The 57,671-nt window shown below is 55.8% G+C and carries 49 protein-coding genes, 2 tRNA genes and 2 pseudogenes (1 of these 53 running past the window's edge); 37 read left to right on the plus strand and 16 right to left on the minus strand.

Annotated features, from left to right (window positions below):
• Window positions 1-315, plus strand: a pseudogene (locus tag ACRZ9U_RS18590) (adenylate/guanylate cyclase domain-containing protein); the annotation flags it as partial.
• A 37-nt stretch (window positions 316-352) separates the two neighbouring features.
• Here the strand turns inward: ACRZ9U_RS18590 and ACRZ9U_RS18595 are convergent.
• Window positions 353-675, minus strand: a pseudogene (locus ACRZ9U_RS18595) (transposase); the annotation flags it as partial.
• Window positions 676-933: 258 nt separating this feature from the next.
• Between ACRZ9U_RS18595 and ACRZ9U_RS18600 the strand changes: the two are divergent.
• The 4 genes from ACRZ9U_RS18600 (at window position 934) to ACRZ9U_RS18615 (ending at window position 4,073) form a co-directional block, all read left to right on the plus strand.
• Window positions 934-1,803 (plus strand): LysR family transcriptional regulator, encoded by an 870-nt coding sequence (locus tag ACRZ9U_RS18600; protein ID WP_480902650.1) that lies wholly within the window; start codon window positions 934-936, stop codon window positions 1,801-1,803.
• Between the two features lie 106 nt (window positions 1,804-1,909).
• Entirely contained in the window at window positions 1,910-2,533 is a 624-nt protein-coding gene (wrbA, locus tag ACRZ9U_RS18605) for an NAD(P)H:quinone oxidoreductase (protein ID WP_170407208.1), read from the plus strand.
• 58 nt (window positions 2,534-2,591) lie between these two features.
• Window positions 2,592-3,488 (plus strand): DMT family transporter, encoded by an 897-nt coding sequence (locus ACRZ9U_RS18610; protein WP_170407211.1) that lies wholly within the window; start codon window positions 2,592-2,594, stop codon window positions 3,486-3,488.
• A 216-nt stretch (window positions 3,489-3,704) separates the two neighbouring features.
• Entirely contained in the window at window positions 3,705-4,073 is a 369-nt protein-coding gene (locus ACRZ9U_RS18615; protein WP_480886681.1) for a tyrosine-type recombinase/integrase, read from the plus strand.
• A 72-nt stretch (window positions 4,074-4,145) separates the two neighbouring features.
• On the opposite strand, the gene ACRZ9U_RS18620 is transcribed toward ACRZ9U_RS18615, so the two are convergent.
• Window positions 4,146-4,222, minus strand: a tRNA-Pro gene (locus ACRZ9U_RS18620).
• A 126-nt stretch (window positions 4,223-4,348) separates the two neighbouring features.
• Window positions 4,349-5,464, minus strand: coding sequence for a THUMP domain-containing class I SAM-dependent RNA methyltransferase (locus ACRZ9U_RS18625; RefSeq protein WP_480902653.1), 1,116 nt, complete (start codon window positions 5,462-5,464; stop codon window positions 4,349-4,351).
• 299 nt (window positions 5,465-5,763) lie between these two features.
• On the opposite strand from ACRZ9U_RS18625, the gene ACRZ9U_RS18630 reads away from it, so the two are divergent.
• The 7 genes from ACRZ9U_RS18630 to ACRZ9U_RS18660 all read left to right on the plus strand — a co-directional run bounded on the left by ACRZ9U_RS18630 (window position 5,764) and on the right by ACRZ9U_RS18660 (window position 12,537).
• Complete coding sequence (locus ACRZ9U_RS18630; RefSeq protein ID WP_170407218.1) at window positions 5,764-7,107, plus strand: Na(+)-translocating NADH-quinone reductase subunit A; 1,344 nt, start codon at window positions 5,764-5,766, stop codon at window positions 7,105-7,107.
• A gap of 5 nt (window positions 7,108-7,112) precedes the next feature.
• Window positions 7,113-8,321: an NADH:ubiquinone reductase (Na(+)-transporting) subunit B gene (locus ACRZ9U_RS18635; protein ID WP_170407221.1), complete on the plus strand. Its 1,209-nt coding sequence runs from the start codon at window positions 7,113-7,115 to the stop codon at window positions 8,319-8,321.
• The gene (locus ACRZ9U_RS18640) at window positions 8,314-9,129 is read left to right on the plus strand and encodes a Na(+)-translocating NADH-quinone reductase subunit C (RefSeq protein WP_170393983.1); all 816 of its coding nucleotides are present in this window, start codon (window positions 8,314-8,316) and stop codon (window positions 9,127-9,129) included. The genes ACRZ9U_RS18635 and ACRZ9U_RS18640 overlap by 8 nt, the downstream gene beginning before the upstream one ends.
• Window positions 9,129-9,782, plus strand: a complete 654-nt coding sequence (locus ACRZ9U_RS18645; RefSeq protein ID WP_152460184.1) for an NADH:ubiquinone reductase (Na(+)-transporting) subunit D — start codon at window positions 9,129-9,131, stop codon at window positions 9,780-9,782. Before ACRZ9U_RS18640 ends, ACRZ9U_RS18645 begins: the two co-directional genes overlap by 1 nt.
• A complete protein-coding gene (gene nqrE / locus ACRZ9U_RS18650; protein ID WP_170407226.1) occupies window positions 9,782-10,390 on the plus strand; it encodes an NADH:ubiquinone reductase (Na(+)-transporting) subunit E in 609 nt (202 codons plus the stop codon). Before ACRZ9U_RS18645 ends, nqrE begins: the two co-directional genes overlap by 1 nt.
• A 10-nt stretch (window positions 10,391-10,400) precedes the next feature.
• The gene (gene nqrF / locus ACRZ9U_RS18655) at window positions 10,401-11,624 is read left to right on the plus strand and encodes an NADH:ubiquinone reductase (Na(+)-transporting) subunit F (protein ID WP_480902658.1); all 1,224 of its coding nucleotides are present in this window, start codon (window positions 10,401-10,403) and stop codon (window positions 11,622-11,624) included.
• 133 nt (window positions 11,625-11,757) lie between these two features.
• Window positions 11,758-12,537, plus strand: coding sequence for a metallophosphoesterase (locus ACRZ9U_RS18660; RefSeq protein ID WP_170407228.1), 780 nt, complete (start codon window positions 11,758-11,760; stop codon window positions 12,535-12,537).
• 4 nt (window positions 12,538-12,541) lie between these two features.
• Here the strand turns inward: ACRZ9U_RS18660 and ACRZ9U_RS18665 are convergent, their stop codons facing one another.
• Window positions 12,542-13,066: a CBS domain-containing protein gene (locus ACRZ9U_RS18665; RefSeq protein ID WP_170393976.1), complete on the minus strand. Its 525-nt coding sequence runs from the start codon at window positions 13,064-13,066 to the stop codon at window positions 12,542-12,544.
• Between the two features lie 120 nt (window positions 13,067-13,186).
• On the opposite strand from ACRZ9U_RS18665, the gene ACRZ9U_RS18670 reads away from it, so the two are divergent.
• From ACRZ9U_RS18670 to ACRZ9U_RS18700, 7 genes are all read left to right on the plus strand, one after another.
• The gene (locus ACRZ9U_RS18670; RefSeq protein ID WP_170407230.1) at window positions 13,187-13,372 is read left to right on the plus strand and encodes a hypothetical protein; all 186 of its coding nucleotides are present in this window, start codon (window positions 13,187-13,189) and stop codon (window positions 13,370-13,372) included.
• 67 nt (window positions 13,373-13,439) lie between these two features.
• Window positions 13,440-14,465: an FAD:protein FMN transferase gene (locus tag ACRZ9U_RS18675; protein ID WP_170407233.1), complete on the plus strand. Its 1,026-nt coding sequence runs from the start codon at window positions 13,440-13,442 to the stop codon at window positions 14,463-14,465.
• 15 nt (window positions 14,466-14,480) lie between these two features.
• Entirely contained in the window at window positions 14,481-14,711 is a 231-nt protein-coding gene (nqrM, locus tag ACRZ9U_RS18680) for a (Na+)-NQR maturation NqrM (RefSeq protein WP_170393970.1), read from the plus strand.
• A 15-nt stretch (window positions 14,712-14,726) separates the two neighbouring features.
• Entirely contained in the window at window positions 14,727-16,397 is a 1,671-nt protein-coding gene (locus ACRZ9U_RS18685) for a sulfatase-like hydrolase/transferase (RefSeq protein WP_480902662.1), read from the plus strand.
• Between the two features lie 86 nt (window positions 16,398-16,483).
• On the plus strand, window positions 16,484-18,001 hold the full coding sequence (gene gpmI, locus ACRZ9U_RS18690; RefSeq protein WP_170736076.1) for a 2,3-bisphosphoglycerate-independent phosphoglycerate mutase: 1,518 nt from the start codon (window positions 16,484-16,486) through the stop codon (window positions 17,999-18,001).
• Entirely contained in the window at window positions 17,998-19,131 is a 1,134-nt protein-coding gene (locus ACRZ9U_RS18695) for a peptidase M23 (RefSeq protein ID WP_170407241.1), read from the plus strand. The genes gpmI and ACRZ9U_RS18695 overlap by 4 nt, the downstream gene beginning before the upstream one ends.
• Window positions 19,132-19,137: 6 nt before the next feature.
• A complete protein-coding gene (locus tag ACRZ9U_RS18700) occupies window positions 19,138-20,481 on the plus strand; it encodes a S41 family peptidase (RefSeq protein ID WP_170393963.1) in 1,344 nt (447 codons plus the stop codon).
• A 48-nt stretch (window positions 20,482-20,529) separates the two neighbouring features.
• Here the strand turns inward: ACRZ9U_RS18700 and ACRZ9U_RS18705 are convergent, their stop codons facing one another.
• The 3 genes from ACRZ9U_RS18705 to ACRZ9U_RS18715 all read right to left on the minus strand — a co-directional run bounded on the left by ACRZ9U_RS18705 (window position 20,530) and on the right by ACRZ9U_RS18715 (window position 23,257).
• On the minus strand, window positions 20,530-22,056 hold the full coding sequence (locus tag ACRZ9U_RS18705; RefSeq protein ID WP_170407245.1) for an MFS transporter: 1,527 nt from the start codon (window positions 22,054-22,056) through the stop codon (window positions 20,530-20,532).
• A gap of 63 nt (window positions 22,057-22,119) precedes the next feature.
• Window positions 22,120-22,485: a hypothetical protein gene (locus ACRZ9U_RS18710; RefSeq protein WP_170407248.1), complete on the minus strand. Its 366-nt coding sequence runs from the start codon at window positions 22,483-22,485 to the stop codon at window positions 22,120-22,122.
• Between the two features lie 10 nt (window positions 22,486-22,495).
• Window positions 22,496-23,257, minus strand: a complete 762-nt coding sequence (locus ACRZ9U_RS18715; RefSeq protein ID WP_170407250.1) for a DUF6478 family protein — start codon at window positions 23,255-23,257, stop codon at window positions 22,496-22,498.
• Window positions 23,258-23,490: 233 nt separating this feature from the next.
• On the opposite strand from ACRZ9U_RS18715, the gene ACRZ9U_RS18720 reads away from it, so the two are divergent.
• From ACRZ9U_RS18720 to ACRZ9U_RS18735, 4 genes are read left to right on the plus strand one after another with little or no spacing between them, the layout of a single operon-like run.
• The gene (locus ACRZ9U_RS18720) at window positions 23,491-26,586 is read left to right on the plus strand and encodes an ABC transporter transmembrane domain-containing protein (RefSeq protein WP_170407253.1); all 3,096 of its coding nucleotides are present in this window, start codon (window positions 23,491-23,493) and stop codon (window positions 26,584-26,586) included.
• Window positions 26,576-27,475, plus strand: a complete 900-nt coding sequence (locus ACRZ9U_RS18725; protein ID WP_170407256.1) for a type II CAAX endopeptidase family protein — start codon at window positions 26,576-26,578, stop codon at window positions 27,473-27,475. The genes ACRZ9U_RS18720 and ACRZ9U_RS18725 overlap by 11 nt, the downstream gene beginning before the upstream one ends.
• 59 nt (window positions 27,476-27,534) lie before the next feature.
• A complete protein-coding gene (gene accD, locus ACRZ9U_RS18730; RefSeq protein ID WP_170407259.1) occupies window positions 27,535-28,467 on the plus strand; it encodes an acetyl-CoA carboxylase, carboxyltransferase subunit beta in 933 nt (310 codons plus the stop codon).
• Entirely contained in the window at window positions 28,464-29,738 is a 1,275-nt protein-coding gene (locus ACRZ9U_RS18735) for a bifunctional folylpolyglutamate synthase/dihydrofolate synthase (protein ID WP_170407262.1), read from the plus strand. Before accD ends, ACRZ9U_RS18735 begins: the two co-directional genes overlap by 4 nt.
• A gap of 43 nt (window positions 29,739-29,781) precedes the next feature.
• Here the strand turns inward: ACRZ9U_RS18735 and zapE are convergent, their stop codons facing one another.
• A complete protein-coding gene (gene zapE / locus ACRZ9U_RS18740) occupies window positions 29,782-30,840 on the minus strand; it encodes a cell division protein ZapE (RefSeq protein WP_170407266.1) in 1,059 nt (352 codons plus the stop codon).
• Window positions 30,841-30,988: 148 nt separating this feature from the next.
• On the opposite strand from zapE, the gene ACRZ9U_RS18745 reads away from it, so the two are divergent.
• Window positions 30,989-32,230: an MFS transporter gene (locus ACRZ9U_RS18745; RefSeq protein ID WP_170407269.1), complete on the plus strand. Its 1,242-nt coding sequence runs from the start codon at window positions 30,989-30,991 to the stop codon at window positions 32,228-32,230.
• 1 nt (window position 32,231) lies between these two features.
• Here ACRZ9U_RS18745 and ACRZ9U_RS18750 read toward each other — a convergent pair whose 3' ends face one another.
• The 5 genes from ACRZ9U_RS18750 to ACRZ9U_RS18770 all read right to left on the minus strand — a co-directional run bounded on the left by ACRZ9U_RS18750 (window position 32,232) and on the right by ACRZ9U_RS18770 (window position 36,775).
• A complete protein-coding gene (locus ACRZ9U_RS18750; protein ID WP_480902669.1) occupies window positions 32,232-32,852 on the minus strand; it encodes an HAD family hydrolase in 621 nt (206 codons plus the stop codon).
• 141 nt (window positions 32,853-32,993) lie between these two features.
• Window positions 32,994-33,449 carry a YaiI/YqxD family protein gene (locus ACRZ9U_RS18755; protein ID WP_170407274.1) on the minus strand — a complete coding sequence of 152 codons (456 nt, stop codon included), beginning with the start codon at window positions 33,447-33,449 and terminating at the stop codon, window positions 32,994-32,996.
• On the minus strand, window positions 33,446-34,906 hold the full coding sequence (sthA, locus tag ACRZ9U_RS18760) for a Si-specific NAD(P)(+) transhydrogenase (protein ID WP_170407278.1): 1,461 nt from the start codon (window positions 34,904-34,906) through the stop codon (window positions 33,446-33,448). The genes ACRZ9U_RS18755 and sthA overlap by 4 nt, the downstream gene beginning before the upstream one ends.
• Before the next feature lie 3 nt (window positions 34,907-34,909).
• Entirely contained in the window at window positions 34,910-35,743 is an 834-nt protein-coding gene (fghA, locus tag ACRZ9U_RS18765; protein WP_170407281.1) for an S-formylglutathione hydrolase, read from the minus strand.
• A gap of 102 nt (window positions 35,744-35,845) precedes the next feature.
• On the minus strand, window positions 35,846-36,775 hold the full coding sequence (locus tag ACRZ9U_RS18770) for an AEC family transporter (protein WP_170407284.1): 930 nt from the start codon (window positions 36,773-36,775) through the stop codon (window positions 35,846-35,848).
• A 161-nt stretch (window positions 36,776-36,936) separates the two neighbouring features.
• On the opposite strand from ACRZ9U_RS18770, the gene ACRZ9U_RS18775 reads away from it, so the two are divergent.
• Window positions 36,937-37,554 carry a TetR/AcrR family transcriptional regulator gene (locus ACRZ9U_RS18775; RefSeq protein ID WP_170407287.1) on the plus strand — a complete coding sequence of 206 codons (618 nt, stop codon included), beginning with the start codon at window positions 36,937-36,939 and terminating at the stop codon, window positions 37,552-37,554.
• A gap of 50 nt (window positions 37,555-37,604) precedes the next feature.
• Here the strand turns inward: ACRZ9U_RS18775 and ACRZ9U_RS18780 are convergent.
• Window positions 37,605-37,689, minus strand: a tRNA-Leu gene (locus ACRZ9U_RS18780).
• A 768-nt stretch (window positions 37,690-38,457) separates the two neighbouring features.
• On the opposite strand from ACRZ9U_RS18780, the gene ACRZ9U_RS18785 reads away from it, so the two are divergent.
• The 12 genes from ACRZ9U_RS18785 to ACRZ9U_RS18840 all read left to right on the plus strand — a co-directional run bounded on the left by ACRZ9U_RS18785 (window position 38,458) and on the right by ACRZ9U_RS18840 (window position 54,157).
• Window positions 38,458-38,871, plus strand: coding sequence for a hypothetical protein (locus ACRZ9U_RS18785; RefSeq protein WP_170393931.1), 414 nt, complete (start codon window positions 38,458-38,460; stop codon window positions 38,869-38,871).
• A gap of 2 nt (window positions 38,872-38,873) precedes the next feature.
• On the plus strand, window positions 38,874-40,874 hold the full coding sequence (locus ACRZ9U_RS18790; protein ID WP_170393929.1) for a dynamin family protein: 2,001 nt from the start codon (window positions 38,874-38,876) through the stop codon (window positions 40,872-40,874).
• Between the two features lie 8 nt (window positions 40,875-40,882).
• Complete coding sequence (locus tag ACRZ9U_RS18795; protein WP_170407290.1) at window positions 40,883-42,532, plus strand: dynamin family protein; 1,650 nt, start codon at window positions 40,883-40,885, stop codon at window positions 42,530-42,532.
• Window positions 42,533-42,557: 25 nt separating this feature from the next.
• On the plus strand, window positions 42,558-42,959 hold the full coding sequence (locus ACRZ9U_RS18800; protein ID WP_170407295.1) for a hypothetical protein: 402 nt from the start codon (window positions 42,558-42,560) through the stop codon (window positions 42,957-42,959).
• Window positions 42,960-42,981: 22 nt separating this feature from the next.
• A complete protein-coding gene (locus ACRZ9U_RS18805; protein WP_170407298.1) occupies window positions 42,982-43,845 on the plus strand; it encodes a hypothetical protein in 864 nt (287 codons plus the stop codon).
• Window positions 43,846-43,913: 68 nt separating this feature from the next.
• Window positions 43,914-45,956: a dynamin family protein gene (locus ACRZ9U_RS18810; RefSeq protein WP_170407302.1), complete on the plus strand. Its 2,043-nt coding sequence runs from the start codon at window positions 43,914-43,916 to the stop codon at window positions 45,954-45,956.
• Window positions 45,953-47,242: a dynamin family protein gene (locus ACRZ9U_RS18815; protein WP_170407305.1), complete on the plus strand. Its 1,290-nt coding sequence runs from the start codon at window positions 45,953-45,955 to the stop codon at window positions 47,240-47,242. Before ACRZ9U_RS18810 ends, ACRZ9U_RS18815 begins: the two co-directional genes overlap by 4 nt.
• 340 nt (window positions 47,243-47,582) lie before the next feature.
• Complete coding sequence (locus tag ACRZ9U_RS18820) at window positions 47,583-49,766, plus strand: serine/threonine protein kinase (protein ID WP_170407308.1); 2,184 nt, start codon at window positions 47,583-47,585, stop codon at window positions 49,764-49,766.
• Between the two features lie 199 nt (window positions 49,767-49,965).
• On the plus strand, window positions 49,966-50,943 hold the full coding sequence (locus ACRZ9U_RS18825) for an FHA domain-containing protein (protein WP_170407311.1): 978 nt from the start codon (window positions 49,966-49,968) through the stop codon (window positions 50,941-50,943).
• Window positions 50,943-51,722 carry a protein phosphatase 2C domain-containing protein gene (locus ACRZ9U_RS18830; protein ID WP_170407314.1) on the plus strand — a complete coding sequence of 260 codons (780 nt, stop codon included), beginning with the start codon at window positions 50,943-50,945 and terminating at the stop codon, window positions 51,720-51,722. Before ACRZ9U_RS18825 ends, ACRZ9U_RS18830 begins: the two co-directional genes overlap by 1 nt.
• A gap of 22 nt (window positions 51,723-51,744) precedes the next feature.
• Window positions 51,745-53,007, plus strand: a complete 1,263-nt coding sequence (locus tag ACRZ9U_RS18835) for a transporter substrate-binding domain-containing protein (RefSeq protein WP_170407317.1) — start codon at window positions 51,745-51,747, stop codon at window positions 53,005-53,007.
• Between the two features lie 43 nt (window positions 53,008-53,050).
• Window positions 53,051-54,157, plus strand: coding sequence for a transporter substrate-binding domain-containing protein (locus ACRZ9U_RS18840; RefSeq protein WP_170407320.1), 1,107 nt, complete (start codon window positions 53,051-53,053; stop codon window positions 54,155-54,157).
• Window positions 54,158-54,541: 384 nt separating this feature from the next.
• On the opposite strand, the gene ACRZ9U_RS18845 is transcribed toward ACRZ9U_RS18840, so the two are convergent.
• Together ACRZ9U_RS18845 and ACRZ9U_RS18850 are read right to left on the minus strand one after the other, a co-directional pair.
• The gene (locus tag ACRZ9U_RS18845) at window positions 54,542-56,755 is read right to left on the minus strand and encodes an NADP-dependent isocitrate dehydrogenase (protein ID WP_170407323.1); all 2,214 of its coding nucleotides are present in this window, start codon (window positions 56,753-56,755) and stop codon (window positions 54,542-54,544) included.
• A 210-nt stretch (window positions 56,756-56,965) separates the two neighbouring features.
• On the minus strand, window positions 56,966-57,671 hold the 3' portion of the coding sequence (locus ACRZ9U_RS18850; protein ID WP_170407326.1) for a sensor histidine kinase. Its footprint extends 260 nt past the window's final position; the window shows 706 of its 966 coding nt (coding positions 261-966); its start codon lies off the right edge, out of view; the stop codon is at window positions 56,966-56,968.

Consider the following 57,671-nt stretch of genomic DNA (forward strand, 5'->3'; position numbering starts at 1 on the left):
GCCGATTCGATAGTTGTCCGCGAGCTTGACCCACTACCCGTGACTGGACGCAACGAAGAATTGGTGGTCCATGAACTGATCGCCACGAAGGATGGGTCCGCCGAATCTCTTGCTTGGATCAAGCTCTACGAACAAGGCCTTGCACACTATAGGGCAGGGCGGTTCAAGCAGGCAGTTGCCGCATTCGAGGCCGCAGACCAGGCGCGAAACGAGGATCCCGCCTCAACCGCAATGAAGATCCGCACCCAAAGCCTATTGAACAAGCCACCAACGGATCATTGGCGTGCCGCTGCAAGAACCAAAAAAAGCAGTTGATTACATCTGATCAAGTTTGGGCGCTTAGGCTTAGGACTCATAGCCAATAGATGATCAAAGCGGCGAAAGCGATTGCCGAGAGGAAGATTTTGGGGCACCTGTCGTACCGTGTCGCCACACGGCGCCAGTACTTCTATCTGCCAAACACGATCTCAACTCGATTGCAGCGTTTGTATCGGCGATTGTCGTATCGGACAGCGTCTTGCGCCGTTTGCGGCCTGGGATGCACGCGCGTATCCCTTTGTCTTTCGACACTTCTACGATCCAATCGGCATCATATCCGCGGTCACCCAACAACCATTCGACATTCGGTAGACTGCTGATCAATGACCTCGCACCAATGTAGTCACTGACCTGACCCTACGGCGAGTGCAGCTATTGCGGCGCTTAATCCATTAGGTTGGCTGGTAACGGGAGATTGTAGGAAGGAGCTCTCAGAACCGAAAACTGTTCCCGAACTCAAGTTCACAGGTGTGGTGGATGCTCCGCAAAAAGAATTGAACTGGATCAGCTCGACCTGAAAGAATGTGAGTTTGGGCATGTCGTAGACCCGATCTATCGCGTAACACATCAAAAGCAGCTTTTTCGAAGGGTGATAACTTGGACAAACTGTCAGTCATGCAAGCTTTTCGCCGTATCGTTGAACGCGGTAGTTTTGCCCGTGCGGCGGAAGATCTTGGTGTTTCTCCCGCGCTTCTCAGCAGAGAAATCAAGCTTCTGGAAGAAAGTCTAGGAACCGTTCTTCTCACCAGAACGACCCGATCCATGTCACTGACTGACACCGGCAGTCTCTACTACCAAGATGCAATTGGAATACTCGACGCGGTCGAGAAAACGGAGCAAGCCATCAGGGATGGTTCAAAAGCAGTGCGCGGGCATCTTCGGGTGAATGCATCAAGTTCTTTCGGCCAGACCGTTATCGCACCGATGCTTCCAGAGTTCTTGGAAACCTATCCAGATCTGCGTTTTACGCTTTCGATGGACGACAAGGTGATCGATATGGTCGAGGGCGGGTTCGATCTATCGATACGTATCCGTGCTGCCATGCCGGATTCGGCACTTGTTGCCCGACGGATCGGCGTGATGCGGCAAAGAATATTTGGGTCTCCAGACTATTTGGAGCGATGTGGGACGCCGACCCAGCCGGCGGATCTGAAAACCCACGCAATCATCGGCTTTTTGCTAGCTGATCATTTGACGAGCTGGAAACTCTCGACCGCCGAAGGTGTCACAACATTAGAGCTTGATCCGCGTGTGCGCGTCGGCAACAGCCTCGTTTTGCGGGATCTGCTGATAGCGGGGCAAGGTATCGGTACTCTGCCCGAGTTCGTCTCTGATGCTCCCGAAGCCAGCGGGGCCTTGGTGCGAGTTCTTCCTGACCACGAGCTGCCTGCGCCGGAAGTATTCGCCGTTACAGCATCTCGCTTGGGAATGGATGCAAAGGTCACAGCCTTTCTTGATCATCTGCGCCTGGCTCTCAGGTCGTGACATTGTTCAATACATGTAAAGAGTGATGTCAAAGAGCGCGCCTTAATTGGCGGCGCAACAAATTCCATTCTCTCAGGGAACAAGTTGCAGCCCTGAGAGGTATCCTATGTCACGTATTCTCGTTCTCTACTATTCAAGCTATGGCCACGTCCGCACATTGGCCAATGCCGAAGCTGAAGGCGCCAGAAGTGTTCCCGGCACTGAAGTTGACGTTCGACGTGTGCCCGAAACCGTCCCTGAAGAGGTCCGTCAGCAGGCTGGCTATGTCGTAGATGATACACCTGCCGCCTTGCCGACAGATCTGGAAAACTATGATGCAATCATCATTGGAACACCGACCCGATTTGGCATGATGGCTGGCCAAATGAAGTCCTTCCTTGACCAGGCGGGAGGGCTTTGGGCAAGGAATGCACTGGTTGGTAAGGACGGAGCGGTCTTTGCATCAACAGGTTCGCAACATGGCGGGCTCGAGGCCACCCTTCTGACAACGCAAGTTCCTCTTCAACACTTTGGGATGCTGATTGCCGGAATGCCCTACACATTTGCTGGCCAGACTACATCAGAAGATATCATTGGCGGCGCACCATATGGTGCCGGAACGATCGCCGGTGCTGATGGTGCCCGCACACCTACCGAAATTGACCTGGCCGGAGCGCGGTTCCAGGGCGCTCATGTTGCAAGGATTGCAGCGTGCCTCGTTGGATCAAACCTACAAGCGGAAGCAGCGTAACCCGCGCGCCTCTGACGTCTCACTCAAATTCTCAAACGCCTCAGCCGGGAGACATACTATGTCACGTTCAACCGATATTCTTCTCACCTCACTCGCCCCAGCGGTATGGGGAAGCACTTATCTGGTAACTACCGAAGCGCTCCCGGCTGGCTATCCGATTACCCTGGCTGCGTTACGAGCTCTGCCTGCTGGCTTGTTGTTGCTTGCAGTGACGCGCTGCGTTCCACCACGCGAATGGCTTGGTCGAGTTTTCGTCTTAGGCAGCCTCAATTTCGCTCTGTTCTGGGTGCTCCTCTTCGTTGCTGCGTATAGGTTACCCGGTGGTGTGGCCGCCACCCTAGGATCGTTGCAAGCGATGATCGTGATTTTGATGGCGTGGGGATGGCTGGGAACCCCAATCCGACTTGGTGCGCTCGGCGCCGCCGCGACTGGCGCAATGGGTGTTTCCCTGCTGCTGATCGGACCTGAAGCACAACTTGATTGGATCGGTATAGCAGCGGGTTTGGGAGGAGCCGCGTCAATGGCTGCTGGCACTGTTCTCAGCCGGAAATGGCAACCTCCGGTTTCGGCGCTGAGTTTCACAGCGTGGCAATTAACAGCCGGTGGTTTGATACTGCTGCCAGTCGCACTGTTCCTTGAGCCGCCTTTATCTGCGCTCAGCGCGACAAATGTCGCCGGGCTTATTTGGCTTGGGTTGATCGGTGCTGCAGCAACCTATGCTCTTTGGTTTCGTGGCATAGCGCGCCTGGAACCCAGTGCAGTTTCGATGCTCGGCATGATGAGTCCTGTAACAGCTGTCGTGCTCGGCTGGGTTTACTTGGGACAAGCGCTTAGCCTCACTCAGTCTATAGGAGCAGCCATAGTTATCGGCTCTGTTGTGGTCGGCCAGAGCGTGAGTCGAAGGGACAACTTGGGTTTGAGAAAATGGAAACCAGCAACAGCTGGATCTGTTTGATGGGTTTGAGTCGCAAACAATGGGCCCGATCACGCAAGTGGGCGAGGAATGGCTCAGCGCCTCGCTCACCCTACATCGAGCGCCCCTGCAAACCGGCCCCCAAGGAGCGGTATCTGACGCGCCGGGAGATTTCACAGCTCTTGGCGGTCGACTGCGGCTAGGGTTAGGGCTGTGTTATAACTCACATAGGATCGGGTCGATTTTGAACGTCGTCAGATCAATCTCCGCACTGGTGACGGACAGAGGAAGGGCAGGGCCATCGTCCCCATGACCAGGAGCCTTTATGCTGCGCTTTTGAACGCCCTGAAGGCTGCATTATCTGGCTATGTCGTGGAGTGGGCCGGCGGATCGGGAAAGTCAATCAAGAAAGGCTTCAAGGCGGCCGCAATCGTGGCAGGCCTACCTGACGTGTCGCCGCACGTCCAGCGGCACACGGAAGCTGTTCATATGGCTGAAGCAAGTATCTCGATGGAGGAGATCGCACAGTTTCTAGGCCATTCAGATTCCCGGATCACCGCGTCCGCCTACGTGCGCTACAGCCCTGAACACTTGCGTAAGGCTGCCAGTGCGTTGGAGTTCGACTAACGCTCAGATTCAACGAACCTCGGAGTCACTGTCTCAAAAACAACAAAGGCGCCCTCGGGCGCCTTGTTTTATTGGTCGGAGTGAGAGGATTCGAACCTCCGACCCCTGCCTCCCGAAGACAGTGCTCTACCAGGCTGAGCTACACTCCGACCGTGGCGCGTGATCTATACCTCGTCATATCGATGTGCAAGAGGGATTTTGGGCGTACACACATATGTCGTCGCTGGATTCGAGGGGTGGTTTTAACCCTTCGCCTGATCCGCGAATTCGCTGAGTCACTGCAACGGATCGGTTCGATACAGTCGGATTTTTGTTCCGCCGTGATCAACGATTGGGCCGGGGGGAAGCATTGGCAATCGCGTTGCGCGGGCAAGTCCGGGTGTGGTGGTGATGATGCCCACACGCCATCGCTGGAAACGACTGGATAATACCTTGCCTAAACTGCCATAGAGCGACCGCAGGCGCTTTTCATCACCGATGCGTGCCCCATAGGGCGGATTGACGATGACCAGCCCAGCTGGGCCTTCTGGCGGCTTGATATCACTGACCGAACAGTGCTGAAATCGGGTGGCATGATCCACTTGTGCCTGTCGGGCGTTCGAGCGTGAAGCCTCAATCGCGCCTGTATTGCGATCTGAGCCAAAGAATCTCAGCTCTGTTTCGGGTTGACCGATACTAGTGCGCATTTTTTGCCAGACATCTGGATCGAAGCTTGCCAAATCTTGGAATGCGAACTGACGTGAGCGGCCTGGGGGCAGACCAAGTGCAATTTCAGCCGCTTCGATAACGAATGTTCCAGAGCCACACATCGGGTCCAGAACCGGTTCAGACCCGTCAAACCCACACTCACGCAGGAACATCGCGGCCATTGTTTCCCGCATCGGGGCCTTGGCGACTGCAGGCTTATGACCGCGCTTGTGCAAGAGCTCGCCGGATGTGTCAACGGAGATCGTGCATATGTCTTTTTCGATTCGTAGCAGCACGCGGACTTTGCCATCGAGTGAGATTGAGGTGCTGAGCCCCTCGGATATGGCTTGTTCGATGCGCTGTCGCGCCGCTCCTGCATGATAGATACGAGATTTACGGCAGGTTGCTTCGACCTTCACGGGAATGTCTGGCCTGAGATAACTCGCCCACGGGAATTTTCGGGCACGCTTGTCCAATTGCGCCAAATGCACGGCGGGGAAACTGCCCAGTCGCACCAGAACCTTGTTGGCACCGCGCAATTCCAGATTGGCGCGCCAGACTTCCGGCCAATCGCCACGGCACACGACACCACCTGGAACGATCCTGGCGCTCGAGAATCCGCACTCGATGGCCTCGGCACACAAAGGCGTTTCGAGCCCTGGAGTGGCAATCAGAAAAATCTCGAATTTATCATTGTTGTCCATTGTCGTTGCTTACACCGGTTGATCAGCCTGTGCGACACGCAAATTAAATGGGCAAATTGTTCTGAACGACCGTAAGCTCAAAAGAATGTGACATTCCTTTTCGATTTTGGGCGGTAACAGGTTTGCGTTTGCACTCATCCCCGCGTAAAGGAGCCGTGATCGGAAATACGCCTGCGGATTCTGGTCGGATAATGGCGCTTTCGCGACCGGACAGACGGGAAATTTCGTGTTATTTCCTAGCATCATTGTAAGATGGCGCGCAGCAGGCGCAGGACAAAGGCTTGGAAGAACGTAGCAACATGCAAACTTTCAAACTAAAAAAAGGGTTGGATTTGCCGGTTGAAGGCGCGCCCGAACAGAAAATCCAGCCGGGGCCTGAATTCTCGTCGGTTGCCGTTCTGGGCAGTGATTATATCGGATTAAAGCCCAAGATGCTGGTGCAAGAGGGCGACGCGGTCCAGCGAGGAACGCCGTTGTTCTGCCACAAGGATGCGCCCGACGCGATGATGGTCGCGCCGCTGACCGGCAAGGTCGTGGCAATTAATCGCGGGGCGCGGCGTGTATTGCAGAGCGTGGTGATCGAGGTTTCGGATGCCAATGACGCCGGCATAGATTTCTCGGGCACCGGCGATGCCGAGACCGCCGAAGGTGTTACGGCCAAGCTATGCGCGGCCGGGCTGTGGACTTCTTTCCGGACACGTCCTTATTCAAAGATGCCCGAACCAGGCTCCAAGCCTACAGCAATCTTCGTGACAGCCATGGACAGCGATCCACTGGCAGGTGATGCGGCATTGGTTATTGCGGATGCGGGCGAGGCATTTGCGGCTGGTCTTGCAGCTGTCTCAAATCTGACCGATGGCAAAACGTATCTGTGCCAGCAAGAGGGGGCATCCATCCCCGGTTCCGATCTGCCAGGTATCGAAGCGGCTGCGTTTTCCGGCCCACACCCCTCGGGCCTTGCTGGAACTCATATTCACTTCCTTGAGCCGCTGGGAGCGGACAAGCAGGTTTGGACCATTGGCTACCAGGACGTGATCGCGATCGGCCGCCTGATGCAGACCGGTCATCTGGATTCAAACATCGTGATTGCTCTGTCTGGACCGGGCGCGCGCCAGCCGCGCCTGATCCGCACCGTGATGGGCGCGTCGACGGATGACCTGACCCGGGATGAAGTGAACGTCGACGGGATCGCGCGGATCATCTCGGGGTCGATCTTGTCGGGGCAGCATGCCGATGGTCCGACCGCCTATCTGGGCCGTTTTGCGCGCCAGATCAGCATTATTCGCGAAGATCATGATCAGCACACACTGGGCTGGATTCTTCCTATGCCTTCGAAATATGCGGTACAGCCTGTTTTGGGATCGGCTTTTGCCAAGAAACTCTATTCATTCACGTCAAACCTGAACGGTGGTCGCCGCGCGATGGTGCCGACGGGTGTATTTGAAGAGCTTATGCCCCAGGATTATCTGCCGACGCAATTGCTGCGGGCGCTATTGGTGATGGACACCGACACCGCGCAGGCGCTGGGTGCACTGGAACTGGACGAAGAAGACCTGGGCCTTGTGGGCTTTGCCTGCCCTGCGAAATATGAATATGGGCTGGCGCTGCGCGACTGCCTCACCAAGATTGAAAAGGAGGGCTGATCCACATGGGTTTGCGCAGCTTCTTCGATCGGATCGAGCCGAACTTTACCAAGGGCGGCAAGTACGAAAAATATTTCCCCATCTACGAGATGGTGGAAAGTTTTATCTACACTCCGAAAACCGTCACGACCGTCGCGCCGCATGCGCGCTCTTACGTGGATATGAAGCGGATCATGACCTATGTCGTGATTGCTACGATCCCCGCAATCCTCTGGGGGATGTATAACACCGGCTATCAGGCAAACTCGGCCATCGCCACGCTAGGACCGGATTCGGCAACAGGATGGCGGATTGCGATCCTGCAGATGTTCGGTATCTCGCTGAACCCTGACAGCATTTTCGCCAATGTGATGCATGGATTGATGTATTTCCTTCCGATCTACATCACCACACTGGTTGCGGGCGGTATTTTTGAGGTCATCTTCGCCACTGTGCGCGGCCATGAGGTCAACGAGGGTTTTCTAGTAACCTCCATGCTTTACACCCTGATTATGCCTGCGACTGCGCCATTGTGGCAGGTCGCGTTAGGCATCATTTTCGGTGTCGTGATCGGTAAGGAAGTATTTGGCGGCACGGGCAAGAACTTCCTCAACCCGGCACTGGTCGGGCGTGCTTTCCTATATTTCGCCTATCCCGCGCAAATGTCGGGGGATTCAGTCTGGACCCCGGTGGACGGATTTTCCGGTGCGACTGCATTGGGCATCTCCGCTGCTGAAGGCGTTCAGGCACTGGCGGCCGACGGGATCACCTGGGCCAATGCGTTCTTCGGGCAAATTCAGGGTAGCTTTGGAGAGACATCGACGCTGGCTTGCATGATCGGCCTGGCCTTCCTGCTGACGACCAAGATTGCCAATTATCGCCTGATTGTGGGCTGTCTTGCGGGCACCATAGGCTTCACGCTTCTGCTGAATCTGATCGGATCAGACACAAATCCGATGTTCGCGATGCCTTGGTACTGGCATATCGTTCTTGGGGGCTACGCCTTTGGTCTGGCGTTCATGGTAACCGAGCCCGTTTCGGCCAGTCACACCAATATGGGCCGCTACATCTATGGCGCGCTGATTGGTATCATGGTTGTGATGATCCGCGTCATTAACCCCGCTTTCCCAGAAGGTATGATGCTGGCAATCTTGTTCGGAAACGTTTTTGCGCCGCTGATCGACTATTTCGTCGTCCAGGCAAACATCAAACGGAGGGCGCGTCGCCATGTCTGATACGCAATCCAATGAACCCAAGGGAGCGATTGCCAAGTTTCTGGCTGCTTCGCCAGATTCGGTTGGCAAAACTATCTTTGTTGCCGTTGCCGTCTGCCTTGTAGCCTCGATGGTCGTGTCTGCTGCTGCGGTCAGCCTGCGCCCGGTGCAGGAAATCAACCGTTTGAAGGATAAGCAAGTCAACGTTCTGCAAGTTGCCGGCATCTACGAACCGGGCATTGATGTGACCGAGGCATTCGCTGCCTTTGAGCCGCATGTACTGGAATTGTCTACAGGTGAATTCGTTGACGATCAGTTCGACGCGACCACCTTCGATGATATCGCTGCTGCCAGCGATCCAGAACTGAGCGTCGCTTTGGACGATGACCCGGCTGGGATCGGGCGCAAGTCCAAGTACCGCGTAATCTATCTGCTGCGTGATGATGCAGGCGCGCTTGATAAGGTAATCCTGCCGCTGCACGGCTATGGCCTCTGGTCCACGCTCTATGGTTTCATCGCGCTGGAAAACAACGGCAACGATATCTACGGCCTGCAGTTCTATCAGCACGGTGAGACACCGGGCCTTGGCGCCGAGGTGGACAATCCTCGCTGGAAGGCGCTGTGGAATGGCAAAAAGCTGCGCGATGATGCAGGCGATCTGCAAATCACCGTTGCCAAGTCGCAACCCGCAGCAGGTCCTGATTTCTATGTCGATGCGCTGGCAGGCGCGACGCTGACTTCGGTTGGTGTCGACAACCTGGTGAAATTCTGGATGGGCGACGCGGGCTATGCTCCGTTCCTGGCCAAACTGCAAGCAGGAGAGCTCTGATGTCTCAGACCAAGAAAGAGATGCTGGTCGACCCGCTTGTCGACAACAACCCGATCACGCTGCAGGTGCTTGGCATCTGTTCGGCGCTGGCGGTGACCTCGTCGCTACAGGTATCGATGGTGATGGCGCTGGCGGTGATCTTCGTGACCTCGTTCTCGTCCTTCTTTATCTCGTGCCTGCGAAACCAAATCCCGGGTTCGATCCGGATCATCGTACAGATGGTTATCATTGCCTCACTGGTGATCCTGGTGGACCAGATCCTCAAGGCCTATGCATTTGAGATTTCCAAGACGCTGTCGGTTTTCGTCGGCCTGATCATCACCAACTGCATCGTGATGGGCCGCGCCGAGGCCTTTGCGATGAAGAACCCCCCGGTCGCGTCCTTTATCGACGGTATGGGCAACGGCATGGGCTATGGTCTGATCCTGCTGCTGGTCGGCTTCATTCGTGAGCTGTTTGGCGCCGGGTCACTGTTCGGTGTCACCATTCTGGAGACCGTCAACAACGGCGGCTGGTATGTGCCCAACGGCATGCTGCTGCTGCCGCCGTCGGCTTTCTTCATCATCGGTCTGATCATCTGGGCCTTCCGCACATGGAAGCCGAACCAGGTGGAAGAGCGTGAATACAAAATCCAGCAGGTAGAGGCCCACTGATGGAAGGTCTGATTTCACTGGCCATAAAGGCCATCTTTGTCGAAAACCTTGCGCTCAGCTTCTTTCTGGGGATGTGTACCTTCATCGCTGTTTCGAAGAAGATTTCAACTGCGCTGGGTCTGGGCATCTCGGTCATGGTGGTGCAGGCCATCACCGTGCCGGCGAATAATCTGCTGCTGAACTATCTGCTGAAACCAGGTGCGCTGGCTTGGGCAGGTTTCCCGGATGTGGACCTGACTTTCCTTGGACTGATCTCGTATATCGGCGTGATCGCAGCGATGGTTCAGATCCTAGAGATGGTGCTGGATAAGTACTTCCCCCCGCTCTACAACGCGCTTGGGATTTTCCTGCCGCTGATCACTGTAAACTGCGCCATTTTGGGTGGTTCACTGTTCATGGTGGAACGCGACTACAATTTTGCCGAAGCGGCGACTTACGGTCTGTCCTCTGGCTTTGGCTGGGCTCTGGCGATTACTGCGATGGCGGGTGTTCGGGAAAAGCTGAAGTATTCGGACATTCCCGATGGTCTGCAAGGCCTGGGCATCACTTTCATCACCGCTGGACTGATGGCGATGGCCTTCATGTCCTTCTCGGGCGTGAAACTGTAAGGAGGGCGGAATGGAAACCTTTGGCTTAGGTGTAGCCCTTTTCACCGTTATCGTTCTTGGTCTGGTTGCCATCATCATGGCGGCGCGGTCCAAGCTGGTTTCAACCGGTAACGTGAACATCACCATCAATGGTGAGAAAACAATCTCGGTCCCGGCGGGTGGCAAGCTGCTGCAGACGCTTGCGGCAGAGAAGCTATTCGTACCCTCCGCTTGTGGTGGTGGTGGCACCTGCGCGCAATGTCGCGTGCGCGTGCATTCCGGCGGTGGCTCGATCCTGCCGACCGAGGAAAGCCACATCACCAAGCGCGAGGCGTCTTGTGGTGACCGGCTATCCTGTCAGGTTGCAGTCAAGCAGGATATGGACATCGAAGTTCCCGAAGAGGTCTTCGGCGTCAAAAAATGGGTATGCACGGTGCGTTCGAACGAGAACGTAGCGACCTTCATCAAGGCTCTGACATTGGACCTCCCGGAAGGTGAGGACGTGAACTTCCGCGCTGGTGGTTACATCCAAATCGAAGCGCCTGCACACCAGCTCGCCTATACGGATTTCGACGTAGAAGAAGAATACCGCGAGGATTGGGATCGCTTCAATCTATGGCAGTACAAATCCGTCGTCGCCGAACCGATCGAACGCGCCTATTCCATGGCAAACTATCCGGATGAAAAAGGCATGATCATGCTGAACGTCCGCGTGGCTTCGCCCCCTCCTGGGTCCGAAGGTATCCCTCCGGGTCAGATGTCGTCGTATATTTTCAACCTGAAACCGGGCGACAAGGTCACAATCTCAGGTCCCTTTGGCGAGTTTTTTGCTCGCGAGACAGAAAAAGAGATGGTCTTCATCGGTGGTGGTGCTGGTATGGCCCCAATGCGCAGCCATATCTTTGACCAGCTCAAACGCCTTGAAAACCGCAACCGCAAGATCAGCTTCTGGTACGGCGCGCGGTCGAAGAAAGAGATGTTCTTTGTCGAAGACTTCGACACGCTGGCCAAGGAATTCGACAATTTCGAATGGCACGTTGCGTTGTCGGACGCCCAGCCCGAGGATGACTGGAAAGGCTACACTGGCTTTATCCACAACGTTTTGTTCGAGGAATATCTGAAGAACCACCCCGCACCCGAGGATTGCGAATACTACATGTGTGGTCCGCCAATCATGAACCAGTCGGTCATCAACATGCTGCTGGATCTGGGCGTGGACCGCGAAGACATCATGCTCGACGATTTCGGCGGATAAACAGAATCGGTCGGTTCCAACCCTTGGGACCGACCATTTTCATTTTGGGGCTGATGTTGGGCAGGCTGCCAATATCAACGTCTGCATTTGGCGAATTCCGCTTCATACTTTGCCGCATTGGGCAGCAGGTCTTATGTTAACCGGATGGATCAAAAGGCTTATCGCATCTCAAACACCGCCTGATCAGACGGTGAATCTGCATTCATTGGCGCCTACAGAAAAATTCTACGCAATCGGAGACATTCATGGGAGGTTGGATCTTTTACAACGGCTCCTGCCTGCGCTGGATAACGACTGTCCGGTGGTGTTTGTAGGCGACTATGTTGACCGGGGCGGATACAGCGCGCAGGTGTTGCGTCAGCTACATCACCTCGACACGAACCCCGAAACGCGGGCGATCTGCCTGAAAGGCAATCACGAAGATATGCTGCTTGGGTTTTTGTCCGATCCAACACGGATGGCGCGTGTCTGGCTGTATAATGGCGGTGCTCAGACTTTGGCTTCGTTTGGGCTTGCGGATATTGACCGGTCCAACCCGCAAGCCGTTGCCGAACAACTGCAGCAAGCGATGGGACAACCGCTTCTGGACTGGTTACAAGATCGGCCGCTGACCTGGACGAGCGGGAATGTAACGGTTGTTCATGCCGCGCTTGACCCTTCGCAGCCGGTCGATCGGCAACAGGACAGAACTTGCCTTTGGGGGCATCCTCATTTCCGCAAGAAACGCCGGAAAGACGAGCAATGGGTGGTGCATGGCCATACCATCGTCGACGAAGCTCGGGTCGAGCATGATGTCATTTCGATTGATACAGGTGCGTTCATCACCGATCAGTTGACGGCTGCGGAAATCTCGCCTGGTTCTGTCCGATTTATCTCGACAGCGCACACCGGAATCGCGCGCGCATCAGCGTAAGTCGCTAGCCGACGATCATTTGCTTCATTCTAAGTGCTTCATATTCCAGTTCTTTCAAGCGGAAATGAACCACATCGCCAATGGTGATCACCCCGCGCAGATTCCCATCACTCAATACCGGCATATGCCGGAACCGGCCCTCGGTCATGGTTTTCAACACGTCGTTCAGATAATCTTCGGGGCTGCAGGTTTTAACCTCGGTCGTCATAAGATCAGCCACGGATTGGGGTAGGGTCTGGCCGGGCGTTTCCGCCATACGGCGCACGATATCACGTTCGGAAAGGATACCCTGCAGGGCACCATTCTGATCTGTCACAACAACAGCCCCGATGCGTTTTTCGCGCAAGATATCCACGACCGAGTGAATCGTGTCGTTGGGCCGCACCGAAAAAACGGCATCCCCTTTACCTTCCATCAGTTTCGCAACCGTTGTCTGGGTATGCGACAGATTGGTCTCGACTGATTGACTGCGGGTTGTCGCCGCGGCCTTGTCGCCGCGTGTCGGAGGCTGGTAAGAGCTTGGGGCCATGGGCGGTCTCCTCTTTCACCGGTATTGTCCTTACAACCTACCTTACCGCAGGGACCGGCCCTGTATAGGGTGCAATTTCGAAAACCGGCGTAACTTGGCCACTTCAAAAGGAAATTGCTTGTGAGCAACCTGTATCTGACGCCACCAGTCGCCGCGCTGATATTCTTTATCGTGGTGGTCTGCGGCCATAATTTTCGCATGGCTTGGAAACAGCAACCGGAAGGTTGGCAAAAGCGCGCTTGGCTGTTTGGCGTCCCGGCAGCAATCGGGCTTTTTGCATTGGCGTTTTTGCCGCTCAAGATTTGATGTCGGTTTGACTCTGAACAGGCTCACTGGCATATGCCGGGCAAGAACACTCCCGGGAGATTGCACCATGCGCCCACTGATTGCACTGGCCTCACTTTTGATTGTTTCGGCCTGTTTGTTTGGCAAAGAACCGGATGTGGTGCGCCTGTCTGGCGAGACGATGGGAACCACGTTCAATGTCACCGCAATCGGCGATGATTTAGACGAAGCAGCGCTGGGGCAAGCGGTTCAGGAGACCTTGGCGCAGGTCAATGCCAAGATGTCCAACTGGGACCCGAATTCCGAGGTCTCGACCTTCTCGGCCTCAGGCAGCACGGACCCCATGCAAGTGTCAGACGAATTTGCCTTCGTCATCGAGGCCGCAAATGAGGTTCACGAGAAATCCGGTGGTACGTTTGATGTTACCCTTGGTCCGCTGATCGAATTGTGGGGGTTTGGACCGCGAAAACCTGAAGACCCAATTCCGGCAGATGACGAGATCGCGACAGCTCTTGGGCAAGTGGGACAAGCGCGGTTGTTAGACTTGGATCGCGGAGCGGGCACTTTGGCCAAGTCAGAGGCAGGAGTCGGGATCAACCTGTCTGCGATCGCCAAAGGTTATGGCATCGATGCGGTTGCCGCGCAGCTGCGCGAGGCCGGGATCGAGAACTATATGGTCGAGATCGGTGGTGATCTGGTGACCATGGGCGAGAATGACAAAGGCGAAAGCTGGCGGATCGGGATCGAAAAACCCGAGACTGGCGCGCAATCAATCCAGTTGATCGTGCCGCTCGACAATCTGGGAATGGCGACCTCGGGTGATTACAAGAACTTCTTCGAACAGGACGGGGTGCGCTATTCGCATATCATTGACCCGACGACGGGCCGCCCGATTACTCATCGCACCACTTCGGTTACTGTTATAGCAGACAACGCCATGATGGCGGATGCGTGGGCAACGGCGATGCTGGCATTGGGTCTGGAAAAGGGTCTGGAACTGGCCGAAGAGCATAAACTTGCCGTGTTCTTCATCTCGCGGGATGTGACAAGCGGAGAAGAAGCCTATATCACCGTACAAAGCAGCGCCTTCAAGGATGCGCTGGGGACCAACTGACCGGTAGGAACCGCTATGAGCACCTTTATTCTAGCCTTTTTCCTGTTGCTGATCGTCATGGTTGGCATGGCGCTGGGTGTGATGTTGATGGGCAAAACCATCAAAGGCAGCTGCGGTGGCCTGAACGCGATCTCGGGTGCCGATAAATGTGTGGTCTGTCAAAAGGATATCGATCCCGACAGCCCTCTGCGCGACCAGTTGCAGTGCAAGCGTGCGAAAAAGATGCTGCAACAGATGGAAGGCTAGGATAACCCTCTTGGCATGAACAAAGCCAAGAACGTCCTCTTCATCATGTTCGACCAATTGCGCTGGGATTACCTCAGCTGCTACGGACATCCACATCTGCATACGCCAAATATTGACCGTCTCGCCTCGATGGGTATGCGGTTCACACGGGCCTACATCCAGTCACCGATCTGCGGCAGTTCCCGTATGTCGACCTATACCGGCCGCTATGTGCATTCGCACGGCGCGTCATGGAATGGAATCCCGCTGAAAGTTGGTGAGGTCACCATGGGCGATCACTTGCGCAAGGCAGGGATGGATTGCTGGTTGGTTGGCAAGACTCATATGCGCGCAGACGCCGAGGGCATGGCTCGTTTGGGGCTTGAGCCCGACAGCCTGATCGGGGCACGCGTCGCTGAATGCGGGTTTGATGTCTTTGAGCGCGATGATGGGATGCGCCCCGAAGGGCCGGATGGGTTTTATGACCCGGATGGCGCCAAAAGGTATAACGAGTATCTGAAAGACAAAGGCTATGAGAGTGACAACCCCTGGCACGACTTCGCCAATTCGGGGCTGGATGAAGAGGGCAATGTACTTTCAGGTTGGTTCCTGAAGAATTCGTCAGAGGCCGCGAATATCGCCGAGGAAGACAGCGAAACGCCTTATCTCACCTCTCGCGGCATGGAGTTCATGGAAAACCATGAGGGGCCGTGGTGCTGCCACCTCAGCTACATCAAACCGCATTGGCCCTATATTGTGCCAGAACCCTACGCCTCGATGTATGGTCCCGAACACATTCTGCCTGTCATTCGGTCCGAAGCTGAACGGCAGAACGCTCATCCGGTGCTGAAAGCGTTCATGGAAACGAAAATCGGCCAGACCTTCTCGCGTCAGGATGTACGCGAGGCCGTGATCCCAGCCTATATGGGCCTGATCAAGCAGGCTGACGACCAAATGGGGCGGCTGTTTGACTGGATGGAACAGACCGGACGAATGCAGGACACGATGATCGTGCTGACCTCGGACCACGGGGATTTTCTGGGCGATCACTGGATGGGAGAGAAGACCTTCTTCCATGACGCCTCGACCAAAATGCCGCTGATCATCTATGATCCATCGCCCGAGGCTGATGCCACGCGCGGCACCACATGCGATGCATTGGTCGAATCCATCGATCTAGCGCCCACGTTTCTGGAGGTTGCAGGCGGTGAACCCGCAGGGCACATTTTGGAGGGGCATTCGTTGCTGCCCATCCTGCACGGTCAGGCCGAAAGCACTCCGCGCGATGTGGTGATTTGTGAGTACGACTACTCCGCATCCCCCATAGCGCAGGCACTGAACGCCTCGGTTCGGGATGCGGTCATGTTCATGGTTGCAAACGAGAAATGGAAGCTGATCCATTGTGAAGGGGGCTATCGCCCGCTTTTGTTTGATCTAGAGAATGATCCGAATGAGCTGACGGACCTGAGCGAAAGCGATGAGCATGCAGACATCATCGCCGAGATGTATGATCACCTGTTCACCTGGACGCGGCGCCAGTCGCAGCGCACGACCCGGTCGGAAGAACAACTGCTAAACATGCGTGGATCAAGCCGAGGAACAGGCGTGGTGATCGGTATTTACGACGAAAACGAGATGCCGCTTGAGCTGACCGTTAAATACCGCAACCGCAAAGCGCGACCCTTTGGGGACTACAAGACAGATTAATTCTTCATTCGCGGCCCTAATGACGGTTCAACCTTGAGCGGGCAGGGGGTAGAAGACAGCAACGCCGCCTCAATCGGAGAGCTTTCATGACCGCCCCAAAGCCCGTTGTCCTTTGTATCCTTGATGGTTGGGGCCTATCTGACGACACCAAGGCCAATGCGCCTTATCTGGCAAATACGCCAACCTTTGATGCTCTCATGGCTGAAGGTCCTCATGCGCAACTGATAACGCACGGGCCGGATGTGGGTCTACCTAGTGGTCAGATGGGTAATTCCGAGGTTGGTCACACCAATATCGGGGCTGGGCGCGTGGTTGCGATGGATCTAGGGCAGATTGACCTAGCCATAGAAGACGGTTCTTTCTTTCACAATGAGGCGCTGCAGAGCTTCATCGCTAAGGTGAAAGCTGCAGGCGGGACAGCGCATCTGATGGGGCTGGTATCGGATGGGGGCGTGCACGGGCACCTGGATCACATCGTAGCTGCCGCCAAAGCGGCTACCGATGCGGGTGTGCCTGTGGCGCTACATGCGATCACCGACGGGCGCGATGTGGCCCCGAAATCGGCCTTTACCTACATCGCCGAACTCGAAGACCGGTTGCCCGATGGCGCAAAGGTCGTCACCGTCTGTGGGCGCTACTTTGCCATGGACCGCGATAATCGCTGGGAACGCGTTTCCGAGGCCTATGACGCAATAGTCAAAGGTCAGGGGCGCACCGTGGCCTCGGCCCAGGAGGCCGTCGACCATGCCTACGCCCAATCCGAAACCGACGAGTTTATCGCGCCCACGGTTCTTGCTGGTTATTCCGGTATTAAGGACGGTGACGGGTTCTTTTGCCTGAACTTCCGCGCCGACCGTGCCCGAGAAATCCTGCGGGCAATTGGGGAGCCCGGTTTTGCCGAGTTCGACTCCGGTCCGCGCCCGCAGTTGTCGGCGTTACTTGGCATGGTTGAGTATTCCGATGGCCATAACGATTATATGACGACCGTATTTCCCAAGCGGGATATCGTGAACACGCTGGGCGAATGGGTTGCAAAGCAAGGCCTGCGCCAGTTCCGGCTGGCCGAGACCGAGAAGTACCCTCATGTCACTTTCTTCCTGAACGGTGGCAAAGAGCAGCCTGAGGGTGGCGAGGATCGCTTCATGCCCAAATCGCCCAAAGTGGCGACATATGATTTGCAGCCCGAGATGTCCTCGGCCGAAGTGACAGAAAAGTTCGTCGAGGCGATCCACGGCGGATATGATCTGATCGTCACCAACTACGCCAATCCCGATATGGTTGGCCATACCGGTGATCTGAAAGCTGCGATCAAGGCCTGTGAGGCTGTTGATCAAGGTCTGGGGCAGGTGGTTGCAGCGCTGAAGCAGGTCGGGGGTGCGATGATCGTGACCGCAGATCATGGTAACTGCGAAATGATGGTCGATCCGGAGACGGGCGGTCCACATACGGCCCATACGCTGAACCCCGTGCCTGTTGTTCTGGTCGGCGGCCCCGAAGGTTCAAGCCTGCGCGATGGGCGCTTGGCCGATCTTGCTCCAACTTTGTTGCAGCTTATGGAATTGCCGAAACCCGTTGAAATGACAGGGGAAAGCTTGCTGACATGAGATTGCGCCCGATCGTTGCTGCAGCGCTGATTTGGGCCACCCCTGTCGTCGCCCAAACCAGCCCGTCAAAGGCGGCACTAGAAGCGGCCGAGATGCTGGAGCAAGCCTCGATCGCGTTGACTGAGGCCGAATCTGCCCGCGACCGGGTCAAAGCTCTGACCGAAACCATAAAAGCCTACGAGGCTGGTCTGAGCGCCATGCGCGACGGCCTGCGCCGCGCGGCCTTGCGCGAGGCGCAATTGACTGCAGAATTGCAGGTACAAGAGCAGGAGGTAGCGCAGCTGCTAGGTGTTCTCCAGACGATCGAAACCACCGCGCCTCCGGTACTTATGCTGCACCCGTCCGGCCCACTTGGGGCCGCGCGCACTGGTATAATGTTGTCCGAAGTCACGCCTGGGTTAAACGCGCAGGCTCAGGCGCTAGCAAACGAATTGCAAGAGGTACAGACACTGCGACAGCTTCAACAAAACGCTGCCAATACGCTGACCGAAGGGTTGGAGGGTGTTCAGGATGCCCGCACGCAGCTTAGTGAGGCGATAGCGGACCGGACCGATCTGCCGCGCCGTTTCGTAGAAGATCCTGTGCGTACAGCGATCCTGATATCTTCGACCGAAACGCTGGATGGGTTTGCCAGTGGGTTATCCGAGATCACCGATGGTGAGATTGAAGATACAAATGCAGATGTCTCGGGCCGGAAAGGTCAAATCGCGTTACCCGCACAAGGGGTCATGCTGCACCGGGCGGGCGAAACGGACGCAGCGGGGGTAACGCGCCCCGGGCTGGTGCTGGGCACGCGACCCCGCGCATTGGTCACCGCGCCAACGGCTGCCACGATCCGTTACCGCGGGCCCTTGCTGGATCTCGGGAATCTTGTGATCCTTGAACCCCAGCCCGGATTGCTATTCGTGTTCTCAGGTCTGCAAGAGGTATATGGTCTGACCGGGGAAGTGATACCCGAGGGTACTCCGGTAGGTTTGATGCCGGGTGAAACTCCGGAAATCGGCGCTATTATGTCAACAAGCGGTGATGGCACTGGAACTGACTGGTCAGAAACGCTCTATATAGAAGTAAGACAGGATAACAGCCCAGTGGACCCGGAATCATGGTTCCGGACGGACAAGGATGGATAAACGAGTATGAAGAAATTTGTGATGGCCGGACTGGCCGGCACCGTGGCAGGGATAGTCGCAACAACACAGATCGCAGGCCCTCTGCTTGCGCAAGAGGCCGAGAACAAGGCAAGTGTTTACGAACAACTTGATCTGTTCGGTGACATTTTCGAACGTATTCGCGCCCAGTATGTCGAAGAGGTAGAAACCGACGAGCTGATCGAGGCTGCGATTGACGGGATGCTGACCTCGCTAGACCCACATTCCAGCTACCTGTCGCCTGATGATGCCGAGCAGATGCGCGTGCAGACACGTGGCGAATTTGGCGGGCTCGGTATCGAAGTCACGCAGGAAGAAGGCTTTGTCAAAGTTGTATCGCCCATCGATGACACCCCAGCGGATGCTGCTGGTATCGAAGCGGGCGATTTCATCACTCATGTGGATGGCGAGAGCATTTTGGGGCTGACGCTGGATAAAGCCGTGGACCTGATGCGCGGCCCGGTGGGATCGGAAATCGTGATCACAGTCGTGCGTGAAGGCGAGCAGGAGCCATTCGACGTAACGATCGTTCGCGACACGATCAAGCTGACCGCAGTTCGTGCACGTACCGAAGGTACAAGTGTCGTGTTGCGTGTCACGACCTTCAATGACCAAACCTATCCGAACCTTAAGGAAGGACTGGAAGAACAGATTGAAGAGGCCGGGGGCATCGAAAACGTCAATGGCATCGTTCTGGATCTGCGTAACAATCCCGGCGGGTTGTTGACTCAGGCCATTAAGGTCTCTGACGCGTTCCTGGATGAGGGCGAAATCGTCTCGACCCGGGGTCGCAATCTTGAAGATGGTGAGCGATTCAACGCAACACCCGGCGATCTGACCGGAGGCAAGCCCATCGTTGTGCTGATCAACGGTGGTTCGGCCTCAGCGTCGGAAATTGTCGCGGGCGCCTTGCAGGATCACAATCGCGCCATCGTGGTTGGCACTAAGAGCTTCGGCAAGGGATCGGTGCAGACGGTCATGCCGCTTCGGGGTGACGGGGCTATGCGTCTGACAACCTCTCGCTACTACACGCCCTCGGGTCGTTCGATTCAGGCGCTTGGCGTCAGCCCGGACATCATCGTCGAGCAACCGCGCAACAACCCGGTTGACGAGGAAGAGGAAGATACAAACACTCGCACCCGGTCCGAGGCCGATCTGCGCGGCAGCCTGAATAATGACAGCCTCAGCGAGGACGAGATTCGCCAGATCGAAGAAGATCGCGCCAAGGCCGAAGCCACGGCGGAGCTGCGGGAAGAGGATTATCAACTGGCCTATGCCATTGATATTCTCAAAGGCCTGTCCGCGTTCAATCCGACCGGGCCGTCACAATAAAGGGGAGGGGGGCCGCCATCTGCGGCCCTATACTCGCACCCTGAAGTGTTACCCTTCGACCTTGTGCAGTTTCTTCTCATCCAGCATCAGCGCCAAGACGATTCCAGCAGCGACTGAGATCGTGGCGAATACAAAAGCCATATTCATTCCGGTATCAAAGGCCGCCGCAATGGCGGCCTGAACCTTTTCAGTTTCACCTGAATTCAACTTTTCAAGCACTGCTTTTGCCGAGTCTGTGTTCAGCGTTCCACCATTGATCGCTTTCTGGTCAGCGTCGGACATGTTGATGCCTGACGCGGTCAATCGGGTTTTCAGGCTGGACAGGCTTGTCACATACATGACCGCCGTCGCACAGGCGACCGCGATTGCCCCATAGACAAGATGGGTCATGAAACTCAGGCCGCCAACCAGTCCGGCGCGTTCCGGCTTGACCGCGCATACAGCGGCTGTTCCCGAAGGCCCGACCGTCAGCGTTGCGCCCAAACCAATCAGCGCCATTCCGGGCAGAATCTGAAAATATCCGGTCCCGGAAGGCATGATGACAACGCTTGCCGCCCCGACTGTGGCGCAAATATATCCCCAAAACAGCAGTCGCTTGGGCCCAAAATCGTTATACAGCGTACCCGAGACGATCGATCCGACCGCTAGCAACACCGTCAGCGGTGCCAAACCCAGCGCCGATTGGAACACAGACCATCCCAAGACTTTTTGCATATACTGCGGAAAATATAGCAGCCCGACAAAAGCTGCCGAGACGTTGAACATATTCAGACCCAAGGTAATCAGAAACTCTCGGTTCTGCATCAACTGAGGCATTAGCAAGGGTTCCTTGACCCTCTTTTCGACTTTCGGAAACAGGAAGAAAAAAACGGCGCTGACAAAAAACAGCAGCAAAAGCGGCAGCGAAGTCCAGCCCCAATCGGCACCAACATCCAAACCGTAAAGCAAGAGCAAAACTGCAAAAGACAGGATGCCCATCCCGGCAAAGTCGATGTGTTCACCTTTCTTATGCTCGGTCTCACGCTCCATCAGCAGGATCGCAGTCGTCATCGAAATGCTGGAAAACACCACATTGGCGAGGAAAAACAACCGCCAATCACCCAGATTGACCACCGCGCCGCTAATCATCGGTCCAAAGACATTACCCGTGGTGACACCCGCCAGTATCAGCCCCATCACCAATGCGCGGTGTTCTTCTTTCGACACTTTGGTGGCTCCAAATGCCAGTGTGCAGGGCCACACGCATCCCGCCCCGATCCCCTGCAAGGCGCGTGCGCCGATCAGGTAGTCCAAACCGGGTGAGACAAAGCATAAAACCGACGCAAACAGAAAGATCGAAAGACCGATGATCATCATCTTGCGATGACCATACATGTCACCCAGGCGACCTCCGGCCACCATCGTCATTGCAAAGAACAGAGCGTAAATATTCAGAACCCACTGGGTGCTGGTGATGTCGGCGTCAAAGCTGTTTTCGATTGCCGGGACCAGCATCAGGGCACCGGTAAAATCGATCCCGATCCCGAAACCCGTCACCATCAGCGCGATGACCTTTATGATGCTGTTGCGATCCATAGGCCAATCCAATGATGCACGTATGGACCTGAAAAGATAGGGACAATCCTATCAGTACTGTGGTCAGGTTTCGCTTTGAGATGCCTGAGAGCGGCGGAACGCGCGCTTTAACATGTCCAGCTCGGCGCGCAACAAAGCGACTTCGGCCCTCAGATCATCTGCGGCAGGTGAACCGGCGATGATGGTGAAATCCCCCAGCTTATGGCCTGTTGTTCCATCGTGAATCACGACAGTATGGACACCTTCCGACAGGGCGGCGGGCGGCACTGGGATGCGCAAGGCCCAGCCATCTGTTGCTGGTTCCAACTCAACATCAGTCAAAGGCTCACCAAGAAACAGCACCTTGATCTGAGGGGGGCTTTCGCTGGTCAAATGGCCTTCCCACAGGCCGTTTTCGAAGCGGATTGGTGTCAGGGTGGTATGAGACATTGAGTACCCTTTACAGATCGGCCCGGTGGTAACGGCAGAATGTCAGGTCACGAAACACCACACGGTTCATCGCGGGTTGATCAAGGATCAGATCCAGCCAGAGTTTTTCAATTCGACGCTCATTCACGTTCAGATGGGCCAGATCAAAATCTACAGTCGCCGCAGGTGTTGAAAGATCAAGTTCGCGCAGAACCTGCTCGGTATTAGGGCCATGCTGAATGTTCAGGCGGGCGAAGACAACGGTAGAACGCTCGCACTCAACCAGAGTGTCGACCCGCATCAGATGCTGGCGGGACAGATTTATGGCGGCATCCGTGGGCAGATCAACGGAGAGCGACAGGAAAGATCCCTGAAAATCAAATACCTCAACGGCCAGACTGAAAGGCGCCAAATCCTTGTCTCGCCGATTTCGGATTTGCTGCAGCCCGATCTCGACCTGGCTGCAATCGTGAAACAGGATGACCTGCCCATCCATCCGCGCCTTGCGCGGGGCCGAGGCTATACCTTTGCGGATCAGTGGCGTCCGCCACAGGTCCGGTCGCCACGACCAATCCGTTCCCAGGGGTTTTGGAAACTGCGTCGCCCCAATCAAGGGTTGGATCAGTCGAGCATCAGCTTTTTGAATTGCTTGTTCAAGTTTGCCGCGCAACCGCCGGGCGTCATCACGTTGGCGGCGAAGCTCAGGCAGTGCGAGGTGGTCAGACTGCTGCGCGGCACGCTGCCAGCGCCCCAGAGCCTTTAGTTGAATATATCGATCCAGTAATCTGCCCATCGCCCCATCTTTCAAGACAGCCCCTCTTTAGTCAAAGTCGGGGCAGGGGACAAACCAGTCTTACTTGATTAGCGGATAAATCTTCCCGAATCCTAAATGTGAACTCCTATCCAGCTGGTTTCTGCGTCGCAAAGAGCCGCCATTCTTGCAATAGCTCGGGCCGAGGCTTACCGTCGTCGCTCGGGCAATCGGCATTTGTCCCGGATCATACAGGCTCATCATGAGGCAGGGGAATGGAACCCACCCTATTTTCATTCATTTGGAAGCATTCGAAAAAGCAGCAATTGGTCCTGCTGTTGCTGACCGTTCTGTCATTTCCGTTCCTTTACGCTTCGTTGGAGCTTCCTAAGCAGATCATCAACGACGCGATTGGTGCGCCCGCAGACACCGTGACAGTACTCGGCATCACCGTGACCCAGGTGCAGTACCTGCTGATTCTGTGCTTTGCCTTTTTGGCAACTGTCATCGCCAGTGGCGTGATGAAAATGCGCATCAATACCATGAAAGGCATTCTCGCTGAACGGATGTTGCGTCGCCTGCGCTTTACCTTGATCAGCCGCTCGATGCGCTTTCCCAAATCCTATTTCGCCACCACCAGCCAAGGTGAACTGGTATCGATGATCACGTCCGAGGCCGAACCCATGGGCGGGTTGATGGGAGATGCCATCGCGCAGCCCGTTTTTCAGTTCGGCCAGATGATGACGATCGTCACGTTTCTTTTCATGCAAAGCGTGTGGTTTGGTCTGGCCAGTATTGCATTGATCCCTTTGCAGGCCTGGCTGATTCCCAAATTGCAACGTCAGATCAACCTTTTGAACAAGGATCGCATTCAGGAGGTCCGGCGGCTGAGCTCTGAGATTGGCGAAAGTGCTGCTGGTATCAGCGATCTGCGCACCAATGGCGGCTGGCGCTATCGTCTGGCGCAATTCAGCCATCGGCTAGGAACCTTGTTCGAGATCCGTTTTAAGATCTACAACAAAAAGTTCTTCATGAAGTTCCTCAACAATCTGATCACTCAGATGACACCCTTCCTGTTCTATTCAGTAGGCGGCTATCTGGCGATCACGGGCGAGGTGACAGTGGGCGCATTGGTCGCCGCGTTGGGTGCATATAAAGACCTCAGCGGCCCTTGGAAGGATCTTCTGACCTACTACAACCAAGTACAGGACATGTCACTGCGCTGGGAAATTGTGACCGAACGGTTTGCCCCATCGAATATGATACCCGAACAGTTGTTTGAGGGCGTCCCCGAGGCAATCCCGCACCTAACCGGCGATATCGAACTGCGCAACGTGACCGTTCGTGATGATGACGGAAAGACCATCCTTGAGGATATTGATCTTACCATTCCCCAAGGCGCCCGGGTTGCGATTCAGTCGAAACACGCTTCGGAACGCAGTGCGCTTGCGCAGTTGCTGACGCGCGAAGTGCTCCCGGTTCAAGGCGAGGTTCTGATGGCTGGCCACAACCTCAACAGCCTGCATCAGGCGGTGATTGCGGCGCGGATCGGCTATGCCTATTCACGCCCTTACCTGTTCGACGGAACATTGGGTGATAACCTGCTAATGCCGCTGCGCACGCATCCTCAACACGAAAGTGGTGCATTGCAGGCCCCCTCACGCCGCCAGATCGAAGCCGTGCGCGCCGGGAACCCACCCGATTCACTGTCCGATGAATGGATAGATCCAAGCCTCGCGGGTCTTGATGACATCGAGGATATTCGCGATTGGTGGTTCCAGCTTGTCGAAGCGATGGGCATTGATGAATTTATGTTCCGGCGCACTTTGCGCTCTCAGTTCGACCCGGAAGTACACCCGGTGCTCGCGAAAGAAATAGTCGATCTGCGAGATACCGTTGCCACACGCCTGCAAGAGCGCGGTTTGGACAAGTATGTCTATCGGTTCGATCCTGACCAGTTCAATCCCGCCGTGCCCTTGGGCGGGAACCTGCTGTTCGCTTCACCGACGCATGATATCGCACCGGACATTCTGGCGGGGGACCACCGCTTTCTGTCGTTGCTTACGGGCAATGGCCTGGATGATGACGCGCTCAGCATCGCTCAGGCCGTTCTGGAAACCCTAAACCAGACTTTCGGGCGAGATGGGGCCGATCACCCGTTGTTCTTGCGGCTTGGCATGTCAAAAGACATGTACCACCGTCTGCTCGATATCGAAGAGCGCCGCAAAACCAAGGGCGAAGAAGCCATCGGCGATCAGGAACGTGCGCTGCTGTTGACCGTTCCATTCATGCTGACCGCTGAACAAATCGGCCCAAGTTTCCCTGAGGAGTACAAGGACAAAATCCTTTCCATTCGTCACAGTCAGGCCGAACGGCTGCGGGGCGCTATGGGTGCGATGTTCGTGCCGGTGTCACCGGACGTCTACGTTCCCCGCCTGACAGCAATGGAAAACGCTCTGTATGGTCGGGTATCCATCATGGCTGGTGCTCATGCAGAAGAGATCGAAGATCTGGTCGCGGAGGTTCTGAACGAGGCCGGGCTGCGCCGAAGGGCCGCCGCGATCATCTACGACCTGCCGTCCGGGTTAGGTGGGAACAACCTTCCGACAGTGTTTCAGGAGCGTGCTGCCTTTTCTCGTGCCGGGATCAAACGCCCCGATATCCTGATACTCGACAAGGCACTGGCCAGCCACGACTCTGAAAGCCGCCTGCGGACCCGTCTGAAGCTGCGCGAGTTATTACCCGACTCGATTATGATCTTTATGGAGGATCATTTTGCCCATCCGGAAGCCTATGATTTGTTTGTTGAAATAAAGGACGGTCGCATCGATGGTGTCTCACGCGTGTCCACCGATGCTGAAGACACCGGGACGGACGACCTGAGCCGGAAACTCAAGATCATTTCTTCGACCGAGTTGTTTTCACGAGTCGATGGGCGTAACCAGCGTCTTCTGGCGTTTTCGGCCCAATGGTACGAGGTCGCGGCAGGTCAAACCATTTTCGCACGTGGCCAGGCTCCCGATGCGGCGTATTTGTGTATTTCAGGTTCGGCAAGCCTGAATTGGCTGAATGAACACGGTGAAATGCGTTCGCTCTCGATAGTAGAACCCGGGCGCCTTATCGGCGATCTTGCGATTATCACCAATGAGCCGCGACAATTGGATTTGGTGGCCCTCACGGATTGCTCGTTCCTGCGGATCGGCGCGGAGGAATTGCGTGCTGTGATTGAAAGTGACGCGGGCGTTGCGATGAGGCTGCTTGAAACCGTGGCCGGATACCTGTCCACGGTGTCCGAGCGGTTGCGTGACCCCAACACTCCAATTGGGGATGACCTGCCTTCGGTAAGTGCTGAGCAATCCGATGAGCACTAATGAAAGGCGGGGGGCCTATTCAAGTCATCAGCAATTGCTAGGTGCCGCCCGCAGATATCCCGAGATATGGCGCTTGTTGGCTGGTCTTGCGCTGGTCTCAGTGGTTGTGGTCACGCTCAATGCAATCTTGTTCGCAATCGTTGCCAGTCTTGGCTCATCAGGATCGGCGGTCACATTCTTGAATGGATCGTCGCCAACAGCGCTCCTTATTGTGCTCTCCAGCTTTATTTTTGTCACTATTGGCGTGGCGTTGGGGGCACGACTATTTCAGCACCGGTCACTTGCCTCGGTCCTGGGCGAACAATCCATCGCAATCTGGCAGTTTTGGCGCGTTGTTCGCGCATTGCTTCTGCTGGGTGCAGTCATATTCATACTCCCCCCCTATGACCTTGGTGCACCATTGGTGGCGAACCTCGCGTTAACCAAATGGCTTTTGCTGCTTCCCTTATCCGCTGTTGCGGTGCTGATTCAGACCAGCGCCGAGGAAATCCTGTTCCGAGGCTATATGCAACAGGGCCTCGCCGCGCGGTTTCGGTCTCCGCTGATCTGGATGGGTCTGCCATCAATCTTGTTCGCAGCTGGCCACTACAGCCCCGCGACGGTCGGAGACAATGCGGTCTTGATTGCCATCTGGGCGCTGACATTTGGGCTTTTGACCGCCGATCTGACCGCGCGAGCGGGTACGCTGGGCCCCGCCATTGCGCTGCATTTTTTCAATAACATCGCGGCTCTGCTTGTCATTTCGCTTCCCGACAACCTTGGTGGCCTGGCCTTGTTCCATCTTCCTTATGAGGCATCGGACGCCGAAGCGTTGCGACCTTGGTTGCTAGTCGACTTTGCGCTGATGATCGTGGGGTGGCTCACCGCAAGATTGGTCCTCAGGCGCTGATTGCATTTCCCGGCATTGCGTCTTATTTGACGTCAACGCCGCATTATCAAGGTTCCGACATGAACTGGATCACAAACTACGTCCGCCCCCGGATCAATTCGATCTTCTCGCGCCGCGAAGTGCCCGAAAACCTTTGGCACAAGTGTGATGAGTGTGGAACCATGCTGTTCCACCGCGAATTGGCGGAAAACCAGAATGTCTGCACCCAGTGCGACCATCACATGGCAATCACGCCGCGCGATCGGTTCCAACATCTGTTTGATGGCGGTATTTTTTCCGAGGTTGATGTCCCGGCACCGAAAGACGATCCCCTGCAGTTTCGGGATCAGAAAAAATACCCTGACCGTATGAAGGCGGCCCAGAAAAAGACCGGCGAGAAAGAAGCGATGCTGGTCGCCGTTGGCGAAATCGGCCGTACCCCGATCGTGGCAGCCGCGCAGGATTTTTCGTTCATGGGCGGATCGATGGGCATGTATGTAGGCAATGCCATCATTGCTGCAGCACAGGAGGCTGTTAGGCTACAGCGGCCCCTGATCCTGTTTTCGGCAGCCGGCGGCGCGCGGATGCAGGAAGGCATTCTGAGCCTGATGCAAATGCCGCGTACGACGGTCGCAGTGGAGATGCTAAAAGAAGCAAACCTGCCCTATATTGTTGTCCTGACCCACCCGACTACAGGCGGCGTTACAGCCTCGTACGCGATGCTGGGTGACGTTCATATTTCGGAACCCAATGCCCTAATCTGTTTCGCCGGACCCCGTGTGATCGAACAGACCATTCGTGAGAAACTGCCCGAAGGATTCCAGCGCGCTGAATATCTGCTGGATCACGGGATGCTCGACCGAGTGACCAAACGCACCGAGATGCGGGATGAGCTGATCACCATCACCCGAATGCTGATGAAGCAGCCCCCTGCGGTCAAAGGCGACCTTCCTGCGCCCGAGCTGGAAGAAGCCCCAACCGAGGCACCCACCGAGGACGCGGTCGAAAAATGACCTCCCCATCTTCGGATGCCATCCTAGACCGGATGATGGCGCTGCACCCCAAGATCATCGACCTGACCTTGGACAGGGTATGGCGTTTGCTGGCGGCACTGGACAATCCTCAGGTTAAGCTGCCTCCAGTCATTCATATCGCTGGAACCAATGGCAAGGGCTCGACCCAGGCCATGATCCGGGCGGGGCTTGAAGGGGCAGGGCATGCGGTCCATGCTTATACCTCACCTCATCTGGCCCGGTTTCACGAGCGAATCCGACTGGCAGGTGAGCTGATTTCCGAACCCGAACTTACCGCCGTGTTGGATGAGTGTTACGCCGTAAATGGCGGTGAGAACATCACCTATTTTGAAATCACCACCTGCGCCGCGCTGCTGGCATTTTCCCGCACCAAAGCTGACTATACGCTGCTCGAAGTCGGGCTGGGCGGGCGGCTGGACGCCACCAACGTGATCGAACGGCCCGAGTTGACGGTCATCACCCCCGTCTCGATCGACCATGAGCAGTTCCTGGGCGACACTTTGGGCAAGATCGCCGCTGAAAAAGCCGGAATCATCAAGCCGGGCGTTCCCTGCATCGTCGGCCCGCAGCAGGATGAGGCGCTGGAAGTCATCGAATATACCGCAGCCCGTCTGGGCGCTCCGCTATTGGTCCACGGGCAGCACTGGCATGTTCATACTGAGAACGGTCGCCTTATTTATCAGGACGAAACCGGTTTGCGCGATCTGCCTATGCCAAACCTACTGGGTGCTCATCAGATCGAAAATGCAGGCGCGGCTCTGGCTGCGTTGCGCCACCTGCAAATGGGCGATGATGCCTACGAGGCCGCTGTGGCCAAGGCCGAATGGCCCGCGCGCATGCAGCGGCTAAAAATCGGTCCTCTGGTTGAGCAGGCCCCTCAAGCTGAGTTGTGGTTGGATGGCGGTCACAACGCGGCTGCAGGCACTGCTTTGGCCGAGGTTTTAGTGTCACTACCAGAACGTCCCACGCATTTGATTTGTGGTATGCTGAATACCAAAGATGTCACCGGTTATCTCGCGCCATTGGCCCAAAGGGCAGACAGCCTGACGGCCGTATCGATCCCGGGTGAGCAGAATACGCTGAGCGCGGACGAAACCGCCGCCGCTGCTGCTAAGGTGAATCTGGCCGCCACAACAGCAGACAGCGTCACAGACGCGCTCGCCGCAATCACCGCTCAAACCCCTGATGCACGCATTCTGATCTGCGGGTCGCTTTATCTTGCGGGAAACATCCTTAGAGAAAACGCCTGATCCTCCGCCTGATGAAAAAGATTCTGCGCCAGGGCAGCAGCCCCTATCTGCCCCAATCCTTGTCTTGCATCTCCCGCAGGCGCGAGGCCGTACGCTCAAACTCAAAAGTTCCTTCCCCTTCGACATAGAGCATCTCAGGCTCTGCGGCGGCGGAACAAATCAGCCGAACTTTCGCCTCATAAAGCGCATCGATCAGGGTGACGAAGCGCTTGGCCTCATTGAAATTATTGCGTGACAAACGCGGGATGTCTTCAAGAACCAATACCTTCAGCGCTTCTGCGATGGCCAGGTAGTCTCCCGGACCCAACATTCGTCCGCAGAGGTCATAAAACGAGGCCCGTGCAACGCCGTTGCGAAAGGCGGGCAGGACAACTTCGCGACCCTTCACCTGAAGGGCCAGCTCTTCTGCCGGTCCACCCGACAGATCATTCCAAACCCCACGAATCTTCTCCCGCGCTTCGGGCCCAATGGGGGTGAAGTAAACCGGCGAGCCTTCAAGTCGGTTCTGCCGGTAATCCGTGGGTGAAACCAACTCCCACACTTCCAGTTGCTCTTTGATGTGCTGTATGAAAGGCAGAAAAAGCTGCCGGTTCAACCCATCCTTATATAGATCATCCGGATGTCTGTTCGAAGTCGTAACGATAACGACACCACCCTTGTAGAGCAGATCAAACAACCGCCCCACGATCATCGCGTCGGTGATATCGATGATCTGCATCTCATCAAAGGCCAGCACCCGCGCCGATTTGATGACTGCATCGGCCACAGGGACCAGCGCGTCCTCAACGCCGTCTTCACGCGCCTTGTGCAGACCGGAATGGATTTCCTGCATGAACGCATGAAAATGCACCCGTCGAACTGGGATTTCACCCAATGTCTCGACAAACATGTCCATCAACATCGACTTGCCGCGCCCAACACCTCCCCAAAGATACAAACCCTTGGGTGGCGGCGGCGCTTTGCGGAAAAATCCACGCTTAACCGGTTCGGCCAAGGCTGCCCGAATGCGCTCAAACCGGGGCAGCACAGCCTCTTGCGCGTCGTCCCGGGTCAGTGTCCCATCAGCAATAAGATCTTCATAGTGTGAAATTAGATCCGTCATGAGTTGAGCCATACCGATCGCTTCGTGTGTTGAAAAGAAACCTTTTTTCCAGACACATCAATTTTGCTGAACTGGCGTCACAAAACTCCTGAATTGACGCGCCGAGTTGTACCGCTAACGTCTGCTGGAACCAATCTTCGGAGCCTTAATGTCGCAATCCACCCGTTTGCTGAACCCGATCCTGATCGTCGGCTGCATCGTAATTACAGTCAGTTTTGCCGTACGCGCCTCTTTTGGTGTGTTCCAGATACCGATTGCGGATGAGTTCGGCTGGCTACGCAGCGATTTTTCGATGGCGATCGCCATACAAAACCTGGCTTGGGGGATCGGCCAGCCGATCTTTGGCGCCATTGCGGAAAAGATAGGTGATCGGCGCGCCATCGTTCTGGGCGCTCTGACCTATACGGCGGGAATGGTCCTGACGGCATGGTCCGTTACCCCGTTTGAACATCAGATGTATGCCTGGCTCGTGGGTTTCGGGATCGCTGGGACGGGGTTTGGCGTGGTCCTTGCGGTCGTAGGTCGTGCCTCATCGGATGCGAACCGCTCGATGTCATTGGCGATTGTCACCGCAGCGGGCAGTTTCGGGCAAGTCATTGGCGCACCCACAGCAGAGTGGTTGCTGACTTTCTTACCCTGGCAGCAAGTGTTTCTGATCTTTGCGGTGGCTATCCTTGCATTGATCCTGACATTGCCATTCATGCGCGCGCCTCAGCCCGTCAGCAGGACGGAGCTAGAAGAGAGTATGGGGCAGATCCTGTCCAAGGCATTCCGCGACCCGTCTTATTCGCTGATTGCGATCGGCTTTTTCAGTTGCGGCTATCAACTGGGCTTTGTCACAGCCCATTTCCCTGCCTTCGTCACCGAGATGTGCGGCCCGATCCAACCCGGAGGCGTCTTACATTCGATGGGGATCACCACAACTTCAGCCTTGGGGGCGATTGCGATTTCGTTGATAGGGTTGGCCAATATCGGCGGAACCCTTTTGGCCGGATGGGCTGGAAATCACTTTCCGAAGAAGTACCTGCTCGCGGCGGTATACACCGGTCGGACGCTTGCAGCAGGAGCATTCATTGTTTTCCCAATCACGCCATTGTCCGTGATCGCGTTCTCGCTTGTAATGGGGTCGCTCTGGCTGGCGACCGTGCCGCTGACGTCGGGCCTTGTCGCGCATCTCTATGGTCTGCGGTACATGGGTACGCTCTACGGGATCGTCTTCCTCAGCCATCAGATCGGCAGCTTTCTGGGAATCTGGTTGGGCGGGCGCATGTACGACCAATTCGGTGACTACACTATGGTTTGGTGGATCGGCGTCGCGATCGGAGCGTTCAGTGCCATCATTCATCTGCCCATCCGCGAAAACCGCTCGCCAACCGGCGTGACAGCCTGAGCTATGCGGCCTCTTCAGCGGTCAGCAGCCCCTCAGAAACCAATCGCTCCGCCCAACCCTGCGGATCGATGAAGTGATGCGTTTGCCATCCGCGCGCCCTTGCTGTTTCGATATTCTCGATCCTGTCATCTGCAAACAAAAGCGCCGAGGGAGGGATGCCGCAATCGGCCTCAACCATTTCGTAAATTGGCATATGAGGTTTGACCGTCTTCATCCGACCCGAGACGTATTGACGATCAAACTCATTCAGAAACGGATAAACGGTAGTGGCATAGTCAAAATTCTGAACCCCAAAATTCGTCAGGGCAAACACCGGGATCTTCTTGGTCCGCAACGCGCGCAGCAGTCGCGCTGAATGTGGGATCTCGGGCGCGGCCAGTTCGATCCAGTTGTCATGCCACATTCGGATTTCATCGCGCCATTCCGGGTACTTGTCCGCCCAATTGTAAATCGTATCCGTGAAATGATGGCCCTGATCTACCAGATCATTCATCCCATGCAGATCGACCTCGTCAAACATGGCGCGACGACGATCCTCGCCGATTACCCGATCATAATAGCGCTCGGGCTGCCACTCGATCAGCACATTTCCGATGTCAAAGACGACGGCTTCAATGGCCATGACTTAATCCCATACCAGTTCAATCACAACGACTGAACCAAGCGCAGGTCAGAGATGCAAGCGCCAACCGCAGCGCGGCACGCGCTGCCCAGCCCAACGGGAGGATACGCATCTTTGATGTGACTCTGACCGGCGGGAGCACTACCTTCGTAGGGCAGCGCGTATCTCGCGCTCAAGCGCATCTAGAAAACGCGACCGGTCGGCTTTGCCAAATGGTTTTCCCCCGCCACCTGTCCCCAGCGGGTTTGCCGCGCGAAGGTCCGCCATCAGATCGCGCATTGCCAATTGCTGACCGATATTGGCCGCAGTGAAAGCCTCACCACTGGGCCGAAGCACGCGTGCTTCGGCTTCAATACACTTGGCGGCCAGCGGTATATCAGAGGTAACGACAATATCGCCGGTGCCGCAGCGTTCGGCAATCCACTTATCCGCCTCATCTGCTCCCGAGGCGACGATCACTACCTGCACCAACGGGTTGGTAGAGGGGCGTAGCCCTCCGTTTGAGACCAGAACCATCGGCACCTTGTGCCGGGTTGCCACCCGTTCAGCCTCGGCTTTGACCGGGCAGGCATCCCCGTCGATGTATAGCGTCGTCACGCCTCTTTGACCTTTGGGGCTGACTTCGCCTTTGGCGTCGATTTGCGCACCTTGAATTCGTCCGGAATGGGCATCCGGTTAAAGGCATCCAGCCCCGCGATTTTGTAAGCTTCGGCAAGGGTCGGATAGTTGAACGTGTTCTGCACGAAGTAGTCCACCGTGCCTTTCAGGTTCAGCACCGCCTGCGCAATATGGATCAGCTCGGTTGCCCCTTCGCCAACGATTTGCACACCTAGAACCCGCCGGGTCTTGAGCGAAAACAGCATTTTCAGCATGCCATGCTCCAACCCCATGATGTGCCCGCGTGAGGTTTCGCGGAAACGGGCCACGCCCACTTCGTAGGGAATACCACGCTCCTGCAGTTCTTCCTCGGACATCCCGCAGGTTGAGATTTCGGGGACCGAATAGATCCCATACGGATACCAGGGGCTTTCCGGCAGGGTCGGAGTCTCCAGCGCATGACAGGCCGCGACCCGCCCTTGTTGCAACGAAGTTGAGGCCAACGACGGATGCCCGATGACGTCTCCGGTGGCATAGATATGCGGCGCCGAGGTCTGATAGGTCTTGCGGTCCACACTGATACGATCGCGATGATCCGTTTCAATGCCAACCGTATCCAGGTTCAGCGCCGAGGTTGCCCCCATCCGCCCGGCTGCAAACAGCAGCATCTCGGCCCGGACGTGCCGCCCATTGTCCAGCGTGATCTCAACATGGCTACTGGCGTCTTCTATTTTCTCGACGGCTGCACCCAACCGCAGATCGACGCCATTTTCACGGATCTGATGTGTGAAATCGTGGATCAGTGTCTTGTCGATGAAATCCAGAAACGTCTCGCGCGGTTCGATCAACGTCACCCGGACATCAAGCGCCGAGAACATGGTTGCATATTCAACGCCGATCACGCCCGCACCGATCACGCAGAGCGAACGCGGGATTTCCTCCATCTCAAGGAAATCATCCCCATCGACGACAGTTTTGCCATTGAAAGGCACGTAATCTGGCCGGTAGGTCTTGGTGCCGGTGGCGATCAGGAATTTGGCTGCTGTCAGACGCGTGGATTCGCCTGCATCCGTAGCCACCTCGATCTCGTGTGGCCCCGTGAACGTCGCCAACCCGTTCAGCGTTTCAACATGGTTGCGGTTGAACTGATGCTCAAGCACATCGACCTCGTGATCGAGTGTCATGTGCAGCCGTGCTTTCAGATCCTCTGCGCTGATCTGATCCTTGACCCGGTAAGAACGCCCGTAAAAACTGCGCTCGCGCCAGCCTGACAGGTTCAGCACCGTCTCTCGCAAGGTTTTCGATGGGATCGTGCCGGTATGAACAGAGACACCACCAAAACGGTCTTTGCGGTCAATCACAAGCACCCGGCGTTGCAATTTGCCTGCCTGAATCGCCGCTGCCCGGCCTGAAGGGCCCGAGCCGATGATGATCAGGTCATAGTCATATTTGCTCATGCCTCAGTCCCCATACAGCGCTTCGGCGTGGAAGGTGATGTGATCCTCCATAAAGGTGGACACAAAATAATAGGAATGGTCGTAGCCGGGCTGCAGTCGGTAAGTGGCCTGCTGGCGACGCTCGGCAATTGCCTGCGCCAGTGCCTCCGGGCGCAACAGATCCATAAACTGATCGTTTGCACCGGTGTCGATCAGGACCGGTCCGTCAAAGCCTGTGCTTTTCATCATCGCCGACGCGTCATGCTTGGCCCAAGCGGCCTCATCATCGCCCAGATACGCGCTGAGTTGCTTGCGACCCCAATCCGCACCCATCGGGTTCGAGATCGGCGAGAAGGCCGAAACAGAGCGGTAACGCCCGGGCAGGTTCATCGCCAGCGTCAATGCGCCATGCCCACCCATCGAATGTCCTGTGATGGCCTGACGATCAGGATCAATCGCAAAGTTCTTGGCCAGAAGGGCCGGCAACTCTTCGGCAATATAATCCCACATGTTGAAGTGAGGCGTCCAAGGGCCTTGCGTGGCATTGACATAGAACCCTGCGCCTTGGCCAAGGTCATAGTCTTCGTGATCTGCCACGCCTTCGCCGCGTGGTGAAGTGTCGGGGAACACCAGCGCAATGCCCTGTTCGGCCGCCCAACCCTGGGCACCCGCCTTCGTCATGGCATTTTCATGGGTGCAGGTCAGGCCCGACAGATACCACAGAACAGGAACGGGGCCGTCCTTGGCTTCGGCTGGAAGAAAAAGGCCAAATGTCATATCACATTTGCAGGCCGAGGAAGCATGGCGATAAACGCCCTGCACACCACCAAAACAGGCATTTTCCGAAAGGGTTTCCATCAAGCTGATCCTTACGTTGTGTCCGGGCCATGGCTACCGCTCTGCAGCGTCGGCGTAAAGTGCAGCCACCTCTGGAAAGCTCATTTTTCGAAAAGGTGAAGATCAGAATCCGCTGACCCATCCTATCGCCAGCGGGACGGTCAGAATGCTGGCGAGGGTAGATAACAGGATGGCAGCAGATGCCCGTTGCGGGGCCACACCGTAGTGCGCAGCCAGCATGTAAACATTGCCTGCAACTGGTAAAGACGCCGCCGCGATTGCGACCATCGCAGGGAATGAGGCAACCGGGATCAGCCAAATCACCATAAGTGCCACGAAAAACGGATGCAGCACCAGTTTGCAAAAACTCAACCAGCCCGCGATCTGGATGCGCTCGGCCGATTTGTCTGCCAGTGACGCCCCGATGGCAAACAGCGCCCCCGGCGTAGCCGCACCGCCCAGAATTGTCAGAAAATCATTAAGCGGGGCTGGTACAGGCACCTCTAACGCGGACCAGATCAATCCGGCGGAGATTGACAAGATCATGGGGTTTCTTAGCAGGCCAATCCCGATCAGGCGCATCGTCCCCAGGCTGAGCCGACCATCGCGGCCACCGTTGATCAGGATCACGATCAATGAGGAAAACACAACCAGATCAACTGTCAGCACCAACATCACTGGACCTATGGCAGCTTCGGAGAATAAAAGCGCAAGCATGGGCAGGCCCAGAAACCCAACATTGCCAATAGCAGCACATTGCGCCTCGACCGCGGCGGTGGGGATGTCCAGCCCTCGGAGATAAGCGATAGCCGTCGCCAGCGCATAGACGCCAGCAGTGCCGATCAGATACCCGATAACCAGCCGACCGTTGAAAATTTCGGCAAAGGGCAGGGTGGCGGCAAACCGGAATAGCATAGCCGACAAAGCAAAGAAAAACACGAACTTGGTTAGATATGCTGTCGCCTCGGGAGGGAAAAACCGGCTGCGTCCGGCCCAGAACCCCAGGCCGATGATTGCGAAAAAGGGGAGAGTGCGCAGAAATATCTCGACCATGGCAACGTGTTAACATGGCTGGTCAGGCTCGCAAGGTTGACGCACGGTCGGCGGTACGATTGAAGCCGTAACGTTGTGCCAAAACCGCTATCGGAGTGAAAAGCGTTGAAACTGAACCGAACGGTTTATAGTGTTGCAGGATATCGCAATCCGGAGACACCATGACCCAAGCCGCCACCATCCTGCGTACAGGCCGTAAATTCGACCAGGTGTTACGTGGGGCCCGAGAGGTTTTCATGGCGGATGGGTTTGAAGGCGCAAGCGTCGATGACATCGCGCGTGCGGCGGGTGTTTCGAAGGCAACGCTATACAGCTATTTCCCCGACAAGCGACTGTTGTTCACCGAGGTTGCCCAGACCGAATGTCGCCTGATGTCTGAACGCATCCTTTCGATGATCGATGAGACCAAGCCAGCCCGCGAGGTGCTGACGATAGCAGCCACTCAGCTTACGGCTTTTCTCGTCTCGGACTTCGCGCAGCAAGTCTTTCGCATATGTGTGGCCGAGCGCGACCGATTCCCCGAGCTTGGTAAAGCGTTTTATGAAGCAGGACCGAGGAACGGCCAACGCCAGATGGCCGAATATTTGACCAAGGCGGTTAGCAAAGGTGAGTTGGCGGTTGAAGACGTCAACATCGCGGCCGAGCAGTTTTCTGAACTGTGCAAAGTCCGACTATGGGGCCGCGCGGCGTTCGGTATCCAAAATCGATTTGACCAGAACGAAATCGACGAGGTCGCATTGCAGGCCGTCGACATGTTTATGGCCCGCTACGGCGTTTGAACTGCGTAAGTTCGCCAGCGATAAGTCACATTGATGGTAAGAAGTCGTGTTGGTGCGGGTGGAGGGACTTGAACCCCCACGCCTTGCGGCGCCAGAACCTAAATCTGGTGCGTCTACCAATTTCGCCACACCCGCAACCCGATGCCGAAGCACCGCGACGACGCGCTGAATAGCAAAGCTTTTGAATGAGTGCGAGAGGTAAAATCAAGCGAGAGGGCAGTTTATTATCGTCTCGCTGGAAACAATCTTTTGCCGAAGTAAGTTTAACCAGAACTCGCATGTGCCAAATGTTAAAGAACGTGCCTTGGACAGTGAGAATGCGGTTTGGCCAGTCTTTTCAGCACGAACAGTGCTCAGGTGCTGGTTTTGGTCGTAATTTCACCTGTGTGAAGGCCCGTTTTCTGGTCCTTCTTTTTGTTTCCATTTAGCGAACTTTTATCGCAATTTTTCTCTTTATCTTAAACTCGCATACGTTGAGTCGCTCAGAGATTACTTTGTGTGGGGCACATTTCAAAAAAGTGTAACTTGAGGTGAGTGGTTTCGTATCGAACTTCAATCAGAGGTTCCTTCGATCACAGAAATAGAAATTATTTCTATATATTTCAAAAAAGTAAGAAGCAGCATGTAAATCCTTGACGCCACGGAACCTCGGACTTTTTAACAAGCAATCAAAGCCATAAAAACTTGGACAACTCGTCAACGTCGTGGCTTACACTCTCATAGGTTGAGGTTTTTCTATGAGACGCCATCATAATTGTGCCACATTTCAAACGCCAAAATATCCTATTCGCGTCAAAATAACACCGCGGTAATCGTAATTGATTGGGCGCAGGAGTTAATGAGTCTTTTTGCCTTCTGGCACCGTGCGAGTTTCTGCTCAACTCCAGAACAAGGGTCTCTGTCGTGACCAACCAGATCAAATCCGTTGCTTCCGAGCAAGACGCTGTCAGCCTTGCGCGTGAAAGCTTTATTGGCGAACTGAAAACACTGAACCGTCAGCACCCTGGCACAGGATTCGGCGTCGCTCTCCGTACGCATTCGGGCAATCGCTACTTGCTGGCTAATGCCCGCATGCCGCTGCCTGCCAACAAAACAGATGATTTTCCGACCGGACGCCGTGTGGCTTGTTTGGAAAATGGTGAAGGCTTCAGTTCAATCGAAGTTCTGGCTGATTCTTTCGCATATGAATCGATTTCACCGCGAACCGAGGCCGCAATCCTCGGCAACGCGCTGGACCTGATCGCACGAATCGACACGCTTGCAAGCCTGCCTGACGGGGCAGGGAACCACATCGCTGCAACTGGTACCGGAGGCTGACCATGGCGCGTAACGACCACCTTCTGTCTGTCGGAAACGAGTCCCTGTCTGAGATGACAGAGGCAATGACTTCGTTGACGACACAGATCGACCAATTGACAGAGGTGGCGGATGCGCGGTCTTCCGCACGACTGGCTGCGCTCAAGACCAAAATGGAGAATTTTACCGCCAGCGTCACGATGGTGGGGCAGGTGAAGGCCGGCAAATCCTCAATCGTGAACATATTGGCCGGGCGGCCAAATCTTTTGCCTTCGGATGTGAACCCGTGGACCTCGGTGGTTACAACGCTGAACATCAACACCCGCACAGAAGGCGACACCCGTTCCAAATTCACATTCTTCGAGCAGGAAGAATGGGATAATCTGATGGTTGGCGGCGGTCGTCTGGGCGAGTTGGCCAATCGAGCCGGTGCCGATGATGAGATGGACGATATTCGCCGTCAAATCGGCGAGATGAAGGCCAAATCAGAAGAGCGGCTTGGGAAGCACTTTGACCTGATTCTCGGTCAGAGCCACCAGTATGATTACTTCGATGATGAACTGATACAGCGGTATGTGTGCCTCGGGGATGAGGATGACCCGGATATCGACCCCAAGACGGGTCGTTTCGCCGATGTGACCAAATCGGCCGAGCTGTTCATGGATATCCCGCAATATCCGATCTCGCTCAAGCTCTGCGATACCCCAGGTGTGAATGATACCTTTATGGTTCGCGAACAAATCACCCTACGCAGCCTGCGTGGATCAGAGGTGTGTGTTGTTGTTTTGGCTGCCAGCCAGGCGCTGACCACGATGGACATGGCGCTGATGCGGATCATCGCGCAGTTCGAGAACCGCCAGATCATCCTGTTCGTGAATCGCATCGATGAACTGTCTGACCCGGTCAATCAGGTGCCTGAGATACGTGATCGTATTCAGGACACACTGAAACAGAACAACATAGACGCCAACACCAGTGTTGTTTTTGGCAGCGCTCTGTGGGCCGAGGCTGCGCTAACCGGAAACCCGGACATTCTAACTGAGGAATCGCGCGAGGCGTTGAACACCTTCTATCTGGCGGCCGGATTTGGCGATCAGGCTGCATCGCTGGATAAGATCTGGGCGCTATCAGGATTGCCTGATCTGCTGCTCGCCATGAATGAGCGTATCGCTGAGGGTGCAGGAACGCGCCTTTTGGATCGCGTTCGCCATCGGGCGCGCAACATTGCCAGCCAGATCCGGGCGACTGCAGTGGCAAAGACGCTGTCAAACTCTGACGGTATCGTTCGGGACCTGGATGGTGCGTCGCCCGAAGAAGCGATCGCAAAGGTTTCGGCTGAATACGAAAAGAAAGCCTCGGAACTGACAACCAAGCTTCGCGACAAGGTATTAGAGCGACTTGCGTCCGCAGAAGCAAATTTTGTCAAACGTGCGACGGATTCTCTGATCTCACATCTGGAACAGAATGGTGAGCAGGGTACATGGCAATATGATCCGGCAGGTCTGCGCACCTTGCAGAAGGCGGCATATTTCAGCTTTGCCCGATCCATGCGTAAGGATGCCGGTGCTCTGTATTCGGCTGCTGCAGCGGATGTCGAGGCACTGTATCAGAAGCTGCTGGGCAACCACTTAGGTGAATTCAACATCGAAGCCCCGATCGTGCCGCGTGTACCCCCGCCATTAGGGATTGGCCGCACAATCGCACTGGACCTGCAGAGCACATGGTGGCGACGTTGGTGGCAACGCCGCAAAGGGTTTGAAGCTTATGCCGCAGACTATACGCGTTTGATCGCGTCCGAGGCGAACTCGATCACCAAAGACATCGAGGAAAACCAGATCGCCGCCGTCTTAGAGAACGTGCGGGCCACGTTGACCGACTTTATTGCCGAACAGAAGGACACGCTGCTCAGCATCTCGCAATCGCCTGAAAGGGCTGCGGCCCAGATGGCCGAGCAGAAGCCGCAGAAATCACGTGACGATATTCTGGGCGATATCCTGAAAGACCTTAGTAACGAAGCAGCATAAGAAGAGTTATGGTAAAAGAATCACAAACCCGCTTCGTCTCTCCCAAGGCTTGGAACCGCATCGAGCAGTGGTCCCGCCGCAAACCTGTGTTTGCGCTCATGGGGGAATTCAGTGCAGGCAAATCGACGTTGATGAATTTCCTGCTGCGCAAACAGGCACTGCCGACGCAGGTCACAGCGACGCAACTGCCGCCGATCTGGTTTAGCTGGGGCAATCGACCCGCCTATATCAAACGCCATGATGGTAGTACGCAGAATATCGAATTGGATCAGCTTGAACAGGTTGGTGTCAACGACGCCCAGTTCATTCGCATCTTCCTTGAAGCCGACATTCTCGAGGCGGTCGACCTGATCGACACACCCGGCATTTCGGACCCGAAGATTTCGACGGATGTCTGGCAACGCGCAGTTGGCCAGGCCAATGGTGTGTTGTGGTGCACGCACTCGACCCAAGCTTGGCGCGAGACTGAACGTGCCACTTGGGTTTCGCTGCCAGAACGTCTGCAGCACAAGTCGCTGTTGTTGGTGACACGCGCAGATGCCTTGAATCAGAAAGACCGTCAAAAGGTCTTACGCCGTGTAAATCGGGAAGCGGGTCATTTGTTCAATCGCACGATCCTGTTCTCGGCCCGTGATGCCATCATGGCCCGTGACAAAACCGGCGACGCCGAGCTGTGGTCACGCAGCGGCGGCGGCAAGATGGTCGACAGTTTCCTTGAGATCACTGAGCAGATCATGGACAGCCGTGCGGATATGCTGTCGCGCTATCAAATTGACAAATCCCTGTCAGACGCACCCAAAGTTCAGCCATCGCGGCCCGAGAAAACCTCTGGCGATGCGCCGCTGAAACTTGTCACGCCGATGGAGGATGACACTGCCGATAGTGATGTGGTTACAAGTTTCCCGGTACGCCCTGCCCGCGTGGAACGCCGCACCGAGGAGTCCGGACAGGCGCGGATTGATGCAGAAGAAGCCGAGCGGATGCGCGCGGAAATGGCTACCGAAGTGGAGCCTGCTGATGAAGACTTACGTGCCTTGTTCTCTGACAAGACGGAAGATCCGCTGGATCTGAACCTCTTGGCAAATCCCATCACCGACGTGGATGAGTTTGATTTCATGGATGACGATGATGAGGAAGAGCAGGAAGATGCCGAACTGATCGTCTTGGGTGAAGAAGAGGACGAAGCGGAAGCAGTCGAAGCTGCGGACACCGAACAAGAGCCGTCGGAAGACGCCGAAGAATCATCAGATATCGAAGTATCGGTTTCGTCGATTACGGCCCTGTTGGCGGAACAGTCGGAAAACTCGGCAGACGAATATGAACCGGAGCCCGAATCGAATGCGCTGGCTCCAAACCGCGTCGTATCAATGGTGGGTGAAGCTGCTGCCGAAGAGATTGAAGATGCAGCCGATGACAAGGCAGATGATTTGGGCGATCGCCTCATAGAAACTCCACTCAGTGCTGCAGCAATGTGGGGTGAAATCGTGGCGCGTGAGAACCTGCCTGACGATGCAAATGGCCTGAAAAGCGCCTTTGCAGCATTCTTGTCCGAGTTTGACCAGATTGCGTTGGAACATGACGCTAAGCGGAATCAAGACATACCGGGCGCCGTTTCTGAGGCTCGCAAAAACGGCGGAGCGGAGTGGCATGCGATTTAGATTAAACCCGAAGGTGGGCATCTGAATGTCGATTGACTCTGCTCTGGCTTCGGCCATCGAAACCATACCCGACTGCATCGCAGCCGGGTATGTCGACATGGAGACCGGCATGTTATTGGGCGTCGACGCGTCGGACCAAGACAGCGCTGATGCGCTCGAAAATCTCGCACTTGCAGTAGCTAATCTGTTTCAGGGACGCGGAATGAAGGGATTCGAAGAACTCCTGCGTGCGGCAAAAATCGACGATACTGAACACCCCGGATTTGGGGAAATCGCGGTGTTCTCAAACGACCGGCTGCACATCTTTCTCAGGACAACAGAATATCCTGATCACGTGGTATGCTATATCTGCCGCGACAGCGCGAATGTCGGGCTGGCGCTTACGAAATCACATCTCAGCCTCGGGCCGGTGGCGGCCGCGGTGTAGACGGGACCAGAGGGGGTCACGCATGATGGATAGTGAAATACTGGATATGCTCGAAGGGATCGGGCGGACTTCGATCGCGCGCTTATCGCCTGCAATCTACCTATCGGGTAGCAGCGCACTGTTACGCCGGAATGAGGTGCTGGGGGCCATCCGGGGCACGATCTTGCCTCGGCGTTTGGAATTTACGGCGGCTGACGGGGCAACTTTGGCTATCGAAGTCAACAGCTCTCGGGTCACCGACGTATTCCGCTGTGCTTCGGGCCCTGTCCCGGATTTTGAAACCGAAGCACGCGAAAAACTGATCGAACGACTGGCGCAAGTGGTGTCGGAAATTGCAACGGCACCCGGCCCGCTTGAGTTGGTTTCTCTGCGCCCGGATACGGCGCTTGAGGCTGATGACGTAGGGGTTACCTTTTCGGAGGTCGAAGCGGCCTGCGCGCGGATTGAACTAATCGAAGAGCCGCGCATGGCCATCGTTTCCGACCAGACCTTAGAACCAGAAGCCCAGCCAGAAACTGCGTCACAAGGCGCCACCAGTATTGCCGGAAAATTCTTTGAGGGCGCGGATCGGTTCGCATTAGGTCGAATACTGATTGGGTCGACTGAAGACGAGATGCAATTTGACGGGTTGTGTGCGCAGGGCCAAGACGCACATCCGGACACGGATATATTGGCCCGATTCACCCGAGATCTGGCGGGATGGCAGGCCGATGGTTCCGATGCTTTAACTGATCCACAGCTGATCGTCATTCGCCCGACAGGTGGACAAGGCGCGGGTCTCGCCATCTTATGCGACGGTCAGGAAACCGCCGCCGCCGTTCATGACGCCCGCAAGCTGGGCGCTGTCGTCAACCTATGGAAAACATTGAATAGCGCCGTTGAATAACCGCGTTCCTGCCAAATAGTGTCCACTTTGCAAAGTTAAACAAAATACGAGTTACCAGGGTAAATCTTATGAGTGAGTTAAATCGCCGCGAGCTTATTCGCATCGCAGAAGACATGAACGGGACGAGCAATGACGAAACGCGTCACTTCATCTCGCGCATCGTTGACGACTTGTCGAACCTCAAGCCTTCGATAGCATTCGTAGGTCAAATCAAGGCCGGAAAATCGCGCTTGATCAACGGTTTCACCGGGCATGCAGAATATCTACCCTCGGACGTGAACCCATGGACGACAGTGATCACCGACATGCATTTCGGTCATCCGTCCGGTCGGACGTCGGGCGCCGAGTTTCATTTCTTCGACAATCGCCAATGGCAGGCCCTGATCGCCGAAGGTGAAGAGTTGCGCAACATGTTCCCTGATGAAGAGGACAGCTACAAGCGCGAGATGATCGAAGAGCAGGTCGAGGCAATGAAAACCCGCGCCAAGCTACGCTTGGGGGAAAGCTACAAACACCTTCTTGGCGAGCATCACGATCTGGATGAACTGACCTCGGATGACCTGGCGCGCTATGTCTGTGCCGGGGATGACCCGACGGATGAAGACCAGTATGACCCCGGTTCAGATCGGGGCCTTTACAGCGACATCACCCGTAAGGCCGAGGTCTATTTTGACATTGGCCATTTTCCGTATCCGGTGACAGTCACAGACACACCCGGTGTCAATGACCCGCTGCTGATCCGTGAAGAGATCTCGCGCCAGTATCTCAAGGAATCCGACTTTTTCGTCGTCGTGCTGTCTGCGCATCAGGCGTTGTCGCGGGCTGATCTGAAGCTATTCCGCCTGATGCAAGCGCTAGAGCTTGGTCAGATCGTGGTCTTCATCAACCGCGTGGACGAGTTGGGCGGTGGCGCCGAAGATGCCGGCAAGGTGCGCACAGACGTATTGGACGGGCTCGAACAGGCGCTTGGCAACTCGGAGATTGACGTTCTGATGGGCAGCGCCCAATGGGCCCATTATGCGCTGACCGGGGATGAAACCGGAATCGACCATGATCAGATATTGGCGTGGCTGAGGGCGCATCCCGAACAGATGAAGCAATATCTTGACGGCGTCGAAGAGATCAAACAAGGCCCCGGCCCCATCAGCCGCGAAGGTGTATTGCGATTTGCCGCGATGATCGCGTCGGGCCTGCCCGATCTGCGCCGTCATGTGACCAAAGCCCTGACCGAAGGACCGCGCCAAGAACAGCTTAATATTGCGTGGCAGCACCTCAACAGTTTTGCCCAAGGTGAGCTTGAGCGCAGCACTGCGCGGCTTCGTGCGATTGAAGAAAAGGATGGTCCCGACACAGCGGATGTCGAAGAAAACAACAAAACGCTTTCTGAGTTGCGCGCGCTAGTTGAAGATAAATCCAAGGCCATCACCAATGATATGGACGATGTACTGGCCAATTTGCGAGGTGTTATGGATGACACCGTCGCCGAGGCTGTCTCGATCGTTGTGCGCGGCCCTGATGGGCAATCGCCTTTGCTGGCCAAAGACGGAGATACCGAGCTGAACTTTACGCCTCTGCGTGAGCGAATGCGCGAGCTTGTCCAGGGCGCGACCCAGGTGGTGCGGCAGCGCATGCTTAGTGAGCTTTACGCAATCGATATGCAGACCAATGCTGCTTTGCGCGCCTTGCCCGGATGGCAGGAGCCCGTGGACAATCGCATGAATACCAGCGCGGTGCGTTGGTTCCGTCCAAATACAAGCGCGCTGACGCGTGGCATTACGGTTGAGTTGCGTGTGACATGGCTGTCGCGACTGATATCGCGTCGCAGTGTGTTGAACCGCGCCGAACGGATGATCGTTCAAGAGTTTGAGATGATCGGAGACGATCTTGTAGATACCGCCAGAAGCGACCTGATCGAACGCATGAAAACCGTTCTTGACCATTATATGGCGCTGCTGGCCGGGCATCTGGAACATCGCGCAGGCCCCGATGGGTCGAACGCGCGCGCCGAAGCGCAACGTGCGGTTGACCAAGCGCGGCGCATCAGCGATGAACTAGGGGCGGTGCACGGAACTGCACCCGTGGACACTCGACAGGCAGAGGCCGCAGAATGATTGAATTCCCCGGAACCGAGAAGGAAGTGCGCCAGCTAGAGCGTTTCCTGACCGCCACCGAAAATGCACCCTCATCGGCAGAGCTGGATGATATGCGCGCCCGCGCGCTGGCCCATGCCGAGCGGCTTTCGAACGCGGTTTCCATTGGTTTTGCCGGGGAGTTTGGAGCCGGAAAGTCCAGCCTTGCCAACATGCTGGCGGGGGCAGACATTCTGCCCACCGGGCCGCAGCATCTGAAATTGCCCCTGGTGATCGTGGCCTATGCCGATACGCCTGAGACAACCGTTGGTTGGTGGGACAAGGAACCCAAAGTCTATTCCGGTATAGCGCTGGAAAAGGCAGCGGCGGATGAACCCGATTTCATCTCGGTCGGGTTGAATACCCCTGCCCTGCAGGAGATTTCGCTGTTTGATTTGCCCGGTGCCGGTGCACTGGATGATACCTACAAACAGACTCTAAATTTGCTCGACTATGTGGATTGTGCGATCTGGTGCACCAATGGCACCAACGCCTGGCGTGAAACCGAACGCCATTTGTGGTCGCAGGTCCCTCAAAAGCTGCGCGATAACAGCTTGTTGGCTGTAACACATGCCGATTTGCCTCCGGTGCGGGATGCTCTGGATCGGGTAGTCGCACGCCTGAACAAGGAGAAGGGCGATTTGTTTCGCGCGGTTGTGACCATCGGCACCCCGGTAGCGGTACGGGCCATGGAACAAGAGCCTGAACCCGACTTTGCTTTGTGGGAAACCTGTGGCGGGCAGAACTTGGCAGAACAGGTTTTGCACATAGCCTCTGATCACCGTCGCCATGATCTTGAGGCCGCCCAAAAAGATCTGGCTGAAGAGTTTATGCCTTATCTGGAGAACCTTACTGGTGCGGCTTCGACAGATCGCGCTGAGGCCGACGGCAATACTGTGCAGGCAAGCCTAGAGGCCGCCCTGCCCCCCCTGGACAATCCAATCCTTGAAGACTGGCTTGCGGCCATCGCCAGCATTTACAACGATCTGCGCGAAAGCTCAGATATTGAACCGGCGGCCTTCCTGCAAAGCTGTCAGGAAATCGTCGAGGATTTTGCCGAAAGGTTAGAATCTGGTACCGAAATCGATCCCAAAGCAGACTGGATTCCGGCCGAGTTTGAAAAGGCCACTGACCTGTTGCTGTTGCTGCAGTTTGAAACCGGGGACGCACCGCTGAAGGATGCAATAAGCATTCTCGCACAACTCAGCGACAATCTGGCTTGGGCGGGCAGCTCTGTTGCGTCGGCGCCCCCAAAAACCGGCACATAAGTTTTTCCCGCTTGAATTGAGCCGCATCGCAGCGATTCGAAGCGTTCGGAATCAGCGCGATATTGTTTCGAATTCGTGGACCAAGCGTCTATTTCGGCGGTATAGAATCCATTTCTTCCATCAGGCAAACACAACATATTGTGGCATGAGGGTCTGGGCTCACTATATAGGCGATTTCGATTTTTGTGATCCATAGTGAAGCCATCAGGCGGCCCCAATAAAGTCAAATTTGAAACGTCTAACCGTCTTAAGTGTCCTGCGGTTGTGTTTGGTTGTGAGTTCGCGGGCTGAAGCCCTGGTTATCTATGCCGCAATAAACGAGTAGAATGGGCGGGAAGAAATGAGCCACAACCAGGCGGTCGGCGCAACGCACGACGAACCTCAGATCGAAGGATTGCAGCCAGGCGCAAAGCTGCTGCGCGGACAGTATGAAATCCTCCGGTTCCTAAGCAACGGCGGGTTTGGGATCACCTATCTCGCGCGCGATAGTCTGGATCGCGATGTGGTCATCAAAGAATGCTATCCGGGGGCGCTCTGCCAGCGGAATGGTGATCTGGTCGAACCTGCCAACCCCGACCACAAAGAAGACCTGCGCGCCATTATCGACCTGTTCATTCAGGAAGCACGCAACCATGCGCGGCTGGTTCATCCCAACATCGTCGACGTGCATCAGGTGTTTGAGGACAACGACACCGCTTATATCGCGATGGACCTGATCCGCGGATGTGATCTTCTGGATTATGTCGAAAAACCCGAAAACAAGAGCGGACCGGACTTTATCGTTCAGGTCACCGAAAAAATGCTGTCTGCGGTGTCGTTCATTCACCAAAGTGGCATGCTACATCGCGATATTTCACCCGACAATATCCTGATCGATGAGAATGGCGAACCCATCCTGATCGACTTTGGCGCAGCACGCGAGCAGGCGGCACACAAGTCAGCGGCGCTATTGACGCTGCGCGTGATTAAGGACGGGTATTCGCCACACGAATTTTATGTGCGTGGCGCGGATCAGGGCCCCAGCAGTGACCTCTATGTACTGGCTGCAACGCTGTATCATGCGATCAGCGGCGAGCGACCGATTGATGGCCAGACACGTTTGAATGCGTTCAACAACGGCCAAGACGATCCTTATGAACCGCTGACAGGGCGATTCAAAGGGTATCCAGACGGGTTCCTTGAGGCGATCGACAAAGCAATGGAAGTGCACGCCACTGACCGTGTGCAAACCGCATTGGACTGGCTGCGTATGTTCCGTGGTCCCGGTGTGATGTTCGACAGTTTCGCGTATCGCCCGGTTTCGGTCATTGTTGGCATGGATCGCAAAGACGAAGAGGCCGAAAAAGAACGGATCAAAGCCGAAAGCGAGAATGCGGAGGCCGTCGTGACCGCGCTGCTGGCCGGGAACTCTGATCTGGCCCTCGGGAACGAGGAAAAAACGGAAGACACTCTTGCTAAATTTGCACCTCAGGACGAGGCCGTTGCTGCAGTCGACACCGTTGTAAAAAGCGGCTCGGGCGGCAGTGGCAAGATGATCGCGGGTATCGCGATTGTATTGGCGGCTCTGGCCGGAGGTGGATACTTCGTAATGACGGGCGATCAGCAATCGCCCGAGGCAACTCCGGTGACTGCAGAGGTTCCGACTACTCCGGTGCCCGCAGAAGCAGCTCCGGAACCCGTCGAGCAGACCGCCGAAGCCACAACAGAGCCGCAACAGGCCGAAGTCGCTTTGGCATCAGAACCAGAAGCGGCGCAGGAACAACCTGTCGAGCAGGCTAATGAGGTGCCGGAAGCCGCCATTGTGTCAGAGCAGCAACCCGTAGAAATCGCTTTGGTGGAACCTGAAGAAGTGGAACCTGAAGTGACGGAACCTGCGGTTGAAGACATCACACCCATCGCACCTGCGACGCCGGTAAATCTAGCCGAAAACCAGGTCGCATTTGGGCACTGGGATATTGAGATTCCATTCACGATGTCCAAGCGTCGCAGCTCGACCGGGAGTGTCATTGCCATCAATGGATTGAACGCCGGTCAAGATAGGTCGGTGATCGGGGATTGGGTCGAACGGGGCGCTACGATTTTTACTCTGAATGGTGAACCTATTCGTCCGGACACAACGCTTGCATCGTATGTTCTAGATAATTTCTCGGTCGACCCAGACGGGTATATCCGTGTAGCAGCGCGCTATCGCAGTCTGGGCGAAACGCGCGCGCAGAATGGATTGCTGGCCCTGCCCGCCTTCCGCAGTTTTGGCCTTCTGAACGGTTATTCGTTTGATGTGGCTCATGCGGGCGAGGCAGGTTGGCAAACCGTCGTCGCATCTGTTCCGGAAGAAGTTGCTGGCAGTTTGCAGCGGGGGGATGTGCTGCTGCGCGAAACACAGACTGGTGTCTCGATCAATGAGCCCGAGAGTCTGGACGGCATCCTTGCTCAACTTGTTTCCGACAACCAACCCGAGGCGCGCCTAAGCATTCTGCGCAACGGAGCTGAAAGTACTGCGGTCATGCAACTAACGCAGGAGTGATCGCCCAGTTGATGTGACTATCGCCAGGTCAGTGTGCTGGGGGTGCCGCCCATCGCGTCACCCCGTCGGGGACCAACCCGTCGCGACGTAAATGTTTCTCTGTTTCCTCTTCATCAGTGCCCTGCGCCTACGGCGAAGCGGTTTGTAGCAGTCCCGCGGGTAAAACCCCGCATCAGAAATCAAAGAAGGTGACGACACCATGTTCAAATACAAAAGCCCTCTGAGCCGGCTTCTAGAAGGTGCCGGAAAACCGAAAGAAGAAGATGCGGTGGAAACCGAAACCGAAACCGTTGCGGAAGCGGTCGAAACAGAAAGCGCTGCTCCGATTGCGGATTTCAACGCCCTGCGCGCGGCCCTTGCGGGTGGAAACGTTAGCTCGGACAGCTACGAGGAAGCAGACGAACTGATCCCCGAAGAACCGATGCCCGAGTTTTCGGAAGACCAGATCGAAGATCAGGCGACCGAAGAAGAAGTGGCCGAGATTCAAGAGGTCGAAGAAGATGAACAGATTGTCACGCTTCATCTGACTGCGGAAGACGAGGTTCAGGACGATGAACCCGAAGTCACCGTAGAAGAACCAGAGGCCATCGAACCTGAAGTCGTATCTGAAGTTGCGGGCGAGGTGGAAATCGTCGGAGAACCCACACCGGAACCGGAGCCTGTTGATGTAACCCCGGAACCCGCCATGGTCGCACCTGCACCTGCACCGGCTGAAGATCGGCGTTCTCGTGTGAAGACGACGTTTTTGGGTTTCGAGCGTGCAGACACGCATGTTCAGGAGCTGATGGAAACAGCTGAGCCCGTTGAAAAGACAGAAGCGGCCGAACAGACATTCCCGGTTGGCTGGCTGGTCGTGACCGCCGGACCGGGTCGGGGTGCCGCGATTACCTTGACCGAGGGATTGATGCAGATCGGTCGGAATGACGATCAGGCTATTCAGCTGGATTTCGGCGACACCGGGATCTCTCGCAGCAATCACGCCGTCATCGCATATGACCCAGAGGACCGGAAATGCTATCTGGGCCATGGCGGCAAGGCCAACTTGGTGCGCCTGAATGGCAAGCCTGTGCTCAGCACCATAGCCTTGTCCAGCGGCGATCTGATCCGGATCAGCGAAACCTCGATCCGCTTCACCGCTTTCTGTGATGACGGCTTTGACTGGCGGGATGCCGATTAATGCTGGCTACCCCTGCATATGATATTGCCCTGATCCTGGACCAGGGTCAGCGCGACTCGCAGGAAGACGCGATTGCTGCGCGGGTCTCTGACGCGGCAGACGCGGGTTATGTCGTGATTGCCGACGGTATGGGTGGTCATGAAGCGGGTGAAGTCGCTTCGCAGTTGGTCATTTCAACCTGGCGCGATGCGATGGATGCCCAGTTGGATGGGCCCGACCTTGCTGAGAGCGCACTGCTCGACGCTCTGCCGTTGGCCGCAATGCAGGCCAACGCCGCTATGGCGAGCCATAGTGAGGAAAACGAGGTCAATCTGGGCTCCACCCTTCTGGGCATGTTGATGCTGGATCAACGCGTATTCTGGATCTCGATCGGTGACAGTCCACTTTACCTGTTCCGCAATGATGCCCTGTCACAGGTCAACGAAGATCACTCGATGGCCCCGGTGATCGACGAACAGCTCGCACAAGGATTACTGAGCGCGGAAGAGGCGCAGGGCCATCCGGATCGTAACCAACTGACTTCGGTGATCATGGGGGCTGCGATTCCAAAAGTGGATTGTCCGGAACAACCATTGGCGCTGATTGCGGCAGATGTACTGATCCTTGGCAGTGATGGCCTGCAATATCTCGGCAATTCCGAGATCGAAACGCTGGTGCGCACGCATATTCATTCCCCGGCTCGCGATATTGCTGATGCGCTGCTTCAAGCACTGCATGCAAAGGCAGACCCGGATCAGGACAACATTTCAATCGCCGTGGTCAAACCGGCACAGACTTAGACAGGCAGTGAAACAGGACAAAATGCGAAACCATCTTATCATATCCACCCTCGCTCTTGCTGCTGCAACAGGTGCAGCATCGGCGCAAGAGGCGTGTTCAACTTATGAAATCCAGCCCGGTGACAGCTTGCGGGAACTGGCAATTGCCGTCTACGCGACGGAAGATTACCGGGTCATCTATGATGCGAACCGGGATACGATCGGGTCGAACCCCAATATCATTCGCGTCGGTGATCTCCTGACTTTCCCTTGTCTTGAAGATATCGGGCGCGCGGCGCAACTGCCGGATACCGAAGCTGGCCGCATGGCTGCCGAAATGGCCTCGGAACTGGTCAAAGCTGCCGAGGAACGGGCTGAAAAAGCCATTGCCGAGGCCGAAGCCCGCGTGGCCGCTGCAGAGGCCGAAGCTAAAAAGACCAGCGAAGAAGCCGTAATCGCGGCCAAGGCTGCGGCCAAGAAAGAGATCGAAGCAGCGCGTGCGGAAGGTGCCGCATTGATCCGCAACGCGGATGGTGGCGAAAGCCCTCAAATTCGTGACCGTCAGATTTTGTTGATCACGGGTGGTAACTACGCCCCGTTTACGGATGAAGCGCTGCCAAATCGTGGGCTTTACACCAACCTGGTTGAAACCGCGATGCTGCGGGCCGCGCCCGAGCAGTCCTACAAGATTCAGTTCGTTAATGACTGGTCGTCGCATCTGGACCTATTGATGCCGACTCTCGCCTTTGACGCCACATTCCCTTGGTCGCGGCCGAACTGTGAACAAGCCGCTACGTTGTCGGAAAATGATCGTTCACGGTGCGAAACCTATAATTTCTCAAACCCATTCTACGAGGTCGTTGATACGTTCTTCGCAAAAAGCGGTTCGGGTTACGAAGAGACTCTGACTTATGCAGATTTCGCGGGCACAACGATTTGTAGGCCGGAAGGTTGGTCACTGTCGCATATGGATGCAGTTGGTCTTTACGAGCCTGCAATCACTTTGATGCGCCCCGTTTCACCCGATGATTGTTTTCGCGCAGTTATGGATGGCACAGCCGATATTGTCGCGATCGAAGCGCATCTGGCGGTCGAAGCAATCGGGCGTCTGGGCTACGAACATCAGATCATCGAAAACCCCAACCTAGCGGCAATCAAGTCGCTTAACGTCATGACCCACAAAGATAATCCGGATGGGGAAGCGATCCTTGAGACGCTCAACCAGGGTCTGGCGATCATGCAGCAATCAGGCGAGTGGCGCGACATCGTATCTACCGCACTGCGCTATCAAATGGAAAATGGCTAAGGCCTTGATTGGCCCAACGAAACAAAGTCTGGAGGAAGTGGACATGTTTAACAAGAAATTGAAGAAAGCAGTACTGTCGGCATCAGCCTTCACCGCCCTGAGCGCAGGTGCAGCCGCCGCTCAAGAAGCCTGCTCCAACTATACGGTTCAGGATGGTGATACATTGGCGACCATCGCCATTGCCGCCTACGGCACCTCAAACTATCAGCCGATCTTTAACGCTAACCGCAACGCAATCACCAATCCCGGTTCGCTAGCCCCCGGTCTGGTACTGGCGCTGCCCTGTGAGGATGGCAGCCTGCCCAACGGTCAGAGCGCGCAAGAACTGATCGCGGCAGAAGAACAACGTGCTGCAAGCGTCAAGCGCTCGAATGTCTACGCGCCTCCGATCAAGATGGTCGCTGGCAACGGTTGGGAACCGTTCACTACTGAAGATCTGAGCGGCGGTGGCATCATGACCCGTCTGGCGACGACAAGCCTTCAGCGTGCTGGTAACAGCCGCGATTTCTCGGTCAGCTTTGTAGATGACTGGAGTTCGCATCTGGACACACTGTTGCCACTGGGTGCGTTTGATATTTCGATCGCGTGGACTGTACCGGATTGTACCAACCGCTCATATGAGTGGTCTGCAGAGACCGAAGCCCGGTGTACCCAATTTGTCGCTTCTGTTCCGGTATATGACATTGTCGGAGGTTTCTTCACTTTGCCTGAAAGCGAATACGCAAAGGCGACAGATTTCTCCGACCTTGAGGGCTCGACCGTTTGCCGCATGGCAGGCTGGAGCATGGTGGTGCTGGAAGAACAAGGGCTGAACCGCGAGAACACAACCGTGGTCCAACCCAATTCGGCTCGCGAATGTCTCGATGCCGTATTGACCGGTACGGCAGACGTGGCTGCATTCGAAGTCGATCTGTTTGCCTCGACAATGAAAGACATGGGTTTGACCTCGGCGGATATTGTTGAGAACCCGTATGTCTCGACACTGTCTTCGATGAGCTTCCTTGCACACCGCACCAATCCATTCGCGCGCGAGTACATCGCGATGATGAACAAGGGTTTGATCGAGATGCGCGAATCCGGCGAATGGTACGCGATTATTTCCGACACGCTGCGCGAACAAAATGAAAAGCTGAACGCAGCATCAAACTAATCCCTCGGTCGTTATGACCTTTCTTAGGGGCCGGTCTTCGGACTGGCCCTTTTTTTGTCGGTGGGTCAGAATCTTCAATGATAACGGCAAAGCCAACTGACTAGGCCTCAGACGTGGCGCAGTCAGCATTTGGTCTTATTTGCACATACATAATGATTATTTTTATCCTTAATCGCTCATAAAAGGCGGCCGTCTACGGGAATCCCCGAATATTCAGCGTGAACGATAAGCGTAGGATGAATTCAACTGCACCGGTGAGGCGTAAGCCCCGCCACTCACTCAGAAAGAGGCTGGCTATGGGGGCTGGCCTTTTTCTTTTTCAGGGCACGAAAAAACCGGCCCTCTTCGGACCGGTTTCTCTTTAGGCGTTTATGCAACCCTGGCTTATCCGATGATCGCATTCAGGGTTGCACTTGGCCGCATCACCGCAGCCGCTTTGGCCGGATCAGTGTGGTAGTATCCACCCAGATCGGCGGGTGCGCCCTGCGCTGCCGCCAACTCGGACAAAATCTGTTCTTCTTTGTCCGCCAACTCTTTCGCGAGCGGTGCAAACTCGGCGGCAAGTCCAGCATCATCGGATTGCCCCGCCAAAGCTTCGGCCCAGTAACGAGCGAACCAGTAGTGGCTATCGCGGTTATCCGGCTGGCCGACTTTGCGGCTGGGTGACTTGTTGTTATCCAAAATTCCCTGCGTGGCAGCCTCGGCAGCGGCGCCCAGGACGCCCGCTTTGGCGTTGCCCTTGCTGTCAGCGAGGAAGTTCAGGGATTCTCCGAGCGCACAGAATTCACCCATGGAGTCCCAGCGCAAGTGGTTTTCTTCAACCAGTTGCTGAACATGTTTCGGCGCCGAACCACCTGCACCGGTTTCGAACAGACCGCCACCATTCATCAGTTTAACGATTGATAGCATCTTGGCCGACGTCCCCAGTTCGAGGATCGGGAACAAGTCGGTCAGATAATCCCGCAATACGTTACCGGTGATGGCGATGCTGTCCTTGCCCGCCGTGATAGTTTCCAGCGACTGGCGGGTTGCTTCACGCGGGGCCATAGTCAAGAACTTGTCGGCCACGCCTGCAGCTTCAAGCGCTGGTTTGACATACTTGATCAGCTCGGCGTCATGTGCGCGGTTGGCATCCAGCCAAAAGATCGCCTCGGACCCGGTCAGGCGCTGACGGTCCATCGCCAGCTGGATCCAGTTCTCGATCGGGGCCTTCTTGACGGTGCAGGCGCGCCAGATGTCGCCCTTTTCGACGTCATGGGAATGCAGCGTTTCGCCATTGGCCAGAACGATACGGATTGTACCATCTGCGGGCGCTTCAAACGTCGTCGGGTGCGAGCCGTACTCCTCGGCCTTCTGCGCCATCAATCCAACGTTGGCGACGGCTCCTGCGGTAGCTGGGTTCAGTGCACCATTGGCTTTGAAGAAGTTGATGGCCTCATCATACACCGGTGCATAGCAACGGTCAGGGATCACACAGTTGGTATCGCCCTTGGCGCCGGTTTCGTCCCAACCCTTGCCGCCAGCACGGATCACTGCGGGCATCGAGGCGTCGATGATAACATCAGACGGGACATGCAGGTTGGTGATGCCACGGTCCGAGTCCACCATATACATCGACGGACGATCCCCTTTGATCGCATTGATTGCGGCGACGATGTCTGCGTTGCCCTGAACCCGCTCAAGCAGGTCCCCCAGACCCGAGTTCGGGTTTACACCCAGTGCGTCCAGCTCTGCACCGAATTTTTCGAACACGGGGGCAAGCCACGCCTTGACTGCATAGCCGAAGATAATCGGGTCACTGACCTTCATCATCGTCGCCTTCATGTGCAGCGAGAACATGGTGCCGTCTTTCTTGGTGTCCTCAATGGCTTCGGTCAGGAACGACGACAGCGCCTTGACCGACATGAATGTTGCGTCGGCCACAGTTCCTTCGGCCAGTGGCCAAGCGTCTTTCAGAACCGTAACGCTGCCATCTTTGCCCACAAACTCAATCTTGGCATCGCCGGCTTGCGCCGCAGTGATCGTTGCCGATTTCTCATTGGCGTAAAAATCATTGCCCGGCATCGAAGACACTTTGGTCTTGCTGTCCGCGCTCCACTCTCCCATCGAATGAGGGTTCTTCTGGGCATAGTTCTTCACAGCGCGCGCTGCGCGGCGATCGCTGTTGCCTTCGCGCAGGACCGGGTTCACGGCCGAACCCTTGATGGCGTCATAACGCGCACGGATCGCTTTTTCGTCGTCCGTCGAAGGCTCTTCGGGGTAGTTCGGAATGTCATAACCCTGTGATTGCAGCTCTTCGATGGCAGCCACCAGCTGGGGCACCGACGCCGAGATGTTGGGCAGTTTAATGACATTTGCGTCCGGTGTTTTCACCAGCTCACCTAAAGCAGCCAGATCATCAGTAATACGCTGTTCGTCTGTCAGCTTTTCGGGGAAGGTCGCGATAATACGCCCGGCCAGCGAAATGTCTTTGGTTCCGACGCTGACACCGGCTGCTGACGCAAATTTGCGGATAATGGGCAGGAACGAGGCGCTCGCCAGCTCGGGCGCTTCGTCTACAATGGTATACAATACGTCGAAGTTCGATTTTTCTGCCATATTCCCTTACCTTTTTTAAGCCTTTCAGGGGCGTGCGATCCAAGAGCATGTGCCGCCGTGACATAGGCACCAATCCCAAAGGGGACATGACGGCCCCACGGGTGACTCTGATTTGACAGGGCCTCCCTTAAATGAGGATTGGCTTGGGATCAATCGTATTGAGCGGCGCAAATTGACACGGGTCGAATTAGTTTGGGCTATTGAGTGATATCACACACCCGGAAACACCAACTCAAATCGCGCACCGGTCTTGGAAGGCACCAGCAAAATCCGCCCGCCATGTGCCCCCAACAGGTTTGTAACGATGGTCAGGCCCATCCCGGTCCCTCCCTTCTCGCGCGCGGTTGTAAAGAATGGGTTGAAGATGCGGTCCCGATTACCGTCGGATATGCCGGAACCATCGTCTTGGACAACCAATCGACCGAGTTCTGCGTGCAGGACCACCTGCCTTGCCCCGTGACGGCGTGCATTGTCCAAAAGATGTTGCAGGGCAATTTTCAGGCCAGAGGCTGCAAGGTTCAATGCCTGATCGCCGCCTTCTATGCTGATGTCCAATTCGGGAAACGAAGCGCGTAACTGATCGGCAAGATCGTTCAGGCTTGCCTCCCCATGATGTTCCGGCACTCGTGCCTGTGCAACCGTGTTAAGAGCGCTGAGCTGCGTTTGCATCTGATCGCTTGCGCCCAATATCTGTTGCAGCAATGCGTGATCCTGGTCCGAGAGCGTTTCGGCCTCGGCTAACAACTCTCCTGCCGCACGGATCGCGGTGACAGGGGTTTTCAACTCATGCGTGACATGATCTGCAAAGACGCGGATCGAAGCTTCGCGCCGTTGCAGCGTATCCGCCATGCTCAGAACCGAACCGGCGAGGCGCGACAGTTCTTGTGTACCGTAGTGATCGGGCGGCTCGGCGCGT

The sequence above is a fragment of the Ruegeria sp. D7 genome, from assembly GCF_056534355.1.

Coding starts and splice junctions, on each gene's coding strand:
- ACRZ9U_RS18600 (WP_480902650.1), top strand. CDS start 934: ATGCAAGCTTTTCGCCGTATCGTTGAACGCGGTAGTTTTGCCCGTGCG.
- wrbA (WP_170407208.1), top strand. CDS start 1,910: ATGTCACGTATTCTCGTTCTCTACTATTCAAGCTATGGCCACGTCCGC.
- ACRZ9U_RS18610 (WP_170407211.1), top strand. CDS start 2,592: ATGTCACGTTCAACCGATATTCTTCTCACCTCACTCGCCCCAGCGGTA.
- ACRZ9U_RS18625 (WP_480902653.1), bottom strand. CDS start 5,464: ATGGACAACAATGATAAATTCGAGATTTTTCTGATTGCCACTCCAGGG.
- ACRZ9U_RS18630 (WP_170407218.1), top strand. CDS start 5,764: ATGCAAACTTTCAAACTAAAAAAAGGGTTGGATTTGCCGGTTGAAGGC.
- ACRZ9U_RS18635 (WP_170407221.1), top strand. CDS start 7,113: ATGGGTTTGCGCAGCTTCTTCGATCGGATCGAGCCGAACTTTACCAAG.
- ACRZ9U_RS18640 (WP_170393983.1), top strand. CDS start 8,314: ATGTCTGATACGCAATCCAATGAACCCAAGGGAGCGATTGCCAAGTTT.
- ACRZ9U_RS18645 (WP_152460184.1), top strand. CDS start 9,129: ATGTCTCAGACCAAGAAAGAGATGCTGGTCGACCCGCTTGTCGACAAC.
- nqrE (WP_170407226.1), top strand. CDS start 9,782: ATGGAAGGTCTGATTTCACTGGCCATAAAGGCCATCTTTGTCGAAAAC.
- nqrF (WP_480902658.1), top strand. CDS start 10,401: ATGGAAACCTTTGGCTTAGGTGTAGCCCTTTTCACCGTTATCGTTCTT.
- ACRZ9U_RS18660 (WP_170407228.1), top strand. CDS start 11,758: ATGTTAACCGGATGGATCAAAAGGCTTATCGCATCTCAAACACCGCCT.
- ACRZ9U_RS18665 (WP_170393976.1), bottom strand. CDS start 13,066: ATGGCCCCAAGCTCTTACCAGCCTCCGACACGCGGCGACAAGGCCGCG.
- ACRZ9U_RS18675 (WP_170407233.1), top strand. CDS start 13,440: ATGCGCCCACTGATTGCACTGGCCTCACTTTTGATTGTTTCGGCCTGT.
- nqrM (WP_170393970.1), top strand. CDS start 14,481: ATGAGCACCTTTATTCTAGCCTTTTTCCTGTTGCTGATCGTCATGGTT.
- ACRZ9U_RS18685 (WP_480902662.1), top strand. CDS start 14,727: ATGAACAAAGCCAAGAACGTCCTCTTCATCATGTTCGACCAATTGCGC.
- gpmI (WP_170736076.1), top strand. CDS start 16,484: ATGACCGCCCCAAAGCCCGTTGTCCTTTGTATCCTTGATGGTTGGGGC.
- ACRZ9U_RS18695 (WP_170407241.1), top strand. CDS start 17,998: ATGAGATTGCGCCCGATCGTTGCTGCAGCGCTGATTTGGGCCACCCCT.
- ACRZ9U_RS18700 (WP_170393963.1), top strand. CDS start 19,138: ATGAAGAAATTTGTGATGGCCGGACTGGCCGGCACCGTGGCAGGGATA.
- ACRZ9U_RS18705 (WP_170407245.1), bottom strand. CDS start 22,056: ATGGATCGCAACAGCATCATAAAGGTCATCGCGCTGATGGTGACGGGT.
- ACRZ9U_RS18710 (WP_170407248.1), bottom strand. CDS start 22,485: ATGTCTCATACCACCCTGACACCAATCCGCTTCGAAAACGGCCTGTGG.
- ACRZ9U_RS18715 (WP_170407250.1), bottom strand. CDS start 23,257: ATGGGCAGATTACTGGATCGATATATTCAACTAAAGGCTCTGGGGCGC.
- ACRZ9U_RS18720 (WP_170407253.1), top strand. CDS start 23,491: ATGGAACCCACCCTATTTTCATTCATTTGGAAGCATTCGAAAAAGCAG.
- ACRZ9U_RS18725 (WP_170407256.1), top strand. CDS start 26,576: ATGAGCACTAATGAAAGGCGGGGGGCCTATTCAAGTCATCAGCAATTG.
- accD (WP_170407259.1), top strand. CDS start 27,535: ATGAACTGGATCACAAACTACGTCCGCCCCCGGATCAATTCGATCTTC.
- ACRZ9U_RS18735 (WP_170407262.1), top strand. CDS start 28,464: ATGACCTCCCCATCTTCGGATGCCATCCTAGACCGGATGATGGCGCTG.
- zapE (WP_170407266.1), bottom strand. CDS start 30,840: ATGACGGATCTAATTTCACACTATGAAGATCTTATTGCTGATGGGACA.
- ACRZ9U_RS18745 (WP_170407269.1), top strand. CDS start 30,989: ATGTCGCAATCCACCCGTTTGCTGAACCCGATCCTGATCGTCGGCTGC.
- ACRZ9U_RS18750 (WP_480902669.1), bottom strand. CDS start 32,852: ATGGCCATTGAAGCCGTCGTCTTTGACATCGGAAATGTGCTGATCGAG.
- sthA (WP_170407278.1), bottom strand. CDS start 34,906: ATGAGCAAATATGACTATGACCTGATCATCATCGGCTCGGGCCCTTCA.
- fghA (WP_170407281.1), bottom strand. CDS start 35,743: ATGGAAACCCTTTCGGAAAATGCCTGTTTTGGTGGTGTGCAGGGCGTT.
- ACRZ9U_RS18770 (WP_170407284.1), bottom strand. CDS start 36,775: ATGGTCGAGATATTTCTGCGCACTCTCCCCTTTTTCGCAATCATCGGC.
- ACRZ9U_RS18775 (WP_170407287.1), top strand. CDS start 36,937: ATGACCCAAGCCGCCACCATCCTGCGTACAGGCCGTAAATTCGACCAG.
- ACRZ9U_RS18790 (WP_170393929.1), top strand. CDS start 38,874: ATGGCGCGTAACGACCACCTTCTGTCTGTCGGAAACGAGTCCCTGTCT.
- ACRZ9U_RS18795 (WP_170407290.1), top strand. CDS start 40,883: ATGGTAAAAGAATCACAAACCCGCTTCGTCTCTCCCAAGGCTTGGAAC.
- ACRZ9U_RS18800 (WP_170407295.1), top strand. CDS start 42,558: ATGTCGATTGACTCTGCTCTGGCTTCGGCCATCGAAACCATACCCGAC.
- ACRZ9U_RS18805 (WP_170407298.1), top strand. CDS start 42,982: ATGATGGATAGTGAAATACTGGATATGCTCGAAGGGATCGGGCGGACT.
- ACRZ9U_RS18810 (WP_170407302.1), top strand. CDS start 43,914: ATGAGTGAGTTAAATCGCCGCGAGCTTATTCGCATCGCAGAAGACATG.
- ACRZ9U_RS18815 (WP_170407305.1), top strand. CDS start 45,953: ATGATTGAATTCCCCGGAACCGAGAAGGAAGTGCGCCAGCTAGAGCGT.
- ACRZ9U_RS18820 (WP_170407308.1), top strand. CDS start 47,583: ATGAGCCACAACCAGGCGGTCGGCGCAACGCACGACGAACCTCAGATC.
- ACRZ9U_RS18825 (WP_170407311.1), top strand. CDS start 49,966: ATGTTCAAATACAAAAGCCCTCTGAGCCGGCTTCTAGAAGGTGCCGGA.
- ACRZ9U_RS18830 (WP_170407314.1), top strand. CDS start 50,943: ATGCTGGCTACCCCTGCATATGATATTGCCCTGATCCTGGACCAGGGT.
- ACRZ9U_RS18835 (WP_170407317.1), top strand. CDS start 51,745: ATGCGAAACCATCTTATCATATCCACCCTCGCTCTTGCTGCTGCAACA.
- ACRZ9U_RS18840 (WP_170407320.1), top strand. CDS start 53,051: ATGTTTAACAAGAAATTGAAGAAAGCAGTACTGTCGGCATCAGCCTTC.
- ACRZ9U_RS18845 (WP_170407323.1), bottom strand. CDS start 56,755: ATGGCAGAAAAATCGAACTTCGACGTATTGTATACCATTGTAGACGAA.